Source organism: Neisseria viridiae, assembly GCF_962747995.1.
GTDB classification, from domain to species: domain Bacteria; phylum Pseudomonadota; class Gammaproteobacteria; order Burkholderiales; family Neisseriaceae; genus Neisseria; species Neisseria viridiae.
This window is the reverse complement of the sequence record NZ_CAUJAJ010000002.1, coordinates 113,083-170,221: the sequence shown is the minus strand read 5'-3', so window position 1 is coordinate 170,221 and position 57,139 is coordinate 113,083. Positions and strand designations below refer to the sequence as shown.

Annotated in this window: 61 protein-coding genes and 1 tRNA gene (2 of these 62 running past the window's edge); 41 read left to right on the top strand and 21 right to left on the bottom strand. The window is 53.7% G+C overall.

What is annotated here, in order from left to right; genetic code table 11:
- The 6 genes from Q9J79_RS02735 to mltG all read right to left on the bottom strand — a co-directional run.
- Positions 1-19 carry the 5' end (the start) of a DUF2059 domain-containing protein gene (locus Q9J79_RS02735; RefSeq protein WP_301912494.1) on the bottom strand. Its footprint begins 563 nt before the window's first position, so only the first 19 of its 582 coding nucleotides appear in the window; its start codon is at positions 17-19; the stop codon falls past the left edge of the window.
- Positions 20-213: 194 nt separating this feature from the next.
- The gene (gene lpxK / locus Q9J79_RS02730) at positions 214-1,248 is read right to left on the bottom strand and encodes a tetraacyldisaccharide 4'-kinase (RefSeq protein WP_301912493.1); all 1,035 of its coding nucleotides are present in this window, start codon (positions 1,246-1,248) and stop codon (positions 214-216) included.
- 39 nt (positions 1,249-1,287) lie between these two features.
- Positions 1,288-1,632: a hypothetical protein gene (locus Q9J79_RS02725; protein ID WP_301818562.1), complete on the bottom strand. Its 345-nt coding sequence runs from the start codon at positions 1,630-1,632 to the stop codon at positions 1,288-1,290.
- A 16-nt stretch (positions 1,633-1,648) separates the two neighbouring features.
- A complete protein-coding gene (locus Q9J79_RS02720; protein WP_301912492.1) occupies positions 1,649-2,929 on the bottom strand; it encodes a malic enzyme-like NAD(P)-binding protein in 1,281 nt (426 codons plus the stop codon).
- 221 nt (positions 2,930-3,150) lie between these two features.
- Complete coding sequence (gene tmk / locus Q9J79_RS02715) at positions 3,151-3,771, bottom strand: dTMP kinase (protein ID WP_301912491.1); 621 nt, start codon at positions 3,769-3,771, stop codon at positions 3,151-3,153.
- Between the two features lie 59 nt (positions 3,772-3,830).
- Positions 3,831-4,826: an endolytic transglycosylase MltG gene (mltG, locus tag Q9J79_RS02710; protein WP_301912490.1), complete on the bottom strand. Its 996-nt coding sequence runs from the start codon at positions 4,824-4,826 to the stop codon at positions 3,831-3,833.
- A gap of 83 nt (positions 4,827-4,909) precedes the next feature.
- Between mltG and ampD the strand changes: the two genes are divergently transcribed.
- From ampD to Q9J79_RS02660, 10 genes are all read left to right on the top strand, one after another.
- A complete protein-coding gene (gene ampD / locus Q9J79_RS02705) occupies positions 4,910-5,482 on the top strand; it encodes a 1,6-anhydro-N-acetylmuramyl-L-alanine amidase AmpD (protein ID WP_301912489.1) in 573 nt (190 codons plus the stop codon).
- 193 nt (positions 5,483-5,675) lie between these two features.
- Positions 5,676-6,962, top strand: a complete 1,287-nt coding sequence (locus tag Q9J79_RS02700; RefSeq protein ID WP_301912488.1) for a cell division protein ZipA C-terminal FtsZ-binding domain-containing protein — start codon at positions 5,676-5,678, stop codon at positions 6,960-6,962.
- 133 nt (positions 6,963-7,095) lie between these two features.
- On the top strand, positions 7,096-9,558 hold the full coding sequence (ligA, locus tag Q9J79_RS02695; RefSeq protein ID WP_301912487.1) for an NAD-dependent DNA ligase LigA: 2,463 nt from the start codon (positions 7,096-7,098) through the stop codon (positions 9,556-9,558).
- A gap of 56 nt (positions 9,559-9,614) precedes the next feature.
- Entirely contained in the window at positions 9,615-10,790 is a 1,176-nt protein-coding gene (gene hemW / locus Q9J79_RS02690; protein WP_301912485.1) for a radical SAM family heme chaperone HemW, read from the top strand.
- A gap of 66 nt (positions 10,791-10,856) precedes the next feature.
- The gene (locus Q9J79_RS02685) at positions 10,857-11,027 is read left to right on the top strand and encodes a hypothetical protein (RefSeq protein ID WP_301912484.1); all 171 of its coding nucleotides are present in this window, start codon (positions 10,857-10,859) and stop codon (positions 11,025-11,027) included.
- A 170-nt stretch (positions 11,028-11,197) separates the two neighbouring features.
- On the top strand, positions 11,198-11,722 hold the full coding sequence (nspA, locus tag Q9J79_RS02680; RefSeq protein WP_301912483.1) for an outer membrane beta-barrel protein NspA: 525 nt from the start codon (positions 11,198-11,200) through the stop codon (positions 11,720-11,722).
- Positions 11,723-11,871: 149 nt separating this feature from the next.
- Positions 11,872-12,261 carry a RidA family protein gene (locus Q9J79_RS02675; protein WP_301912482.1) on the top strand — a complete coding sequence of 130 codons (390 nt, stop codon included), beginning with the start codon at positions 11,872-11,874 and terminating at the stop codon, positions 12,259-12,261.
- Between the two features lie 76 nt (positions 12,262-12,337).
- Positions 12,338-13,168 carry a symmetrical bis(5'-nucleosyl)-tetraphosphatase gene (locus Q9J79_RS02670; RefSeq protein WP_301912481.1) on the top strand — a complete coding sequence of 277 codons (831 nt, stop codon included), beginning with the start codon at positions 12,338-12,340 and terminating at the stop codon, positions 13,166-13,168.
- 14 nt (positions 13,169-13,182) lie between these two features.
- Entirely contained in the window at positions 13,183-14,640 is a 1,458-nt protein-coding gene (locus Q9J79_RS02665; RefSeq protein WP_301912480.1) for a TrkH family potassium uptake protein, read from the top strand.
- 3 nt (positions 14,641-14,643) lie between these two features.
- Positions 14,644-15,177 carry a hypothetical protein gene (locus tag Q9J79_RS02660; RefSeq protein WP_301912478.1) on the top strand — a complete coding sequence of 178 codons (534 nt, stop codon included), beginning with the start codon at positions 14,644-14,646 and terminating at the stop codon, positions 15,175-15,177.
- A 205-nt stretch (positions 15,178-15,382) separates the two neighbouring features.
- On the opposite strand, the gene Q9J79_RS02655 is transcribed toward Q9J79_RS02660, so the two are convergent.
- A tRNA-Pro gene (locus tag Q9J79_RS02655) sits at positions 15,383-15,459 on the bottom strand.
- Between the two features lie 208 nt (positions 15,460-15,667).
- Here Q9J79_RS02655 and nudB point away from each other — a divergent pair.
- The 17 genes from nudB (at position 15,668) to Q9J79_RS02570 (ending at position 30,783) form a co-directional block, all read left to right on the top strand.
- The gene (nudB, locus tag Q9J79_RS02650; RefSeq protein ID WP_002248263.1) at positions 15,668-16,126 is read left to right on the top strand and encodes a dihydroneopterin triphosphate diphosphatase; all 459 of its coding nucleotides are present in this window, start codon (positions 15,668-15,670) and stop codon (positions 16,124-16,126) included.
- 101 nt (positions 16,127-16,227) lie between these two features.
- Positions 16,228-16,761 carry an inorganic diphosphatase gene (locus Q9J79_RS02645; protein WP_002248262.1) on the top strand — a complete coding sequence of 178 codons (534 nt, stop codon included), beginning with the start codon at positions 16,228-16,230 and terminating at the stop codon, positions 16,759-16,761.
- A gap of 107 nt (positions 16,762-16,868) precedes the next feature.
- A complete protein-coding gene (locus Q9J79_RS02640) occupies positions 16,869-17,102 on the top strand; it encodes an NGO_0222 family membrane protein (protein ID WP_002248261.1) in 234 nt (77 codons plus the stop codon).
- A complete protein-coding gene (rdgB, locus tag Q9J79_RS02635) occupies positions 17,095-17,694 on the top strand; it encodes an RdgB/HAM1 family non-canonical purine NTP pyrophosphatase (RefSeq protein WP_002248260.1) in 600 nt (199 codons plus the stop codon). The genes Q9J79_RS02640 and rdgB overlap by 8 nt, the downstream gene beginning before the upstream one ends.
- Positions 17,695-17,721: 27 nt before the next feature.
- Entirely contained in the window at positions 17,722-18,591 is an 870-nt protein-coding gene (gene galU / locus Q9J79_RS02630; RefSeq protein ID WP_002217750.1) for a UTP--glucose-1-phosphate uridylyltransferase GalU, read from the top strand.
- Positions 18,592-18,609: 18 nt separating this feature from the next.
- Positions 18,610-19,986, top strand: a complete 1,377-nt coding sequence (gene argH, locus Q9J79_RS02625) for an argininosuccinate lyase (RefSeq protein ID WP_301912477.1) — start codon at positions 18,610-18,612, stop codon at positions 19,984-19,986.
- Between the two features lie 56 nt (positions 19,987-20,042).
- Positions 20,043-20,513 (top strand): DMP19 family protein, encoded by a 471-nt coding sequence (locus Q9J79_RS02620; RefSeq protein WP_301912476.1) that lies wholly within the window; start codon positions 20,043-20,045, stop codon positions 20,511-20,513.
- Between the two features lie 251 nt (positions 20,514-20,764).
- A complete protein-coding gene (locus Q9J79_RS02615; RefSeq protein WP_301912475.1) occupies positions 20,765-21,760 on the top strand; it encodes an iron ABC transporter substrate-binding protein in 996 nt (331 codons plus the stop codon).
- Positions 21,761-21,824: 64 nt separating this feature from the next.
- Positions 21,825-23,342, top strand: a complete 1,518-nt coding sequence (locus tag Q9J79_RS02610) for an ABC transporter permease (protein WP_301912474.1) — start codon at positions 21,825-21,827, stop codon at positions 23,340-23,342.
- Between the two features lie 21 nt (positions 23,343-23,363).
- A complete protein-coding gene (locus tag Q9J79_RS02605; protein WP_003754017.1) occupies positions 23,364-24,428 on the top strand; it encodes an ABC transporter ATP-binding protein in 1,065 nt (354 codons plus the stop codon).
- Between the two features lie 240 nt (positions 24,429-24,668).
- Positions 24,669-26,171 carry a phosphate acetyltransferase gene (pta, locus tag Q9J79_RS02600; protein ID WP_301912473.1) on the top strand — a complete coding sequence of 501 codons (1,503 nt, stop codon included), beginning with the start codon at positions 24,669-24,671 and terminating at the stop codon, positions 26,169-26,171.
- Between the two features lie 130 nt (positions 26,172-26,301).
- On the top strand, positions 26,302-26,940 hold the full coding sequence (gene hisH, locus Q9J79_RS02595; RefSeq protein ID WP_301885074.1) for an imidazole glycerol phosphate synthase subunit HisH: 639 nt from the start codon (positions 26,302-26,304) through the stop codon (positions 26,938-26,940).
- 32 nt (positions 26,941-26,972) lie between these two features.
- On the top strand, positions 26,973-27,710 hold the full coding sequence (gene hisA, locus Q9J79_RS02590; RefSeq protein WP_301912472.1) for a 1-(5-phosphoribosyl)-5-[(5-phosphoribosylamino)methylideneamino]imidazole-4-carboxamide isomerase: 738 nt from the start codon (positions 26,973-26,975) through the stop codon (positions 27,708-27,710).
- Positions 27,711-27,722: 12 nt separating this feature from the next.
- A complete protein-coding gene (gene hisF, locus Q9J79_RS02585) occupies positions 27,723-28,490 on the top strand; it encodes an imidazole glycerol phosphate synthase subunit HisF (RefSeq protein WP_301885077.1) in 768 nt (255 codons plus the stop codon).
- A 30-nt stretch (positions 28,491-28,520) separates the two neighbouring features.
- The gene (gene hisI / locus Q9J79_RS02580) at positions 28,521-28,916 is read left to right on the top strand and encodes a phosphoribosyl-AMP cyclohydrolase (RefSeq protein ID WP_107818559.1); all 396 of its coding nucleotides are present in this window, start codon (positions 28,521-28,523) and stop codon (positions 28,914-28,916) included.
- 106 nt (positions 28,917-29,022) lie between these two features.
- Positions 29,023-30,618 (top strand): peptide chain release factor 3, encoded by a 1,596-nt coding sequence (locus tag Q9J79_RS02575; RefSeq protein WP_301912471.1) that lies wholly within the window; start codon positions 29,023-29,025, stop codon positions 30,616-30,618.
- Positions 30,619-30,636: 18 nt separating this feature from the next.
- A complete protein-coding gene (locus Q9J79_RS02570) occupies positions 30,637-30,783 on the top strand; it encodes a peptide chain release factor domain protein (protein ID WP_301912470.1) in 147 nt (48 codons plus the stop codon).
- 2 nt (positions 30,784-30,785) lie between these two features.
- Here Q9J79_RS02570 and Q9J79_RS02565 read toward each other — a convergent pair whose 3' ends face one another.
- The 4 genes from Q9J79_RS02565 to lolA form a co-directional block, all read right to left on the bottom strand.
- Complete coding sequence (locus tag Q9J79_RS02565) at positions 30,786-31,316, bottom strand: gamma carbonic anhydrase family protein (RefSeq protein WP_301912469.1); 531 nt, start codon at positions 31,314-31,316, stop codon at positions 30,786-30,788.
- A 40-nt stretch (positions 31,317-31,356) separates the two neighbouring features.
- Entirely contained in the window at positions 31,357-32,403 is a 1,047-nt protein-coding gene (locus Q9J79_RS02560; RefSeq protein WP_304703321.1) for a glycosyltransferase, read from the bottom strand.
- 94 nt (positions 32,404-32,497) lie between these two features.
- Entirely contained in the window at positions 32,498-33,637 is a 1,140-nt protein-coding gene (locus Q9J79_RS02555) for a polyamine ABC transporter substrate-binding protein (protein ID WP_301912467.1), read from the bottom strand.
- A 274-nt stretch (positions 33,638-33,911) separates the two neighbouring features.
- On the bottom strand, positions 33,912-34,535 hold the full coding sequence (gene lolA / locus Q9J79_RS02550; RefSeq protein ID WP_301912466.1) for an outer membrane lipoprotein periplasmic chaperone LolA: 624 nt from the start codon (positions 34,533-34,535) through the stop codon (positions 33,912-33,914).
- 429 nt (positions 34,536-34,964) lie between these two features.
- On the opposite strand from lolA, the gene Q9J79_RS02545 reads away from it, so the two are divergent.
- Together Q9J79_RS02545 and Q9J79_RS02540 are read left to right on the top strand one after the other, a co-directional pair.
- Entirely contained in the window at positions 34,965-35,792 is an 828-nt protein-coding gene (locus tag Q9J79_RS02545; protein WP_301912465.1) for a ferritin-like domain-containing protein, read from the top strand.
- 38 nt (positions 35,793-35,830) lie between these two features.
- A complete protein-coding gene (locus Q9J79_RS02540) occupies positions 35,831-36,493 on the top strand; it encodes an HAD family hydrolase (protein ID WP_301912464.1) in 663 nt (220 codons plus the stop codon).
- A 63-nt stretch (positions 36,494-36,556) separates the two neighbouring features.
- On the opposite strand, the gene ppsR is transcribed toward Q9J79_RS02540, so the two are convergent.
- Complete coding sequence (ppsR, locus tag Q9J79_RS02535; protein ID WP_301912463.1) at positions 36,557-37,378, bottom strand: posphoenolpyruvate synthetase regulatory kinase/phosphorylase PpsR; 822 nt, start codon at positions 37,376-37,378, stop codon at positions 36,557-36,559.
- A 412-nt stretch (positions 37,379-37,790) separates the two neighbouring features.
- Between ppsR and ppsA the strand changes: the two genes are divergently transcribed.
- Both ppsA and rho read left to right on the top strand, forming a co-directional pair.
- The gene (gene ppsA / locus Q9J79_RS02530) at positions 37,791-40,175 is read left to right on the top strand and encodes a phosphoenolpyruvate synthase (RefSeq protein WP_301912462.1); all 2,385 of its coding nucleotides are present in this window, start codon (positions 37,791-37,793) and stop codon (positions 40,173-40,175) included.
- A gap of 223 nt (positions 40,176-40,398) precedes the next feature.
- Positions 40,399-41,658, top strand: coding sequence for a transcription termination factor Rho (gene rho / locus Q9J79_RS02525; protein ID WP_301912461.1), 1,260 nt, complete (start codon positions 40,399-40,401; stop codon positions 41,656-41,658).
- Positions 41,659-41,765: 107 nt separating this feature from the next.
- Here the strand turns inward: rho and Q9J79_RS02520 are convergent, their stop codons facing one another.
- The 9 genes from Q9J79_RS02520 to yajC all read right to left on the bottom strand — a co-directional run bounded on the left by Q9J79_RS02520 (position 41,766) and on the right by yajC (position 50,216).
- Complete coding sequence (locus tag Q9J79_RS02520) at positions 41,766-43,061, bottom strand: NAD(P)/FAD-dependent oxidoreductase (protein WP_301912516.1); 1,296 nt, start codon at positions 43,059-43,061, stop codon at positions 41,766-41,768.
- A 125-nt stretch (positions 43,062-43,186) separates the two neighbouring features.
- A complete protein-coding gene (locus tag Q9J79_RS02515; protein WP_107859323.1) occupies positions 43,187-44,074 on the bottom strand; it encodes an ABC transporter permease subunit in 888 nt (295 codons plus the stop codon).
- Complete coding sequence (locus Q9J79_RS02510; RefSeq protein ID WP_301912460.1) at positions 44,074-45,039, bottom strand: ABC transporter permease subunit; 966 nt, start codon at positions 45,037-45,039, stop codon at positions 44,074-44,076. The genes Q9J79_RS02515 and Q9J79_RS02510 overlap by 1 nt, the downstream gene beginning before the upstream one ends.
- A 15-nt stretch (positions 45,040-45,054) precedes the next feature.
- The gene (locus tag Q9J79_RS02505) at positions 45,055-46,179 is read right to left on the bottom strand and encodes an ABC transporter ATP-binding protein (protein WP_301912459.1); all 1,125 of its coding nucleotides are present in this window, start codon (positions 46,177-46,179) and stop codon (positions 45,055-45,057) included.
- 292 nt (positions 46,180-46,471) lie between these two features.
- Entirely contained in the window at positions 46,472-46,741 is a 270-nt protein-coding gene (gene rpsO, locus Q9J79_RS02500; protein ID WP_002217790.1) for a 30S ribosomal protein S15, read from the bottom strand.
- An 80-nt stretch (positions 46,742-46,821) separates the two neighbouring features.
- Positions 46,822-46,956, bottom strand: a complete 135-nt coding sequence (locus Q9J79_RS02495; RefSeq protein WP_003753973.1) for a hypothetical protein — start codon at positions 46,954-46,956, stop codon at positions 46,822-46,824.
- Entirely contained in the window at positions 46,946-47,881 is a 936-nt protein-coding gene (secF, locus tag Q9J79_RS02490) for a protein translocase subunit SecF (RefSeq protein ID WP_301912458.1), read from the bottom strand. The genes Q9J79_RS02495 and secF overlap by 11 nt, the downstream gene beginning before the upstream one ends.
- 3 nt (positions 47,882-47,884) lie before the next feature.
- Positions 47,885-49,738 (bottom strand): protein translocase subunit SecD, encoded by a 1,854-nt coding sequence (secD, locus tag Q9J79_RS02485; protein ID WP_301912457.1) that lies wholly within the window; start codon positions 49,736-49,738, stop codon positions 47,885-47,887.
- A gap of 211 nt (positions 49,739-49,949) precedes the next feature.
- Complete coding sequence (gene yajC, locus Q9J79_RS02480; protein ID WP_301912456.1) at positions 49,950-50,216, bottom strand: preprotein translocase subunit YajC; 267 nt, start codon at positions 50,214-50,216, stop codon at positions 49,950-49,952.
- A 129-nt stretch (positions 50,217-50,345) separates the two neighbouring features.
- Here yajC and Q9J79_RS02475 point away from each other — a divergent pair, with 129 nt between their 5' ends.
- The 10 genes from Q9J79_RS02475 to Q9J79_RS02430 form a co-directional block, all read left to right on the top strand.
- Positions 50,346-51,464, top strand: a complete 1,119-nt coding sequence (locus Q9J79_RS02475) for a histone deacetylase family protein (protein ID WP_301912455.1) — start codon at positions 50,346-50,348, stop codon at positions 51,462-51,464.
- A 204-nt stretch (positions 51,465-51,668) separates the two neighbouring features.
- Positions 51,669-52,733, top strand: a complete 1,065-nt coding sequence (locus Q9J79_RS02470; protein WP_301912454.1) for a 2,3-butanediol dehydrogenase — start codon at positions 51,669-51,671, stop codon at positions 52,731-52,733.
- A 141-nt stretch (positions 52,734-52,874) separates the two neighbouring features.
- Positions 52,875-53,198, top strand: a complete 324-nt coding sequence (locus Q9J79_RS02465; RefSeq protein WP_301912453.1) for a phosphoribosyl-ATP diphosphatase — start codon at positions 52,875-52,877, stop codon at positions 53,196-53,198.
- A 71-nt stretch (positions 53,199-53,269) separates the two neighbouring features.
- On the top strand, positions 53,270-53,593 hold the full coding sequence (locus Q9J79_RS02460; protein ID WP_301912515.1) for a histidine triad nucleotide-binding protein: 324 nt from the start codon (positions 53,270-53,272) through the stop codon (positions 53,591-53,593).
- A 46-nt stretch (positions 53,594-53,639) separates the two neighbouring features.
- Positions 53,640-53,843, top strand: a complete 204-nt coding sequence (gene tatA, locus Q9J79_RS02455; protein WP_301912452.1) for a Sec-independent protein translocase subunit TatA — start codon at positions 53,640-53,642, stop codon at positions 53,841-53,843.
- Between the two features lie 3 nt (positions 53,844-53,846).
- Positions 53,847-54,533, top strand: coding sequence for a Sec-independent protein translocase protein TatB (tatB, locus tag Q9J79_RS02450; protein WP_301912451.1), 687 nt, complete (start codon positions 53,847-53,849; stop codon positions 54,531-54,533).
- A 13-nt stretch (positions 54,534-54,546) separates the two neighbouring features.
- A complete protein-coding gene (tatC, locus tag Q9J79_RS02445) occupies positions 54,547-55,317 on the top strand; it encodes a twin-arginine translocase subunit TatC (RefSeq protein WP_003675750.1) in 771 nt (256 codons plus the stop codon).
- Between the two features lie 50 nt (positions 55,318-55,367).
- Positions 55,368-55,976, top strand: a complete 609-nt coding sequence (locus Q9J79_RS02440) for a Maf family nucleotide pyrophosphatase (RefSeq protein ID WP_301912450.1) — start codon at positions 55,368-55,370, stop codon at positions 55,974-55,976.
- Positions 55,977-55,984: 8 nt separating this feature from the next.
- Positions 55,985-56,338 carry a DUF2069 domain-containing protein gene (locus Q9J79_RS02435; protein WP_301912449.1) on the top strand — a complete coding sequence of 118 codons (354 nt, stop codon included), beginning with the start codon at positions 55,985-55,987 and terminating at the stop codon, positions 56,336-56,338.
- Positions 56,328-57,139 carry the 5' portion of a PglL family O-oligosaccharyltransferase gene (locus Q9J79_RS02430; RefSeq protein ID WP_301912448.1) on the top strand. It continues 1,003 nt past the right edge of the window, so the window shows 812 of its 1,815 coding nt (coding positions 1-812); it begins with the start codon at positions 56,328-56,330; the stop codon falls past the right edge of the window. Before Q9J79_RS02435 ends, Q9J79_RS02430 begins: the two co-directional genes overlap by 11 nt.

Here is a 57,139-nt window from a genome sequence, read left to right as displayed (position 1 = left end):
ACAAGGTTTTCAGCTTCATATCCGCTCCTTTGGCGAATGATTAATACAGATAAAAAATACAACCGGCTTCCGTCATTCCTGCTCAGGTGGAAATCCAGGGATTTGGGATTTCTGAAGCCTCCTAGTCATTCCTGAAAATTCGAGACTTAGATTCCCGCCTGCGCGGGAATGACGGCGTGAGGCGTTTTTAATAATTTCGCCCAAACCGTGCTTTCAGACGGCCTTTAGCACTCCTTCCAGCCGCTCAAACACAAACGCCGCCAAATCAGGTTCGATTATCGCACAAACCGGCAGCACCCAAACATTATCGGCGCAAATGCCGTCTGAAAACTTGACCGCATCTTTCTCCGTAATAATTACCGCGTCCGCATCGGGCAAATCTGCCGCCGAAATATCGGCGTGGTCGGGCAGCGCGACGGTTTGCTTCAAGGTAATGCCCATATTCCGCAACGAATCGAAAAACCGCGCCGGCTTGGCGATACCGGCGACTGCCGCGACGGTTTGATTTCCCAAACCCGCCAAATCCAATTCTTCGGACGGCCGGTTCAAACGGTAAATTTGTCCCGTTTCGATGCGGCTGTGAAACATATTTTCAGACGGCGCAAACGACGCGTCCGCCTCGCCGCCGCTGACGACGACCGTATCCACCGAATCCAGCCGCGACAAAGGTTCGCGCAAACTGCCGTTGGGTAGCAGATCCAAATCCTGCCTTGCTGTGTCGGCAGACGGAAACACGGCAATTTCGACATCGCGTTGCAGGGCGTAATGCTGCAAACCGTCGTCCGCCACAATCAGCCCGATGTCGGGATGCGCCGACAACAACGCCCTGCCCGCTTCCGCTCGGCTGCTGCCCACAGCCGTCGGCGCACCGGTTTTGTGGAACAGCAGCAAAGGCTCATCGCCCGCATCTTCCGCTCGGCTCTCGGCATTCAATACATGAACCGCCTTGCTCTTGCGCCCGTAGCCTCGGCTGATGATGCCGACCTTGACGCCCTTTTCCTGCAAACCCGACACCAGCGCGGCAACAATCGGCGTTTTCCCCGTCCCACCCGCGTGAATATTGCCGACCACAACCACAGGCACGGACAGCTTTTCGCTTTGCCGTTTTCCCGATAAAAAATCCGCCCGCCGTTTTGCCGCAATTTTGGCAAACAGCCCGGAGAGCGGCTTAAGCAGAAAAGACAAAACCGGATAAGGTTTTTGCCAATGCCGTTCGATAAGAGTATGAAGTTTAAAATAATTCGGCATGTTCGATACAAATCTTCGAAGCAGCATCAGCCGAGGGCATTAATAATGTGTGCCCGATGCAGACCCACCTATAAGCAATATGAAAATCAAACCGATAAGCGAACCAACAAGGTAAATAAGCAACAGCGCTTTACAGAAATTGGCACGGTTGGGGTTGCCTCTGCCGAACGCCCAAACAAAAAGCATAATGATGTTGACCAAAGGAATCATGAAAACAATCATCGTCAACACCCATTGTCCTGTCGTCATGACGGGGGCGTTGTCGTTTTGGATTTCAGGCGTGTTGTTGATGTTGTAACGGACGGATTCCATATTTTTCCTTTTTGGGACAGGTTTCAAATCGTCGGACAGCAAAATACCGCCTGAAAACAGTTCAGACGGCATTTTTACACTCAGCGTATTACAGCTTCCATTCGCCCAGCTTGGCGGCGTAGGCTTCCAAGTCTGCAATCGGACGGGTTGCCACGCCGCTTTCCATCGCTGCTTTGGCGGCAGCCGTAGCGACGCGAGGCAGCAGGCGGGAGTCGAACGGGGTCGGAATCAGGTATTCCGCGCCGAATTCGAATTTCTTACCGTAAGCGGCAACCACTTCTTCAGTTACCTCTTCCATCGCCAAATCCGCCAAAGCATACACGCAGGCGCGTTTCATTTCTTCGTTGATGGTGGTCGCGCCGACATCCAACGCGCCCCGGAAGATGAACGGGAAGCACAATACGTTGTTCACTTGGTTCGGGAAGTCGGAGCGGCCGGTGCCGATAACCACGTCCGAACGGGTTTCTTTTGCCAGCGGCGGCAGGATTTCCGGATTCGGGTTGGCCATAGCGAACACGATGGGTTTGGCATTCATGGTGTTCAACATTTCAGGAGTCAGCAGATTTGCACCGGACAGACCCAAGAAGATGTCTTTACCTTTAACGGCATCGGCAAGCACGCGTTGACCGTTGTCTTCAATGGCGTAGAACTGTTTGGACTCATCCATGCGGTCTTTGTCTTCACGGGTTTGGTAAATCACGCCTTTGGAGTCGCAAACGGTTACGTTTTCACGTTTCAAGCCCAAATCCAGCAGTTGGTTCAGGCAGGCAATCGCGGCGGCACCCGCACCGGAGCAAACCAAGGTCGCTTCTTCGATTTTACGGCCGGTAAAACGCAGGGCGTTCAATACGGCGGCGGCGGTAATGATAGCCGTGCCGTGCTGGTCGTCGTGGAATACGGGGATTTTGCAGCGTTTGCGTAATTCGCGTTCGATGTAGAAACACTCGGGTGCTTTGATGTCTTCGAGGTTGATGCCGCCGAAGGTCGGCTCTAAAGCGGCGATGATGTCCACGAGTTTTTGCGGGTCTTTTTCATCGATTTCGATGTCGAACACGTCCACACCGGCGAATTTTTTGAACAATACGCCTTTGCCTTCCATCACGGGTTTGCCCGCCAGCGCGCCGATGTCGCCCAAGCCCAAAACGGCCGTACCGTTGGAAATGACGGCGACCAAGTTGCCTTTGGCGGTGTATTTGTAGGCATTTTGCGGATCGGCATGGATTTCCATACAGGGGGCGGCTACGCCCGGAGAGTACGCCAACGCCAAATCTTTGTCGGTCGCCAGAGATTTGGTCGGGGTAACGGAAATTTTGCCCGGAACGGGTAATTCGTGGAACTTGAGGGCGGCTTCTTTCAATGAGTTTTCCATGTGTCAATCCTGTTGCGAGAAAAAGATTTGAATCGGACTGTCCGAAACACTTTCGAGACATCGGGTTACGGGCGGTTCGTTAATATTGCCGACGCATCCTGCCTTGTAACCGAGCGTAATTCTATCATGCCGAAAGTTTGGCGCATACCGCCATTTTCACCTGCGGCACTGCCGTTTGATTTTCGGCGCGGGTGGATGCGCTTGTTTCAATATTTGCCGCATCAACAGCCGAAATGTCCGTCCAACACTTTTTCTATGTTGTTTCTGACTTCATCCAAGCTGCGGTTACTGTCGATAATGGCGTACCGTTCGGGACAGGCGGCGGCACGGTTCAGATAAACGCTGCGCACACGCATGAAGAAATCCGCCTGCTCCTGCTCGAAACGGTCTTTCTCGCGCGACTGCCTGATACGTGCCATCGATACTTCCAGCGGCACATCCAACAGCAGGGTCAAATCGGGGCGCAAACCGCCCTGCACCCAATGTTCCAATATTTCAATGTCTTCAGACGGCATTCCCCGTCCTCCGCCCTGATAGGCAAAGGTTGCATCGGTAAAACGGTCTGATACGACGTGTATGCCGTCTGAAAGCGCGGGCAATATCACGTCTTCAATATGCTGCATTCTGGCGGCGAACATCATCAGTGTTTCCGCACGCAAACCGGCTTTGGTTTCAGGGTTGAGCAGGATTTCGCGCAAGGCCTCACCGACCGGCGTTCCGCCCGGCTCGCGCGTGAACAGCACGGGCAGCCCCCTCCGTTCAAACCATGCTTTGATGACGGCAAGGTTGGTGGATTTTCCGGCACCGTCTATGCCGTCCAAAGTGATGAATTGCGGTTTCATGCTTGCAGTTCCAGTAAGGGTATGCCGTCTGAAAACACAAACTTTTCAGACGGCATGGTTTATTTTTTCAAAATATATTTGCGGACGGCGGCGTTGTGTTCGATCAAATCATGGCTGAACTGGCTCAAGCCCGTGCCGTCCATTTTGGACACGAAATACAGGTATTTTTCGCCGGACGGATGGGCGGCGGCATCGAGTGCCGCCTTGCCGGGCAGCGCAATCGGGGTTGGCGGCAGACCGCCGCGCGTATAGGTGTTGTACGGCGTGTCGCGGCGCAGGTCGGCTTTACGGATTTTGCCCTTGTATGCCGCACCCATGCCGTAAATCACGGACGGGTCGGTTTGCAGGCGCATACCGATTTTCAGGCGGTTGACGAAGACGGAAGCGACATGGTCGCGGTCGGCTTCGTGCCCGGTTTCCTTCTCAATCAGGCTCGCCATAATCAGCATTTCGTAGGGGTCTTTATAGGGCAGCCCGTCCTGCCTGCTTTCCCATGCCTCATTCAGGCGGCGTTGCATCGCCTTGTAGGCGGTTTGGTAAATCTGCAAATCGCTGCCGCCCGCATCGATTTCGTAGCTGTCGGGAAAAAACTGCCCTTCAGGATTGCCGCTGAAAGCATCGGGCGCAACTTCCGCCATCAGTTTTTCATTGCTCCAGCCTTTGGTGTCGTGTCCGATGTCGGGCGTTGCGTCGATGACTTTCCTCATGTACGAAAAACGCGAACCTTCGATAATCTGCACGGTAACGGAATCCGGCCTGCCGCCGCGCATTTTCTGCAAAATATCCCAAGCCGACACTTCGGACGACAACCTGTACGTCCCCGTGTGCAGCCTGTTGTGCACACCCAAAACGTAGGCCGCCGCCGTCAAAACATGTCTGCTGTACACGATGCGGTCTTCGGCAAGTTTCCTGCCGACCGACGAAATACCCTGATTTTTGGCAATCTTGATTCGGTATGCCCTGCCGTTGTCTTTAGGGACAAAAAGCAGCGCGGCGAAAACGGCTGCCGACACGGTCAAAAAAACGGCAGACCATTTCAACAATTTTCTCAACATGGTAGGATTCCCAATATCGGAATACATCTTAAAATTCGGGCGACAGTATAACCCAAATTACCCCATAAGACAGAAAGGACATCATGGACAATCCCGCTACGGCACCCTGGCAGGACGGTTGGCTGCAAAGCGTGCGCCACATTCCGTCGCCGAATTTCGGCCCGAGGGAGTCCAAAGAAGAGGTTTCCCTTGTCGTATTGCACAATATCTCGCTGCCGCCGTTCGAATATGGTACGGATGCGGTTGAGAGGCTTTTTACCAACCGCCTAGACCCGAACGACCACCCGTTTTTCGGATTGATACACACTTTGCGCGTATCCAGCCATTTCTTAATCAAACGCGACGGAGAAACGGTACAGTTCGTTTCCTGCGACAATATGGCATACCATGCCGGCGTATCTTCATTCGGCGGCAGGGAAAAATGCAACGCATTTTCAATCGGCATCGAACTGGAAGGCTGCGATTTCGAACCTTTTGCCGAAGCACAATACCGTTCGCTCGAAGCCTTGTTGGACGCAATCTGCCACCGCTACCCCATCACGGCGGTAACGGGGCACCAAGACATCGCGCCCGACCGCAAAACCGACCCCGGCCATTTTTTCGACTGGCGGCGGATATGGGAGAAAGAGTTTCCCGTGGACAGAAATGCCGTCTGAAAACCACAGATTTCAGACGGCATTTCGGAAAATTTCCGCTTATTTCGACACACTGCTGTCAGACCCTGCAATTTTCGTTATAATTCAAACGTTATAACCGGCCGTTCCGTCAGACTGCCGGAAACGCAAGCCCGATTTAACCGCAGTACCCGCACTTTGCGCATCCTGCATCCCGAAATTTAAAGTGATTGCCATGATTTACATCGTACTGTTCCTCGCCGCCGTCCTCGCCGTTGTCGCCTACAATATGTATCAGGAAAACCAATACCGCAAAAAAGTGCGCGACCAGTTCGGGCACTCCGACAAAGATGCCCTGCTCAACAGTAAAACCAGCCATGTCCGCGACGGCAAACCGTCCGGCGGGCCGGTCATGATGCCGAAACCCCAACCGGCGGTCAGAAAAACGGCAAAACCCCAAGACCCCGCCATGCGCAACCTGCAAGAACAGGATGCCGTCTACATTGCCAAGCAGAAACAGACAAAAGCCTCCCCGTTCAAAACCGAAATCGAAACCGTCTTGGAAGAAAGCGGCATTATCGGCAACTCCGCCCACACCGTTTCCGAACCCCAAACCGGACATTCCGCACCGAAACCTGCCGACGCGCCGGCAAAACCCGTTCCCGTTCCGCAAACGCCGGCAAAACCGCTGATTACGCTCCAAGAATTGTCAAAAGTCGAACTGCCGTGGTTTGACGTGCGCTTCGATTTCATCTCCTATATCGCGCTGACCGAAGCCAAAGAACTGCACGCACTGCCGCGCCTTTCCAACCGCTGCCGCTACCAGATTGTCGGCTGCACCATGGACGACCATTTCCAGATTGCCGAACCCATCCCGGGCATCCGCTATCAGGCATTTATCGTGGGTATTCAGGCAGTCAGCCGCAACGGACTTGCCTCGCAGGAAGAACTCTCCGCATTCAACCGCCAGGTGGACGCATTCGCACAAAGCATGGGCGGTCAGACGCTGCACACCGACCTTGCCGCCTTTATCGAAGTGGCTTCCGCACTGGACGCATTCTGCGCGCGCGTCGACCAGACCATCGCCATCCATTTGGTTTCCCCGACCAGCATCAGCGGCGTAGAACTGCGTTCCGCCGTAACGGGCGTGGGTTTCGTCTTGGAAGACGACGGCGCGTTCCACTATACCGACACGTCGGGTTCGACCATGTTCTCCATCTGCACGCTCAACAACGAGCCGTTTACCAATGCCCTTTTGGACAACCAGTCCTACAAAGGCTTCAGTATGCTGCTCGACATTCCGCACTCTCCGGCAGGCGAAAAAACCTTCGACGACCTCTTTATGGATTTGGCGGTACGCCTGTCCGGCCAGTTGAACCTGAATCTGGTCAACGACAAAATGGAAGAAGTTTCTACCCAATGGCTCAAAGACGTACGCACCTACGTTTTGGCACGCCAGTCCGAGATGCTCAAAGTCGGTATCGAACCGGGCGGCAAAACCGCCCTGCGCCTGTTCTCATAAATCCGAAACCTCAAAGGCGGATACATCGGCAACGGTGTATCCGCCTTTTGTTTTCCTGTAAAATCCGACCGTTTCCAACACGTTTTACCGTTCAGACGGCATTTGTCCATGCCGTCTGAACCTGTACGAATCCATGAACCCGACCGCACAACACATCCGCCGCCTCACCGACCTCCTCAACCGCTACGCCTACGAATACTACACCCTCGACGCGCCCAGCGTACCCGATGCCGAATACGACCGCCTGTTCCGCGAACTCGAAGCCCTCGAGCTAAACCATCCCGAGCTCAAACTGCCCGACAGTCCGACCCAGCGCGTCGGCGGCGAGCCTCTGGCGGGATTTGCCGAAGTGCGCCACGAAGTGCCGATGCTGTCGCTGACCAACGCCTTCTCCCCGCAAGATGAAAACGGCGTGTTCGACCATGCCGAAATGTACGCCTTCGACCAACGCGTGCGCGACGGCTTGGACGGCGGCCATCCCGAATACGTTATCGAACCCAAATTCGACGGCCTCGCCATCAGCCTGCTCTACCGCGACGGCGTATTGGTGCAGGCGGCGACGCGCGGCGACGGCACAACGGGCGAAGACGTTACCCAAAACGTCAAAACCGTCGCCAACATCCCCCTGCGGCTGCACGGCGAAAATACGCCCGAACTCATCGAAGTGCGCGGCGAAGTGCTGATGCTCAAAGCCGATTTCGCCGCTTTAAACCAACGTCAAGCCGAAAACGGGCAAAAACCTTTCGCCAATCCGCGCAATGCCGCCGCCGGCAGCCTGCGCCAACTCGATTCGCGTATCACCGCGCAACGCAAACTGCACTTTTTCTCCTATTCGATTGCCCGCCAGCAAGGCGGTTTCGTCGCGGAAGAACACATCCAAGAACTTGCCTATTTCCAAGCACTCGGCTTCAGCCTGCCCGACGGCAATTTCGGCTGCTTCAAAAATATCGGCGAAGTATTGGCGTTTTACGAAAAAATGCAGCAAAAACGCCCCGAACTGCCCTACGAAATCGACGGTATGGTGGTCAAAGTCAACAGTCTGGCGCAACAAAAAAAACTGGGCTTCATCTCCCGCGCGCCGCGCTGGGCGATTGCCCACAAATTCCCCGCCGAAGAAGCCCTGACCGTCGTCGAAGCCATAGACGTACAAATCGGGCGCACCGGCGCCGTTACCCCCGTCGCCCGCCTGCAACCCGTATTCGTCGGCGGCGTAACCGTTACCAACGCCACCCTGCACAATCAGGACGAAGTTTCCCGAAAAGACGTGCGCGTCGGCGATACCGTCGTCGTGCGCCGCGCCGGAGACGTGATTCCCGAAGTCGTACGCGTGATTTTTGAACGCCGCCCGATGCAGGAAACCGACGTTACGGGACTTTCAGACGGCATCAAATACCAACAAGACGACCTGTTTGCCGAAGCACCGGCTGCAAACCCAACCCAATCCGCCCCGCTCCACAAGCCCTACCGCCTGCCGACCCATTGCCCCATCTGCCGTAGCGAAATCGAACGCGAAGAAGGCGAAGCCGTCGCCCGATGCAGCGGCGGCATGCTTTGTCAGGCACAACGCGCGCAAGGCTTAATCCACTTCGCCTCGCGCAAAGCCATGGACATCGACGGCTTGGGTGAAAAACAAATCGAACAGCTTGTCGCCCAAGACCTCGTCCGCCACTTCGCCGACCTCTACCGCCTCGATATTCCGACCCTGCAAAAAATGAAGGAAGCGGCGGACAAAACCGTTGCCGAATCGGATCAAATGCCGTCTGAAGGCAGTTCGGTCGGCGCGTCGGGCAAACATAAAAAACAACCGACCAAGTGGGCGGAAAACATCCTCGCAGGCATAGAAGCCAGCAAAACGCCCGAACTCGCCCGCTTCCTGTTCGCGCTCGGCATCCGCCACGTCGGCGAACGCACCGCCAAAACGCTGGCGCAGGCATTCGGCACGTTGGAACACGTCCGCCGCGCGCCCGAACCCATCCTCGCCTGCCTGCCCGACATCGGCACCGTCGTCGCCCGCTCCATCGCCCACTTCTTCGCCCAAGACGCGCAGCAGGCGATGATAGACGAGCTGCTCGCCGCAGGCGTTGCCCCGCAAACCCAAGCGGTTACCATCCCGCCCGCCCGCCACGCCGAGCCGCAACGCTGGATTGCCCGCCTGCCCGACTTCAAAATCAGCGAAAACAAAGCCCAAGCCTTATGGGAACTCGCCGGTCAAAGTATAGAAGGGCTGCAAAACGACAAAGCTCTTCCCACCGACTGGCAGGCGTGGCGCAGCGAAGCACAAAACGCCGCCCTGCTCGAAAACCTGAAAACCTTCTTCGCGCAAATGCCGTCTGAAGACGAGGCGGCGCAAGGTTCAGACGGCATCAATAAAGCCGTAGCAGGCAAAACCTTCGTATTAACCGGCACCCTGCCCACGCTTAAACGTGAACAAGCCCAAGCCCTAATCGAAGCCGCAGGCGGCAAAGTTTCTGGCAGCGTGTCCAAAAAAACCGACTACGTCGTCGCCGGAGAAGCTGCGGGCAGCAAGCTGGAAAAAGCCAATGCCTTGGGCGTTTCCGTCCTCAGCGAAGCCGAACTGCTTACCCTGCTCGGCTAAACCCATGCCGTCTGAACCGCCTTCAGACGGCATTGCCCACTTTTCCGAACCACACCATGCACACCATTTCCTTTCCAAACCGCACCCGACTCACCGCCCTGCCGCCCCTGTCGCTCTATATCCACATCCCGTGGTGCATCAAAAAATGCCCGTATTGCGACTTCAATTCCCACAGCCTGAAAAACGGATTGCCCGAAGCCGCCTATATCGACGCGCTGCTGACCGATTTGCAGCTTGAATTGCCCAATATTTGGGGCAGGCCGGTGGAAACGATATTTTTCGGCGGCGGTACGCCCAGCCTGTTTCAGGCGGAATCGATTGACCGTTTGTTGAGCGGCGTGCGTTCGCTGTTGCGCTTGCAGCCGGAAGCGGAAATTACGTTGGAAGCCAATCCGGGTACATTTGAAATCGAGAAGTTTCAAGGATTTAAAGACGCAGGCATTACGCGGCTTTCTATCGGAGTGCAGAGTTTCAACGACGATATGCTCTCAAGGCTGGGGCGCGTCCACAACGGCAAAGAAGCCTTAACCGCCATAGCTACTGCCTTGAAATTATTTAATAAAGTCAATATCGACTTGATGTACGCCCTGCCGAACCAAACCGTTCAGACGGCATTGGACGACGTACAAACCGCCATCGCTACGGGCGCGACCCACATCAGCGCGTATCATCTGACGATGGAACCGAACACGCCGTTCGGTCATACGCCGCCGAAAGGTTTGCCGCAAGACGAAGCCGCCCTCGACATCGAAGACGCGGTACACGGCGCGCTGGAAGGCGCGGGTTTTGTCCACTACGAAACATCGGCTTTTGCGAAACCCACCATGCAGTGCCGCCACAATTTGAACTACTGGCAGTTCGGCGATTATTTGGGCATAGGCGCGGGCTCGCACGGCAAAATCTCCTACCCCGACCGCATCGAGCGCACCGTCCGCCGCCGCCATCCCAACGACTACCTCGCCTTAATGCAAAGCCAACCGAGCGAAGCCGTCGAACGCAAAACCGTTGCCGCCGATGATTTGCCGTTCGAGTTCATGATGAACGCCCTGCGCCTGACCGACGGCGTACCCGCCGCGATGTTGCAGGAGCGCACAGGAGTACCTGCTGCCAAAATCATGGCGCAAATCGAAACGGCAAGACAAAAAGGCCTGCTGGAAACCGACCCGACCGTGTTCCGCCCGACCGAAAAAGGACGCTTGTTTTTAAACGATTTGTTGCAGTGTTTTTTATAAGCGCAAACAAATCGGCGGCCGCCCGGGAAAACCCGCCCCGAACGCGTCCGGAAAATATGCTTATCGATGGAAAACGCAGCCGCATCCCCCGCCGGGCGTTTCAGACGGCAACGCCGCACACAAAAAACCGTACGCCTGCGCCTGCAACAATCCGACAGATACCGCCGCCGCGCCTTTGCGGTTTTTTCCAAACCGTTTGCAAGTTCCACCCGTCCGCCGCGTGATGCCGCCGTTTAAGGGCAACGCGCGGATTAACGGCTTTGCCGTCGGCAGAGCAGCCGGATGCCGCCGCGTATCTTGAGGCATTGAAAATATTACGATGCAAAAAGAAAATTTCAGTATAATACGGCAGGATTCTTTAACGGATTCTTAACAATTTTTCTCCCTAACCATAAAGGAACCAAAATATGAAAAAAGCACTTGCCGCACTGATTGCCCTCGCCCTCCCGGCCGCCGCACTGGCAGAAGGCGCATCCGGCTTTTACATCCAAGCCGATGCCGCACACGCCAAAGCCTCAAGCTCTTTAGGTTCTGCCAAAGGCTTCAGCCCGCGCATCTCCGCAGGCTACCGCATCAACGACCTCCGCTTCGCCGTCGATTACACGCGCTACAAAAACTATAAAGCCGCATCCACCGATGTCAAACTTTACAGCATCGGCGCGTCCGCCATTTACGACTTCGACACCCAATCGCCCGTCAAACCGTATCTCGGCGCGCGCTTGAGCCTCAACCGCGCCTCCGTCGACTTGGGCGGCAGCGACAGCTTCAGCCAAACCTCCACCGGTCTCGGCGTATTGGCGGGCGTAAGCTATGCCGTTACCCCGAATGTCGATTTGGATGCCGGCTACCGCTACAACTACGTCGGCAAAGTCAACACTGTCAAAAACGTCCGCTCCAGCGAACTGTCCGTCGGCGTGCGCGTCAAATTCTGATATACGCCTTATTCCGCAAACCGCCGAGCCTTTCGGCGGTTTTTGTTTTCAACATCCATGCCGTCTGAAACTACACAAGCAGACGGTTTTGTACGATAATCCGCAACACCGCGTTCCCCTTTCACACGCATCCGTTTCAGGAGAAAATCATGGCCAAAACCATCATCCACACCGACAAAGCCCCTGCCGCCATCGGCGCATACAGCCAAGCCGTGCGCGCGGGCGACACCGTTTACATGAGCGGTCAAATCCCCCTTGATCCCGTCACCATGACCGTTGTCGGCAACGGCGATTTCCGCGCCGAAGCGCGCCAGGTCTTTAAAAATCTGCAAGCCGTCGCCGAAGCGGCAGGCGGTTCGCTGGACGACATCGTCAAACTCAACGCCTACCTGACCGACTTGGGCAATTTCGCCGTCTTCAACGAAGTGATGGCAGAATTTATCGCCGAGCCGTTCCCCGCACGCGCCGCCGTCGGCGTTGCCACGCTGCCCAAAGGCGTGCAGGTCGAAGCCGAAGCCGTCCTCGTTTTGAACGCATAATTCCACGTTCAGACGGCATAAAATTTCCAACCGTGCCGTCTGAACCGCAACACTTTCCCACTTCACAACACCCGCAATGGCACATTACGCAATCGGCGACATCCAAGGCTGTTTCGACGAACTGACCGCGCTGCTCGATAAAATCGGCTTCAACCACGGCACGGATACCCTCTGGCTGACGGGCGACATCGTCAACCGCGGCCCGAAATCCCTCGAAACGCTGCAATTCTGCATCCGGCACGAAAGCAGCGTGCAAATCGTCCTCGGCAACCACGACCTGCACCTGCTCGCCGTCGGCTGCGGCGAAGGCGCGCCCAAACGCAGCGACACAATCGAACCCATACTCAAACACCCCGACGGCAGAAAAATGCTCGACTGGTTGCGTGTGCAACCGCTTTTGATACGTGACGGCAGCCGCGTAATGGTACACGCCGGCATCCTGCCGCAATGGCGCATCGCCAAAGCCGAATCGCTCGCCGGAGAAGCCGAAGCCGAACTGCGCGGCAAAAAATACGTCAAATTCTTCTCCAAAATGTACGGCAACAAACCGGCCGCGTGGGACGAAGGTTTGGAAGGCTATGCCCGCCTGCGCTTCATCGTCAACGCCTTCACGCGGATGCGCGCCCTGACCTTTAAAAACGAACTGGATTTCGACTACAAATCCACAGTGAAAAAAATGCCGCTTTACCTGCGCCCGTGGTTCAAAGCCCCTGACCGGCAAAACCTCGACCACACCATCATCTTCGGACACTGGTCCTCGCTGGGCTACACGAATGCCGACAACGTCATCTCGCTGGACACCGGCGCGCTGTGGGGCGGACAGCTGACCGCCGTCAACCTCGAAACGGAAGAAATTACCCAAGTCCAAGCCGCCGGCGGCATAGACTGGAAAAGCTTCGCAAAATAACGGACCGCCCCACTATGCACAAAATCCTGCCCATCGCCCACGTCCTCTCCCGACTGGGTATGCTGTTTTCCTTTATCCTGCTGATACCCGCCGCCCTCTCCTACGCCTTTTCGGACGGCGCGTACACCGCCTTCGCCACCACCGCGACCGTTACCCTTTCCGGCTCGTGCATCGTCCGGCTCGCCACCCTCCGGTTCAGGCGCGAACTGCGCCCGCGCGACGGCTTCACCCTCGTCCTGATGTTGTGGCTGGCGTTTGCCGCTATGGCTGCGATGCCGATGTACCTGTATTTCCCGAATATGGGCTTTACCGACGCATTTTTTGAATCGATGTCGGGACTGACCACCACCGGCGCGACCGTCATCCCCCACGTCGACGGGCTCGCCCCATCCGTCAACTTTTGGCGGCATATGCTCAACTGGCTGGGCGGGATGGGCATCATCGTCCTTGCCGTCGCCATCCTGCCCATGCTCGGCGTAGGCGGCACGCAATTATTCAAAGCCGAAATCCCCGGCATTGACAAAGAAAGCAAAATGTCGCCGCGCATTTCCCAAGTGGCGAAAAAACTCTGGTTCGGCTACACCCTGATCACCATCCTCGCGGCAGCCTGCCTGCATTTTGCCGGGATGGGCTGGTTCGATGCCGTCTGTCACGCAATGGCGACCCTCTCGCTGGGCGGGTTTTCCACCCACGATGCCAGCATCGGTTATTACAACTCCCCCCTCATCGAAGCAGTCATCATCGTTTTTACCATTGTCGGCGGCATCAATTTTGCCAGCCATTTCGCCGCCTTCAGCAGCCGCAGCCTCAAAACCTATTGGAAAGACGAAGAATGCCGGACGATGCTGCTGCTGCTCTCCGGCAGCATCCTTGCCGCCGCCCTGTACCTGTGGCACACCGGCTATTACGCTGGTTTTACCGAATCCCTACGCTACACCGCCTTCAACTTCGTCTCCATCGGACTGGCAAACGGGCTGGCCAACACCGACTTCGCGCAATGGCCGCTCCTGATTTCCCTGTGGATGTTTTTCCTCGCCAACATCCTCGCCAACTCCGGCTCGACCGGCGGCGGCATCAAAACCATACGCGCCCTCGTCCTGTTCAAATTCAGCCTGCGCGAAATGATGGTGCTGCTGCACCCCAAAGCCGTCCGCACCGTCAAAATCAGCGGCAAGGCCATACCCGACCGCCTCGCGCTGACCGTTATGTCCTTCATCTTCATCTACTTTATGACCGTCGTCCTCTTCAGCTTCCTGCTGATGGCGAGCGGTATGGAATTTACCACCGCCTTCACCGCCGTCATCGCCTGCATTACCAACGCCGGTCCCGGTCTGGGCGAAGTCGGGCCCGCCGGCAATTACGCCGGTTTGGACGTGATGCAGAAATGGATCTGCGTTGCCGCCATGCTCTTGGGCAGGCTGGAAATCTTCACCGTCTTCATCCTCTTTACCCCCGCCTACTGGAAGAAATAAAAAATGCCGTCTGAAAACTTTTCAGACGGCATTTCAAGAAAGTTTGTACATGTGGAAATAGGTGGTATGTTGAAATGGGATATTGGGCGGCACGGGCGGATTGGAACGGAAGAAGTAAAAGATATGAAAAAATTAGATGACAAAGAACAAGCAATGTATATTGCGAAAAAATTCCAAAAAAGAATGTTAATTCCTAAGATTTTTTTTATTTCCGTAGCCTGTATACTTGGTGCGGCAACTCTCCAAGAAATTGTTACAAACAATAATTTCTTAAAGAAAGATATTTTTCTTATTATATTTACTATATATTGGGTTGTTGGATTACTTTTTTGTATTATTTATATTCCGATTGCCAGCATATGTCCATATTGCCATTCTTTTCAAAAATTTAATGGCAAATCATTTGAGATTGATGCTAATAATTTAACTTATTCAAGAGGAATTTCTCCATTTAATAAAGATTATTGCACCGAGTGTAAAGCACCACTATCACCCAAGTCCGTGGAGCATATGTATTCCAAAATAGCTGGTGAATAAGTATTAACAAGCACAGCCTGTGCAACTAGCAAGCCATAGACCATATGAAACCTAAACTCAACAAGCAGCATATGTGCGGAACGCACACATGCGGTTCTCAAAGTTTGAGCTAAGAGGTTGTCTTAAACAATAAATACGGTTTCAAACGACCTTTCTTTATACAGACAAAAAAGCAGCCGTTTCAAAAACGGCTGCCTTATATTTTTGGTCGGAGTGAAAGGATTCGAACCTTCGACCCCTTGCACCCCATGCAAGTGCGCTACCAGACTGCGCCACACTCCGACTCGATAAGTTGCGGATTATAGTTTCCGCCCGACGCTTTGGCAAGCATTAAAATCACAACCGCCCTTATCTTTTTGACACAACGGAAAATTTACCGGCAAACGCCAGCGCGTCCCGCCCGGGCGGAAAAGGATGCGGAAAAGGATAAACGCCATAACGTGCGGCGTTTGCTATAATCCGCCCCTTCATTACCTCAGCCCGCCGAAAGATGCCGATGGCAAAACCGCTCAAATACCCCGTCTCCGCACTGGTCGTACTCCATGACGGGGACGGCAGTATCCTCCTCATCGAACGCACGCATCCGCAAGGGTTTTGGCAGTCGGTAACCGGCAGCCTCGAACCGGGCGAAACCGTCGCACAAACGGCAAGGCGCGAAGTTTGGGAAGAAACCGGCATCCTGCTGGCGGACGGGCAGCTCCAAGACCGGCACGACAGCACGGTTTACGAAATCTACCACCACTGGCGGCACCGCTACCCCAAAGGCGTGTTTGAAAACCGCGAACACGTCTTCTGGGCCGAAATCCCGCGTGATACGCCCGTCGTCCTGCAACCCGAGGAACACGTCTCCTACGGCTGGTTCGGCTTGGAAGAAGCGGCGGAAAAAGTGTTTTCCCCGTCCAACAGGCGCGCGATTCTGGAACTGGGCAGGTTTTTGGGCAAACGGTAACACGCGCCCGGACACCCTTTCAGACGGCATCGGGCGCATTTTCAGCCGGACGTTTGTGCTATACTTTCAAACTTCAAACTTTCCCAAATAAAGGAAACCAAATGGCAGACTTCAACCAAATCCTGACCCCCGGCGACGTGGACGGCGGCATCATCAACGTTGTCAACGAAATCCCCGCCGGCAGCAACCACAAAATCGAGTGGAACCGCAAACTCGCCGCATTCCAACTCGACCGCGTCGAACCCGCCATCTTCGCCAAACCGACCAACTACGGCTTCATTCCCCAAACATTAGACGAAGACGGTGACGAATTGGACGTATTGCTCGTTACCGAACAGCCTCTGGCAACCGGCGTATTCTTGGAAGCGCGCGTTATCGGCGTGATGAAATTCGTCGATGACGGCGAAGTGGACGACAAAATCGTCTGCGTACCTGCCGACGACCGCAACAACGGCAACGCCTACAAAACTTTGTCCGACCTGCCGCAACAGCTCATCAAACAAATCGAGTTCCACTTCAACCACTACAAAGACCTGAAAAAAGCAGGTACGACCAAAGTCGAATCCTGGGGCGGTGTGGAAGAAGCGAAAAAAGTCATCAAAGAATCCATCGAACGTTGGAACAAACAGGCATAACGCCCTCCCTGCCGTTTGAACGCCGCTTCAGACGGCATTTTTCCAAGCCCTAGGGAATACCGTCCCAATCGGATATAATCCGAACATACCGCTTCCGACCGAACGCCATGAACCGCCGAAAAATCTATCTATTGTCTGTTGCCCTCTTCACACTGGCATTTATGCTGCTCGTCCTCTTGGGTGCTTATCTGCTGACCGTCGGCAGCAAAGCCTTCGCCATCGCCTCCTTTCTTTTCGCATTCGGCGCGCTGTTCGGGCAAATCGGCGCACTCGCCCTCTACCTGCGGCACAAATCCCTACGCGCCGCCCAATCCGCCGCACAGGAAAACCGCTATGTCTGAAAAACCGGAAAAAATCGTTTTGGCAAGCGGCAATGCAGGTAAACTCAAAGAATTCGGCAACCTATTCGAACCATACGGCATTACCGTATTGCCGCAATCCGAATTCGGCATACCCGAATGTCCGGAGCCCTATCCCACCTTTGTCGAAAACGCGCTGGCAAAAGCACGCCATGCCGCCGAATACAGCGGACTGCCCGCGCTTGCCGACGACAGCGGCATCTGTGCCGCCGCCTTAAACGGCGCGCCGGGCATCCATTCCGCACGTTACGCGGGCAGCAATCCCAAATCCGATACCGCCAACAACCTGAAACTTGCCGCCGAACTTGCCGGCAAAGCCGACAAAAGCTGTTCTTATGTCTGCGTATTGGTTTTTGTCCGCCATAAAGACGACCCGCGCCCGATTATTGCCGAAGGCGTATGGCACGGGCAGTGGAACGGCGTTCCCGCCGGTGAAAACGGTTTCGGTTACGACCCGTATTTTTACCTGCCCGAACACGGCAAAACCGCCGCCGAATTGGATGCGGAGGTCAAAAACCGCGAAAGCCACCGCGCGCAGGCACTCGCCGATTTAATCCGCAAACTCGCCCTTTAAACATCAAAACAATACAAAGGAAAAAGAATGAAACCGATAAAAAAAGCCGTTTTCCCCGTCGCAGGGATGGGAACCCGCTTCCTGCCCGCCACCAAGGCCAGCCCGAAAGAAATGCTGCCCATCGTCGACAAGCCGCTGATCCAATACGCCGTAGAAGAAGCCGTGGAAGCCGGCTGCACGGAAATGGTGTTTGTAACCGGACGCAACAAACGCAGCATCGAAGACCATTTCGACAAGGCATACGAACTCGAAACCGAGTTGGAAATGCGCCATAAAGACAAACTTCTGGAACACGTCCGCAACATCCTGCCGCCGAACATTACCTGCCTCTACATCCGTCAGGCGGAAGCACTGGGCTTGGGACACGCCGTCTTGTGCGCCCGCGCCGCCATCGGAGACGAACCCTTTGCCGTGATTTTGGCTGACGACTTAATCGATGCCCCCAAAGGCGCGCTCAAACAAATGGTCGAAGTGTACGAACGCAGCGGCAACAGCATTTTGGGCGTAGAAACCGTCGAACCGTCGCAAACCGGCTCATACGGCATCGTCGAAACCGAACAGCTCAAACAGTTCCAACGCATTACCGGCATTGTCGAAAAACCCAAGCCCGAAGACGCGCCCTCCAACCTTGCCGTCGTCGGACGCTACATCCTTACCCCGCGCATTTTCGACTTACTGACCGGACTGCCGCGCGGCGCGGGCAACGAAATCCAGCTTACAGACGGCATCGCCAAGCTGCTCGATCACGAATTTGTCTTGGCGCACCCCTTTGAAGGCACGCGCTACGACTGCGGCAGCAAACTGGGCTATCTGGAAGCCACCGTCGCCTACGGTTTAAAACACCCCGAAACCGGCGAACCCTTCCGCCGCCTTTTGGAAAAATACCGTACCGAATAACCCCATCAAGGAATCCTTATGCACGACAAAACCTGGTCCGGACGCTTCAACGAACCCGTTTCCGAACTCGTCAAACAATACACCGCCTCCATCGGTTTCGACCGACGGCTTGCCGAATGGGACATCCAAGGCTCGCTGGCACACGCGCAAATGTTGAAAGAAACCGGCGTGTTGGACGAAGGCGATTTGGCGGACATCCGCCGGGGTATGGCGGAAATCCTCGAAGAAATCCGCAGCGGCAAAATCGAATGGTCGCTCGATTTGGAAGATGTCCACATGAACATCGAACGCCGCCTGACCGACAAAATCGGCGACGCGGGCAAACGCCTGCACACCGGCCGCAGCCGCAACGACCAAGTCGCCACTGACATCCGCCTGTGGCTGCGCGACCAAATTACCGTCATCCGAAGCCTGATTCAAAGCCTTCAGACGGCATTGCTGGATTTGGCGGAACAAAACGCCGAAACCGTTATGCCCGGCTTTACCCACCTGCAAGTCGCCCAGCCTGTCAGCTTCGGACACCACATGCTCGCCTACGTCGAAATGCTCGGACGCGATAACGAACGGATGGCGGACTGCCGCCGCCGCGTCAACCGTATGCCGCTCGGCGCAGCCGCCCTTGCCGGGACGACCTACCCGATTCAGCGCGAAATCACCGCCGAGCTATTGGGCTTTGAACAAATCTGCCAGAACTCGCTCGATGCCGTATCCGACCGCGATTTCGCCATTGAGTTCACAGCCGCCGCTTCTCTGATTATGGTTCACCTGAGCCGCCTGTCTGAAGAATTGATTTTGTGGATGAGTCCGCGTTTCGGCTTTATCGACATCGCCGACCGCTTCTGCACCGGCTCGTCCATTATGCCGCAGAAGAAAAACCCCGACGTGCCCGAACTCGTGCGCGGCAAATCCGGACGCGTCATCGGACACCTTATCGGCCTGATTACCCTGATGAAATCCCAACCCTTGGCGTACAACAAAGACAATCAGGAAGACAAAGAACCGCTGTTTGACACCGCCGACACGCTCATCGACACATTGCGGATTTACGCCGATATGATGCGCGGCGTAACCGTCAAACCCGACAATATGCGCGCCGCCGTAATGCAGGGTTTTGCCACCGCCACCGACTTGGCGGATTATCTGGTCAAAAAAGGTATGCCCTTCCGCGATGCCCACGAAGTCGTCGCCCAAGCCGTGCGCCACGCCGACCAAGCGGGCGTCGATTTGAGCGAACTGCCGCTTGAAGTCTTACAAGGTTTCAGCGATTTGATTGCCGACGACGTTTACAGCGTGCTGACACCCGAAGGCAGCTTAAACGCCCGCAACCACTTGGGCGGCACCGCGCCGGAACAAGTGCGCCTCCAAGTCAAACGCTGGCGTGAAGTGTTGGCTTAACCCCCGATGCCGTCTGAAGAAATGTTCAGACGGCATTTTTAAAAGGCAAGAACACGATGACCGATACGGATACCCAAGCCGACCGCTTCGAACAGATGATGTGGCAGGCGGTGGACAAACTTTTTGAACAGCATAACGGCAAACTCGAAAGCATGGGCGGACGGGAACAGGAGCTGGTTTTGATTTGGCGGGCGGAAGCCGATATCGGCAACGGCGGCATACTGCAATTTGTCTGCAACTGGGGTTTTCCCGCCGCCGAAAAGACTTGTTCCGTTCTGAAAAAAATCGGCGCGGTACACAGCGCAATGCTGATCCATCTGGCGGCAGACGCATTGGACAAAGAAATCCGCCACCTCCAATCGGAAGGTAAAAACCTGAAAGAAATGTGGGATATAACGCAACATCTCGACAACAAAACCGCCTCACTGCTGAACAGTCTGGATGAACAATATTGGCAAGACCCCGACAAACTGTATCTGTTGGGATGGCAATACTATTCCGGCAACCCTGTTCAGACGGCGTTTTAAAGGGAGATGTTCTCAAGCATTCCGACAAATCAAAATGCCGCCTTTACCCACATTCCGACACGCATTACCCGCCGCTTCCGCCTTACGGGCGCGATGCACGGAAAAAATACAAGTCATAACAAACCATAACCGGATCGGACAACAACAAATTTAAAAAAATAATTATTTGCATTTATAAAAAAGAAGGAATACACTACACCCCGTTATGTCTTAACAAGATATACACCCTCATTCATTAGGAGAAAATCGATATGAAAACATCTATCCGATACGCACTGCTTGCCGCAGCCCTGACCGCCGCCGCCCCCGCGCTGGCAGACATTACCGTGTACAACGGCCAACACAAAGAAGCCACGCAGGCACTTGCCGATGCCTTTACCCAAGCCACCGGCATCAAAGTAAAAATTAACAGCGGCAAAAGCGACCAGCTTGCCGGCCAAATCAAAGAAGAAGGCAGCCGAAGCCCCGCCGACGTATTCTATTCCGAACAAATCCCCCCGCTGGTTACGCTTTCCGCAGCCAACCTCTTAGAAACCCTCCCCGCAAAAACGATTAACGACACACGCCGCAAAGGCGTGCCGGTTGCCGCCAAAAAAGACTGGGTGGCATTGAGCGGCCGTTCGCGCGTCGTCGTTTACGACACCCGCAAACTGTCTGAAAAAGATTTGGAAAAATCCGTCCTGAATTACGCCACGCCGAAATGGAAAGACCGCATCGGTTACGTGCCGACTTCAGGCGCATTCTTGGAACAGGTTGTCGCCATCGTCAAACTGAAAGGCGAAGCAGCCGCCCTGAAATGGCTCAAAGGCTTAAAAGAAAACGGCAAACTGTATGCTAAAAACACTGTCGCGCTCCAAGCCGTCGAAAACGGCGAAGTGCCGGCCGCCCTCATCAACAACTACTACTGGTATGCGTTTGCCAAAGAAAAAGGCGTGAACAACATCCATTCCCGCCTGAACTTCGTCCGCCACAGAGACCCGGGCGCACTCGTTACCTATTCCGGCGCGGCTGTGCTGAAATCTTCCCAAAACAAAGCCGAAGCACAAAAATTCGTCGCCTTCCTTGCCGGCAAACAAGGACAGCAGGTCTTGACTTCCGTCCGCGCAGAATATCCGCTGCACGCCGGCGTGTCTTCCCCGTTCAATATGGAACCTTATGCCAAATTGGAAGCACCTGAAGTCTCGGCAACCACCGTCGCCGACCAAGAAAATGCCACCCGCCTCCTCGAACAGGCAGGTCTGAAATAAACTTTTTCCGTTCAAACGGTCGGACAACCCTGCTGTCCGACCGTTTTCTATCCGAATCCGATTTATGTCCCGCAACAAAATACCCTCATGGCTGACCGCCCTCATCCTGCTTATCGCCTTGCCGCTGACCCTTCCTTTCCTTTATGTCGCCATGCGTTCGTGGCAGGTTGGTGCAACACGCGCCTACGAACTGCTGTTCCGCCCACGCATGTTTGATTTGCTGGGAAACACCCTGCTGCTGATGTTCGGCGTAACCCTGATTTCCATTGTTTTGGGCATTGCCTGCGCCCTTTTGTTCCAACGTTACCGCTTTTTCGGCAAAACCTTTTTTCAGACGGCAATTACTCTACCCTTATGCATACCTGCATTTGTCAGCTGCTTTACATGGATCAGCCTGACTTTCCGCGTGGAGGGATTTTGGGGAACCGTTATGATTATGAGCCTGTCGTCTTTTCCCCTCGCCTACCTGCCGGTCGAGGCAGCCCTCAAACGCATCAGCCTGTCGTTTGAAGAAGTCAGCCTTTCCTTGGGTAAAAGCCGCCTGCAAACTTTCTTTTCTGCCATACTTCCCCAACTCAAACCTGCCATCGGCAGCAGCGTGTTACTGATTGCCCTGCATATGCTGGTCGAATTTGGCGCGGTATCGATACTCAACTACCAAACCTTTACCACCGCCATTTTCCAAGAATACGAAATGTCATTCGACAATAACACCGCCGCGCTGCTGTCCGCCGTTTTAATGGCGGTGTGCGGCATCGTCGTGTTTGGAGAAAGCATTTTCCGTGGAAAAACCAAGCTCTATCACAGCGGCAAAGGCGTTGCCCGCCCCTACCCGGTCAAAACGATGAAGCTGCCTGCGCAAATCTGCACAGTATTTTTTCTTGGCTCGCTGCTGGTTTTAAGCATCGTCATCCCATTCGGCATCCTTATCCGCTGGATGATGGTCGGCTCGTCCGGCACATTTGAACTCGTATCCGTATTCGATGCATTTGCCCGATCGATGAGCGTATCCGCCGCCGGCGCATTATTGACCATTTTGTGCGCATTGCCCTTGGTTTGGGCATCCGTACGCTACCGCAACCTGCTGACCGTATGGATAGACAGGCTGCCCTTCCTGCTGCACGCCGTACCCGGCCTGGTGATCGCCTTGTCGCTGATTTATTTCAGCATCAACTATGCACCATCCGTTTACCAAACCTTTATCGTCGTCGTCCTTGCCTATTTCATGCTTTACCTGCCGATGGCGCAAACCACCCTGAGGACTTCCTTGGAACAATTCCCCAAAGGCATGGAACAGGTCGGCGCAACATTGGGGCGCGGACACTTCTTTATTTTCAGGACGTTGGTGCTGCCGTCCATCCTGCCCGGCATTACCGCCGCATTCGCACTCGTCTTCCTCAACCTGATGAAAGAGCTGACCGCCACCCTGCTGCTGACCGCAGATGATGTCCACACGCTCTCCACCGCCGTTTGGGAATACACGTCAGACGCACAATATGCCGCCGCCACCCCGTATGCCCTTATGCTGGTACTGTTTTCAGGCCTGCCCGTATTCCTACTGAAAAAATACGCCTTCAAATAACACTGCTGCGAAAGACCGACTATGACCGCGCCCGCACTCCAAATCCGCCAACTGACCAAAAACTTCCAGAACCATGCCGTTCTGCAAAATATCTCGCTCACACTCGGCAAAGGGGAAATCCTCTTCGTCATCGGTGCATCAGGTTGCGGCAAAACCACGCTGCTGCGCTGCCTTGCCGGTTTTGAACAGCCCGATTCCGGAGAAATCTCGCTTTACGGAAGAACAATCTATTCAGAAAATACCAACCTTCCCGTCCGCGAACGCCGTTTGGGTTACGTCGTACAAGAAGGCGTACTGTTCCCCCACCTGACCGTTTACCGCAACATCGCCTACGGACTGGGCAACGGCAAAGGCAAGACGGCGCAGGAGCGGCAACGCATCGAAGCCATGATGGCTCTGACCGGCATTTCCGAACTCTCAAACCGTCATCCGCACGAACTTTCAGGCGGACAGCAACAACGTGTCGCCCTCGCCCGCGCCCTCGCCCCCGATCCCGAACTCATCCTGCTGGACGAACCCTTCAGCGCACTGGACGAACAGTTACGCCGCCAGATTCGCGAAGACATGATTGCCGCCCTGCGCGCCAACGGCAAATCTGCCGTTTTCGTCAGCCACGACCGGGAAGAAGCCCTGCAATACGCCGACCGGATTGCCGTCATGAAACAGGGGCGCATTCTCCAAACTGCAGCCCCCCACGAACTGTACCGACAACCTGCCGACCTTGAAACAGCCCTGTTTATCGGCGAAGGTATCTCCCTGCCCGCCACACTCAACGCCGACGGTACGGCAGACTCCGAATTAGGCAGGCTCCCCGTCGGAAACACCTTACCCGCAGGCACGCGCGGCACACTGCTCATCCGTCCGGAACAATTCAGCTTCAACTGCCCGAACACCCATGCTGCCGAATTATCCGCCACCATCCTCAACGCCATACCCAAAGCACGCCACATCCAAATCCGCCTGAAAATCGAGCAAACCATCCTGACGCTTAACACCCCCTACGCACCCGATTTTTCAGACGGCACACAGACACGCATCTACTTGAATTCAGAAGCACTGTTTTTCCCGGAACAACCTGCCCCGTAAGTTTGGAAACACCATGCCGTCTGAAAGGCGTGCCAATGTCTGGCGATATTCATCTTGTTGAAAACATAATTTATTTGTTAATATAGAAACACGCGGCAGCGTAAGACCGACTGCCGCCCAAAAACAGAAAATACCTGTTTCCGCAAACCGGACGGGAAATAGCCTATCCCGACATTTCCCCTCAAATCCCAACACTTCCAACATACATGCCGCACACCGCAGCATACGAAAGGATATATCATGGCAAAAGTACTCATCGTACCCGTATCTGCCGGACTTGACGCATCCGCCGCCGCACAAGCCTTTGCAAAAGCCCTGAACGCACAAGTTTTCCAAGCCTTTGACGCACAAGCAGAAGCCCTGTTGGCGCAAGGCAAAAGCGATGACTGGTTCGACGCACTGGTCGGCAAAGTTGCCGCACTCGATGCCGCCAACCTCGTCATCGAAGGCATCGTGCCCGATGCCGACAAAATCTACCTCGCAGGCAAAAACGTCGAACTGGCATTGTCCCTTGACGCGGCAGCCGTCTTCGCCGTCCGTTCCGACAATGCCGATGCCGACGCACTGGCACACCAATTGAACCTTGCCAAACAGTTCTTCGCCGCCGCGCCGGGCGTATTGAAAGGTTTTGTCGTGGACGGTGCGGCAGCCTCCGTTGCCGAAGCGGCAGCCGAAAAAACCGGCCTGACCTTCTTCGGTTCGAGCGACGCGCTGAAAGACGTATCCGTATTGGCAAACCGACAAACCAAACGTCTTTCGCCCGCCCAATTCCGCTACAACCTGATCGACTTCGCCCGCAAAGCCGACAAACGCATCGTCCTGCCGGAAGGTGCCGAGCCGCGTACCGTCCAAGCCGCCGCCATCTGTCACGAAAAAGGCATTGCCCGCTGCGTCCTGCTTGCCAAACGCGAAGAAGTCGAAGCCGTTGCCAAAGAACGCGGCATCACCCTGCCCGACTCTTTGGAAATCATCGATCCCGCCTCATTGGTCGAACAATACGTCGAGCCGATGTGCGAACTGCGCAAATCCAAAGGCCTGACACCCGAAGACGCGCGCAAGCAACTGCAAGACACCGTGGTACTCGGTACGATGATGATGGCGCAAAACGATGTGGACGGCCTGGTATCCGGCGCGGTTCACACCACCGCCAACACCATCCGCCCCGCTTTGCAACTGATTAAAACTGCACCGGGCGCAAGCCTCGTGTCCAGCGTATTCTTTATGCTGCTGCCCAACCAAGTCCTCGTCTTCGGCGACTGCGCGGTTAATCCGAACCCGACCGCGCAACAGCTTGCCGACATCGCCATCCAGTCTGCCGATTCCGCAAAAGCCTTCGGCATCGACCCGAAAGTGGCCATGATTTCCTACTCTACGATCAACTCCGGCAGCGGCCCCGATGTCGATACCGTCATCGAAGCCACCAAACTTGCCCAAGAAAAACGCCCCGACCTCGCCATCGACGGCCCGCTGCAATATGATGCGGCAACCGTACCGGGCGTGGGCAAATCGAAAGCCCTGGGCAGCCCGGTCGCAGGACAGGCAACCGTTTTGGTCTTCCCCGACCTGAACACCGGCAACTGCACCTATAAAGCCGTCCAACGCAGTGCCAACGTCTTGAGCGTCGGCCCGCTGCTGCAAGGCCTGCGCAAACCGGTCAACGACCTGTCGCGCGGCGCGCTGGTGGAAGACATCGTGTTCACCATCGCCCTGACTGCCGTTCAGGCAAAACAAATGGAAGGCTGACAAACGGCTTTCCGGGTTTGAACCCTATGCCGTCTGAAGACAGATTCCCGTTTTCAGACGGCATTTTTATCAGCCCGGCACATTTGTTTGTTAAAATCGCAGCCATATTGCAAAAAAAGAGGAGGAAGCCATGCAAACCGCCATTATCGATTACGGTATGGGCAACCTGCATTCCGTATTGAAATCCGTCCGGACGGCGGGGCAGCTTGCCGGAAAAAATACCGAAATCTTTTTAAGCGGCGACCCCGACCGCGTGTCCCGCGCCGACAAAGTCATTTTTCCCGGGCAGGGCGCGATGCCCGACTGTATGGCGGCACTGAAGCGCGGCGGCTTGGACGAGGCAGTCAAAGATGCCTTGAAAAACAAACCGTTTTTCGGAATCTGCGTCGGTGCGCAACTCTTATTCGACCACAGCGAAGAAGGAAACACCGACGGCTTGGGCTGGTTCGGCGGCAAAGTCAGACGCTTTGCCCGCGACCTCCGCGACCGGCAGGGATGCCGTCTGAAAGTCCCGCATATGGGCTGGAACACCGTGCGCCAAACCCAAAACCACCCGCTGTTTAAAGATATTCCCCAAGACACGCGTTTTTACTTCGTCCACAGCTACTATTTCGACCCCGAAAATCCCGAAACCATATTGGGCGAAAGCGACTACCCGTCCCCGTTTGCCTGCATCGTCGGCAAAGACAACGTATTCGCCACGCAATTTCACACCGAAAAAAGCCACGATGCCGGGCTGACGATGTTGAAAAACTTTTTAAACTGGTAAGCCGGACACGGCACCGCACAAGGAGAAAAATTATGCTGCTGATACCCGCCATCGATTTGAAAGAAGGACGCTGCGTCCGCCTGAAACAAGGGCTGATGGAAGAGGCGACCGTCTTTTCCGATTCGCCCGCCGAAACCGCGCTGCACTGGTTCAAACAGGGTGCGCGCCGCCTGCATCTGGTAGATTTGGACGGCGCGTTTGCCGGCGTTCCGCAAAACCTGCCCGCCATCAAAGACATCCTCGCCGCCGTCGCCAAAGACATCCCCGTACAGCTCGGCGGCGGCATACGCGATTTGAAAACCATCGGACAATATTTGGATTTGGGCCTGAACGACGTGATTATCGGCACGGCGGCAGTCAAAAACCCCGACTTCGTGCGCGAAGCGTGCAAAGCCTTCCCCGGCAGGATTATCGTCGGGCTGGATGCCAAAGACGGTATGGCCGCCATCGACGGCTGGGCAACCGTAACCGGGCATCATGTAATTGATTTGGCAAAACGCTTTGAAGACGACGGTGTCAACAGCATCATCTACACCGACATCGGGCGCGACGGTATGATGAGCGGCGTGAACATCGACGCGACGGTCAAACTCGCCCAAGCCGTCCGCATTCCCGTCATCGCCTCCGGCGGACTGACCGGCTTGGACGACATCCGCGCCCTGTGTGCCGCCGAAAAACGTGGCGTAGCAGGCGCGATTACCGGCCGCGCGATTTACGAGGGCAGCATCGATTTTGCCCAAGCGCAACAATTGGCAGATTCCCTCGACTAAAGGCATCCGATTATGGCACTGGCAAAACGCATCATCCCCTGTCTCGACGTAAAAGACGGGCGCGTCGTCAAAGGCGTGAACTTCATCGGTTTGCGCGACGCGGGCGACCCCGTCGAAGCCGCCAAACGCTACAACGGCGAAGGCGCAGACGAATTGACCTTCCTCGACATCACCGCCTCATCCGACAACCGCGACACCATCCTGCACATCATCGAAGAGGTTGCCGAACAAGTCTTCATCCCGCTGACCGTCGGCGGCGGCGTACGCACCGTTGCCGACATCCGCCGCCTGCTCAATGCCGGCGCGGACAAAGTCAGCATCAACACCGCCGCCGTTACCCGTCCCGACCTGATTGACGAAGCCGCCGGATTTTTCGGTTCGCAAGCCATCGTCGCCGCCGTCGATGCCAAAGCCGTCAACCCCGAAAACACACGCTGGGAAATCTTTACCCACGGCGGGCGCAATCCGACCGGTTTGGATGCGGTGGAATGGGCGGTCGAAATGCAAAAACGCGGCGCGGGCGAAATCCTGCTCACCGGTATGGACAGGGACGGGACGAAACAGGGTTTCAACCTGCCGCTGACCCGCGCCGTTGCCGAAGCCGTCGACATCCCCGTCATCGCCTCCGGAGGGGTCGGCAATGTCCGGCACCTGATTGAAGGCATAACCGAAGGCAAAGCCGATGCCGTACTTGCCGCCGGCATTTTCCATTTCGGGGAAATCGCCATCCGCGAAGCCAAACGCGCTATGCGCGAAGCCGGCATCGAAGTCCGCCTCTGACCGCCCCGACTATGCCGTCTGAAAGGAAATATGGATAAAAACCTGCTTGAAGCCGTCAAATTTGACGAAAAAGGTTTGGTTTGCGCCATCGCCCAAGATGCCGAAACCAAACGTGTTTTAATGGTGGCGTGGATGAACGCCGAAGCCCTGCAAAAAACCGTCGAAACCGGCTTTGCCCACTATTACAGCCGTTCGCGCCAAAAACAATGGATGAAGGGCGAAGAGTCGGGACACACGCAAAAAGTCCGCGAACTGCGCCTCGACTGCGACGGCGACGCCATTGTGATGCTCATCGCCCAAAACGGCGGCATCGCCTGCCACACCGGGCGCGAAAGCTGCTTTTACAAAGTCTGGAACGGCGGCGCGTGGGAAACCGCCGATGCCGTCCTGAAAGACGAAAAAGAGATTTACGGCAGCACGCACTGACCGCCTCCGACATTGAATTATCAGGCATTTTTTTGTACAATTTCGCCGTCTCAAACACTGTCCGGGCCGTCTGAAAAGCGGCCTGAACCTTTTTGCAAAGAAAACCATGTCCCAAGAAATCCTCGACCAAGTGCGCCGCCGCCGCACGTTTGCCATCATCTCCCACCCTGACGCGGGTAAAACCACGCTGACCGAAAAACTCTTGCTGTTTTCAGGCGCGATTCAGAGCGCGGGTACGGTAAAAGGCAAGAAAACCGGCAAATTCGCCACTTCCGACTGGATGGAAATCGAGAAGCAGCGCGGCATTTCCGTGGCATCAAGCGTGATGCAGTTCGACTACAAAGACCACACCGTCAACCTCTTGGACACGCCGGGACACCAAGACTTTTCCGAAGACACCTACCGCGTTTTGACCGCCGTGGACAGCGCATTGATGGTCATCGACGCGGCAAAAGGCGTGGAAGCGCAAACCATCAAACTTTTGAACGTCTGCCGCCTGCGCGATACGCCGATTGTTACGTTTATGAACAAATACGACCGCGAAGTGCGCGATTCGCTAGAACTTTTGGACGAAGTGGAAAACATCCTGCAAATCCGCTGCGCGCCCGTTACCTGGCCGATCGGCATGGGCAAAAACTTCAAAGGCGTATACCACATCCTGAACGACGAAATCTATCTCTTTGAAGCGGGCGGCGAACGCCTGCCGCACGAGTTCGACATCATCAAAGGCATCGACAATCCCGAATTGGAACAACGCTTTCCGTTGGAAATCCAGCAGTTGCGCGACGAAATCGAATTGGTGCAGGCGGCTTCCAACGAGTTCAATCTCGACGAATTCCTTGCCGGTGAACTCACGCCCGTGTTCTTCGGCTCTGCAATTAACAACTTCGGTATTCAGGAAATCCTCAATTCATTGATTGACTGGGCACCCGCGCCGAAACCGCGCGATGCGACCGTGCGCATGGTCGAGCCGGACGAGCCGAAATTTTCTGGATTTATCTTCAAAATCCAAGCCAATATGGACCCGAAACACCGCGACCGCATCGCCTTTTTGCGTGTCTGCTCCGGCAAATTCGAGCGCGGCATGAAGATGAAACACCTGCGCATCAACCGCGAAATCGCCGCCTCCAGCGTGGTAACCTTCATGTCCCACGACCGTGAGCTGGTGGAAGAAGCCTACGCGGGCGACATCATCGGCATCCCGAACCACGGCAACATCCAAATCGGCGACAGCTTCTCCGAAGGCGAACAACTGGCATTTACCGGCATCCCATTCTTCGCGCCCGAACTGTTCCGCAGCGTCCGCATCAAAAACCCGCTGAAAATCAAGCAACTGCAAAAAGGTTTGCAACAGCTTGGCGAAGAAGGCGCGGTACAGGTGTTCAAACCGATGAGCGGCGCAGATTTGATTTTGGGTGCGGTCGGCGTGTTGCAGTTTGAAGTCGTTACCTCGCGCCTCGCCAACGAATACGGCGTGGAAGCCGTGTTCGACAGCGCATCCATCTGGTCGGCGCGCTGGGTATCATGCGAAGACAAGAAAAAGCTGGCGGAATTTGAAAAAGCCAATGCAGGCAATCTGTCGATAGACGCAGGCGGCAACCTCGCCTACCTTGCGCCTAACCGCGTGAATCTGGGACTCACGCAAGAACGCTGGCCGGACATCGTGTTCCACGAAACGCGCGAACATTCGGTCAAACTTTAAAAAGTAATCGGCGATAAAATGCCGTCTGAACCCGAAAAAAGGTCTTCAGACGGCATTTTTGCCTGCAACTCAAATGCAGACGGTCAAAATCAAGGCGCATCAGATGCCGTTATCTGGTGCGTCCAAGCGCGTGAATTTGGGGCTGACGCAAGAACGCCGGTGTGATTTCACATCCCGTACTGTTTCGACAGCTTCACATAATGCGCGGCGGAATATTTCAAAAAGGCTTTTTCCTCATCGGTCAGCAGACGAACCTGCCTCACGGGCGAACCGATATAAAGGTAGCCGCCCGCCAAGCGTTTGCGCGGCGGAACGAGGCTGCCCGCGCCAATCATCACTTCGTCCTCAATCACGGCATCGTCCAAAACGGTGCTGCCCATACCGACCAAGACACGGTTGCCGATGCGGCAGCCGTGCAGTATCGCTTTGTGCCCCACGGTAACGTCTTCGCCGATAATCAGCGGCGACCCTTCGGGTTTGGCGGCGGTTTTGTGGGAAACGTGCAGGACGCTGCCGTCCTGTATATTGCTGCGCGCGCCGACGGTGATGCTGTTCACATCGCCGCGCAACACGGCGCACGGCCACACGGAAACATCTTCGGCAAGCGAGACTTCGCCGATGACGACGCACGCTTTGTCTATCATACAGGTTTCGTGGATTTCGGGCGTGCGGTTTTGGAAAGTTCGGATTGCGTTCATTTTTCCTCCTTCGGTAAGGTATATATTGTTAAAGGATTTATTAAACATTCCCTCTGATTACTTTTAAAATTCTGCCTGTAATATCGACCCCGAATAATGTGATTATCGGGAATATCAGTTTATATATCAACTTATTAGACTTTAACAGCATAAACCTTAAACGATACGCCCTTCTTTTTATATCAGAATCATACGCTATATTTTTACTCGTCATGATAAAAAGCAAAACGAGATATTCGTAGGAAAGAAAAGAATAAAGATAACTTGATATATCCCTATTAAATTCCATTTCCGCATTTTTCTCCAAAATATATAATAATGACTTTATACTTTTTTCCGAAACAGTTCCCGTAATAGAATCTTTTCTTCCCTGCCGATAATAGTAATAACAACCGTCCAAATAAGAAAAAGTTGTTGCCGCATTAAATAATCTCATTGACCATTCGATATCTTCAGAATAAATTCCCTTTTCAAAAAACAGTTTTTCTCTAATAATCAATTCTCTTTTTATAATCTTATTCCACGCCGAACCCGGAAATTTTCTAAATCGGCATAATCCTTTCAAAACTTCGACTTTGGGTTGATTGAGTATTTTTTCAAGCTGATAATCTTCGCCAAAATGTGAAACACTTCCCTTATCATATTTAACTGCATTTAAAAAAACCACATCCGGCATACCAATATCATCCTTACCAAGAAAATCCAGCAAAATCTGACAGTTAATAAAATCATCCGAATCAATAAAGACTATATATTTTCCGTTTGAATTTTTTATTCCGGTATTTCTCGCCTCCGACAATCCTTGGTTATCCTGATATATATATTTGATATTTGGTGTCCGGTGTTTGTTGTTTGTTGTTTGTTGTTTGTTGTTTGTTGTTTGTTGTTTGTTGTTTGTTGTTTGTTGTTTGTTGTTTGTTGTTTTATCTATATATTTATAACATATATCTTCACTTCCGTCTTTTGACCCGTCATTCACAAGGATAAGTTCGACATTTTCATTACTTAATATGGGTTCTATAGAATTTAAACACGCTTCCAAATAACTTTCGACATTATAAATAGGAACAACGATACTTAAATTCATATCCATATTATTATCCTAAATAATTCTAATCCTGACTTAATGCGGACGCGCCGTTTCCTGCCGCCCGAAAGGTTTCAGACGGCAGGGATTCCGGTTATTTGCCCGCTTTGAGACCTTGCCACAGCTTCACGCCCAGTTTGGCGGATTCTGCGGATTTGGGCGATACAATGAAACTTTTTTCCATCAGTTCTTTGGTCGGGAAAATCGATGGATCGTTTGTGTATTTGGCTTCCATCAAATCACGCGCGGGACGGCTGGAGGGCGCGTAGGTAACGAAGCTGCCGTTTTTCGCCGCCACCTCGGGCCGGAGCGTGTAGTCGATATAGCGGTGGGCGTTGGCAACGTTTTGCGCGTCACGCGGAATCATAAAGGAATCCACCCACACGCCCACGCCGGTTTTCGGGGTCAATACTTTGATTTCCACACCGTTTGCGGCTTCTTCGGCACGGGTTTTGGCAATGTTCAAATCGCCGCCGTAACCGATGGCGGCACACAGGTTGCCCGCCGCCATATCGTCGATATAGCCGGAAGAGCTGAAACGTTTCACGTCGCCCCGGACGGCTTTCATCATATCGACGGCGGCTTTGATGTCTTCGGGATTTTCACTGTTGGGGTCTTTGCCCAAATAGTGCAACGCCAAGGGAATCTGTTCGATTGCGCTGTCGAAATAGCTGATGCCGCAGGATTTGAGTTTGGCGGTGTATTCGGGGTTGAACACCAAATCCCATTCGTTTTCGGGCAGCTTGTCCGTACCCAATGCCTTTTGCACCTGCCGCGTGTTGATTGCCAAGGTGTTGATGCCCCAGAAATAGGGGACGGCGTATTCGTTGCCCGGATCGACGGCTTCCATCATTTTCAGCAAATCTTTATCGATGTTGCCGTAATGGGGGATTTGCGCCTTGTCGATTTTCTGATACGCGCCCGCTTTGATTTGCCGGCCGACGTTGGCGATGGACGGCGCGGTCAGGTCGTAGCCGGATTTGCCGGTCAGGACTTTTGCCTCCAGTGTTTCGTTGCTGTCGTAATAATCGGAACGCGTCTTGATGCCGGTTTCTTTTTCAAAGGCGGCGACGGTTTCGGGATCGACATAATCCGACCAGTTGTAGATGTTGAGTTTTCCCGATTGTCCGGCTTCGGGCTTGGCGGAGGGGGCTTGGGCGGCGGTATCGCTTCCGCCGCCGCACGCAGTCAAGGCGAGGCTCAGGATCGCCGCCGCCACCAGTGTTTTTTTCATGGTTTTCGACCTTTCGTTCAAAAATAAAAAACATTGCAGGGACGGACGGACCGCCTGCATCGGAAGCTGTGGGGGCGGCCGGTCGGCTTTCTTGGCCCTTGGTGCAGCAAGGTTTGCATTAAACGGCAAAAACAGCCGGGGCGCAACCGTTAATTTTCACGGGTTTGCCGTTCCGGCGCACGATCGGGCGGTAATGGGGGACATTGTTCCGCCTGCGTGAAAATGCCGTCTGAAGCCTCGGCGGCTTTCAGACGGCATTTTTCAAAACGGCAAATCAGTTGCTCAACACGTCCACGCCTTTGGGCGGGGTAAACTTGAACGCGCCGCGCGAGAGTTGGGGATTCGTATTCAAACCGCCGAAACTGACGGAGGTTTGGTTGCCGAAGCTGTCTTTCAACTGCATGGCGGCGAGGTTGCCGCCTTTGAAGCCGATGCGGATGTATTGGTAGCCGGCGTTGTTGCGTTTGGGCGTTGCCAGCACATAATCGATGCCGTTGGACGAACCGTCCTCTTTCAGCGTGTAGCTGCTTTCGAGGGCGGTTTTGCTCGACAGGATGGCGGCTGGGCTGCCGCCTATGGCCTGGTCTTGGGACGACTTGGTCACTTGTGCCAAATCAACATCGTAGAGCCAAACGGTTTGACCGTCGCCGACAATAGTCTGTTTGTAGGGCGAAGTGTATTCCCATTTGAAAAGGCCCGGGCGCAGGATTTTGAACGTGCCGTGCGCGGTTTGGGTTTTCTTTTTGCTTTGGACGGTTTGGGTGAAGCTGCCGCTGATACCGTCGGCATCGTTGTTGAATTGCTTGAGCGCGTCCACCGCGCCCGCCTGTGCGGAAGCGACGGCGACGGTCAGGGAGCAAACGGCGAGGAATTGGAACAGGTTGTGCGGTTTCATCATTATTTTTCCTTGTCGGGATGGGTGTGGCGTAAAGTATCGGCGCGGCAAAACAATCATACGGGCGGCGGGACGGGCGGTTTGCATTTTGCAAACCGCGTTTTCCGAGGGCTGATTTTTTGACCACCCGGAAAAGGCAGGCGCGCCACGCCGCCCTTTAATTGTGTGCCGCGTTATAGTGGATTAACAAAAATCAGGACAAGGCGACGAAGCCGCAGACAGTACAAATAGTACGGAATCGATTCACTTGGTGCTTCAGCACCTTAGAGAATCGTTCTCTTTGAGCTAAGGCGAGGCAACGCCGTACTGGTTTTTGTTAATCCACTATATTTGACGGTTTGGGCGCGGAATGCCGAATCGCGGAGATTATATGCCTCATCTTGTTTTTTTTAAACGCTATAATATTCGTTTTCCGAACACGGCGGACTTGAGATGAAACCCGATATTTATGCTTTGCTGGAACGCGCCCTGCTTTCGGGCGACCCCGATGAAAAAGGACGGCTGACGGATGAGGCGTTTGCCGCCGTTCAAAATGCGGACGGGGCGGAAGCAAACGCGCCGCCGGCAGATTTCCCCCGCGCGGGACGACCGGACAAGCCTGTTTTGGTCGCGCCGTCGCAACTGACCCCGCGCAAAATGAACACGGCAGAAGGCTATGCGGCAATGCTGCACGCGATTACGCATATCGAGTTCAATGCCGTCAATCTGGCTTTGGACGCGGCATACCGTTTCCGCACGCTGCCGTTTCAGTTTGTCCGCGACTGGGTGAAAGTGGCGAAGGAAGAGGTGTACCACTTCCGCCTGATGCGCGAACGGCTGCGCGCTTTCGGCTTCGATTACGGCAGTTTCGAGGCGCACAACCATTTGTGGGATATGGCGTACAAAACCGCCTACGACCCGCTGTTGCGCATGGCGTTGGTGCCGCGCGTATTGGAAGCGCGCGGGCTGGACGTTACGCCGGGGATACGCGCGAAGGTGGAACAGCGCGGCGATTCGGGAACCTGCGGCGTGTTGGACATCATTTACCGCGACGAAGTGGGTCATGTCGCCATCGGCAACCATTGGTATCAACACCTCTGCCGCGAACGCGGTTTGGAACCGATTACCCTGTTCCGCAGCCTGATTGCCCGTTACGATATGTTTATCTTCCGCGGCTATGTCAACATCGAAGCGCGGGAAAAAGCGGGCTTCAGCCGCTTCGAATTGGATATGCTGGAAGATTTCGAGCAGGGTTTGAAACAAAATAAACATGCCGTCTGAAACCCTTCAGTCCCGCACTTTATAAAAAAGGAAAACACATGATACAAGCCGTATTGTTCGACCTCGACGGCACGCTCGCCGACACCGCCCTAGACCTCGGCGGCGCACTCAACACCCTGCTCGCCCGCCACGGACTGCCCGAAAAAAGCATGGACGAAATCCGCAACCAAGCCAGCCACGGCGCAGCAGGACTGCTCAAGCTCGGCGCAGGCATCACCCCCGACCACACCGACTACACCCGATGGCGCACCGAATACCTTGACGAATACGACAGCCGCTACGCCCAAGACACCACCCTCTTCGGCGGCGTAAACGAACTCATCGCCGAACTCGGAAAACGCGGCATCAAATGGGGCATCATCACCAACAAACCCATGCGCTTCACCGACAAACTCGTCCCCAAACTCGGCTTCATCATCCCACCTGCCGTCGTCGTCAGCGGCGACACCTGCGGCGAGCCCAAGCCCAGCGTCAAACCCATGCTGTATGCGTGCGGACAAATCCACGCCGACCCGCAACACACACTCTACGTCGGCGACGCGGAACGCGATATACAGGCGGGGCGCAACGCCGGTATGACAACCGTCCTCGCCGAATGGGGCTACATCTCAGATGAAGACGATACCGACTCATGGCAACCCGACTACCGCATCGCCACACCGATCGAACTAATCGGCTGCCTTAACAAAAAACAGGTATAAAAATGCCGTCTGAAAACCTTTCAGACGGCATTTCCCACATTCAGGTACAATCCCGATACCGCATCAGAATCTACGCTTCAACTTGCACGCCTGAAGGATGTGTACGGCAAGCTCTTCCACCGATTTATCCGTCGTATTCGCAAACGGAATCCCATGCCGTCTGAACATACTCTGCGCGTCTGCCACCTCGCTGCGGCATGTATCAATTTTGGCATAAGTTGAATTCGGGCGGCGTTCTTGGCGGATGGCCTGCAGGCGTTCGGGCTGAATGGTGAGGCCGAACAACTTGTCTTTGTAAGGTTTGACCATACGCGGCAAATCACTGGATTCCAAATCATCGGGAATCAACGGATAGTTGGCTGCCCGGATGCCGTATTGCAACGCCAAATACAGGCAGGTCGGCGTTTTGCCCGAACGCGATACACCCATCAAGATTACATCCGCTTCCTGAAGGTTCTTATCGCTGATCCCGTCATCGTGGTTCAAAGAAAAATTGACCGCCTCCATACGCGCATCGTAACGCTTCGTATTGCCGATACTGTGATGCCCCTGCTCGGCGGCAACCGCCTCAGTGTTGAGTTCCTTCTCCAAAAGCCCGAGGAAGGTTTCAAAAAAATTGATGTGGAAAGCGTCTGCCTGTTTGATGATTTCACGGATTTCGTCATTGACCACGCTGACAAACGCAATCGGACGCTGACCGTTTTCCTGCCGGCTCCGATTGACCTTCTCCACCACCGCGCGCGCCTTTTCCGGCGTATCGACAAACGGGTGCGTATGGCGTTTGAACGACAGATTGCCAAACTGGTTCAGCAAAGCCTCGCCGATATTCTCGGCAGTCAGACCGGTACGGTCGGAAATGTAAAACACATGGCGCGGACTGCTCATCTTCCATCCTTAAAACACAGGTTAAAAACCCCATCATAACAGCAGCGGCAGACACAAGGAAAGCACCCGCAGCACGCCTACCTCGGATTACACCCAAACAGACACAATATAATTTTGAAATAAAATTATTTAGATAAAGTATTTTTTGGCATAAAATTTTAAAAAATAAACAAAAAAATTAAACAGAAAAAACATTAACCTATTCAAACCATCTGTTTTACAAAGAAAATACCCAAAAAAAAGAAACATACCGGCTGCAAGTTTCAAACCGCTACACACGCCGAAACCGCAATTTTTCAGACGGCATCATGATTTTAAAACGGATAAAACACATGACAGCAGAGGAACGAATCGCTTAAAATAAGCACGCGGATTTGTTTCTTTTTTAACATATTTTGGATTGGACACACAAATGGCCGACAACTACGTAATCTGGTTTGAAAACCTGCGTATGACAGATGTTGAACGCGTGGGCGGTAAAAACGCCTCGCTGGGCGAAATGATCAGTCAGCTGACCGAAAAAGGCGTTCGCGTCCCCGGCGGCTTTGCCACCACGGCCGAAGCCTACCGCGCATTCCTCGCACACAACGGTCTGAGCGAACGCATTTCCGCCGCACTGGCAAAATTGGATGTCGAAGACGTTGCCGAACTGGCACGCGTCGGCAAAAAAATCCGCCAATGGATTTTGGATACGCCCTTCCCCGAACAGCTCGATGCCGAAATCGAAGCGGCATGGAACAAAATGGTCGCAGATGCCGGCGGTACGGACATTTCCGTCGCCGTACGCTCTTCCGCAACTGCCGAAGACCTGCCGGACGCATCATTTGCCGGCCAACAGGAAACCTTCTTGAACATCAACGGCTTGGAAAACGTTAAAGAAGCGATGCACCATGTATTCGCCTCCCTGTACAACGACCGCGCCATTTCCTACCGCGTCCATAAAGGCTTCGAACACGACATCGTCGCCCTGTCCGCCGGCGTTCAACGCATGGTGCGTTCCGACAGCGGCGCGTCCGGCGTGATGTTCACCCTCGATACCGAATCCGGTTACGACCAAGTCGTCTTTGTCACTTCATCCTACGGCCTGGGCGAAAACGTCGTACAAGGCGCAGTCAATCCCGACGAATTCTATGTGTTCAAACCCACGCTGAAAGCAGGCAAACCTGCCATCCTGCGCAAAACCATGGGCTCGAAACACATCAAAATGATTTTTACCGACAAAGCAGAAGCCGGTAAATCCGTAACCAACGTCGATGTCCCCGAGGAAGACCGCAACCGCTTCTCCATTACCGACGAAGAAATCACCGAGTTGGCGCATTACGCACTGACCATCGAAAAACACTACGGCCGCCCGATGGACATCGAATGGGGACGCGACGGCTTGGACGGCAAACTCTACATCCTGCAAGCCCGTCCCGAAACCGTCAAATCCCAGGAAGAAGGCAGCCGCAACCTGCGCCGCTTTTCTATCAACGGCGAAAAAACCGTCTTGTGCGAAGGCCGCGCCATCGGTCAGAAAGTCGGACAGGGTAAAGTACGCCTGATTAAAGATGCTTCCGAGATGGATTCCGTCGAAGCCGGCGACGTACTGGTTACCGACATGACCGATCCGGATTGGGAACCCGTGATGAAACGTGCTTCCGCCATCGTTACCAACCGCGGCGGCCGCACCTGCCACGCGGCGATTATCGCGCGCGAACTGGGCATTCCTGCCGTTGTCGGCTGCGGCAATGCAACCGAATTGCTGAAAAACGGTCAAGAAGTTACCGTATCCTGTGCCGAAGGCGATACCGGCTTCATCTACTCCGGCCTGCTGGACGTACAAATTACCGATGTTGCTTTGGACAACATGCCTAAAGCACCTGTAAAAGTAATGATGAACGTCGGTAACCCCGAGCTCGCATTCAGCTTTGCTAATCTGCCGAGCGAAGGCATCGGTCTGGCACGCATGGAATTCATCATCAACCGCCAAATCGGTATCCACCCCAAAGCCTTGTTGGAATTTGACAAACAAGACGACGAATTGAAAGCGGAAATTACCCGCCGCATCGTCGGCTATGCGTCCCCTGTCGACTTCTACGTCGATAAAATCGCAGAAGGCGTGGCAACATTGGCCGCATCGGTTTACCCGCGTAAAACCATCGTCCGTATGTCCGACTTCAAATCCAACGAGTACGCCAACTTGGTCGGCGGCAGCATTTACGAACCGCACGAAGAAAACCCGATGCTGGGCTTCCGCGGCGCAGCTCGTTATGTCGCCGAAAGTTTCAAAGACTGCTTCGCCCTCGAGTGCAAAGCCTTGAAACGCGTCCGTGACGAAATGGGTCTGACCAACGTTGAAATCATGATTCCGTTCGTCCGCACTTTGAGCGAAGCCGAAGCCGTTGTTAAAGCTCTGAAAGAAAATGGTCTGGAACGCGGCAAAAACGGCTTGCGCCTGATCATGATGTGCGAGTTGCCAAGCAACGCTGTATTGGCAGAACAATTCCTGCAATACTTCGACGGCTTCTCCATCGGCTCTAACGACATGACCCAGCTGACCCTCGGCCTTGACCGCGACAGCGGCTTGGTGTCCGAATCCTTCGACGAACGCAACCCTGCCGTCAAAGTGATGCTGCATCTTGCCATCTCCGCCTGCCGCAAGCAGAACAAATATGTCGGCATCTGCGGTCAAGGCCCGTCAGACCATCCGGACTTCGCCAAATGGCTGGTAGAAGAAGGCATAGAAAGCGTCTCCCTGAATCCGGATACCGTCATCGAAACCTGGCTGTATTTGGCTGATGAATTGAATAAATAATCAATGCCCATACCCCCAAGCCTGAAAAGCTCGGGGGTATTTTTCCAAACAACTTTACTCAAGCGATATATCCTGCCGATAAAGGCTAACCCCGCCTGAGATAATATTTGACACCTGCACGCTGACTGCCTACAATTCCCCCTTTCTCCGAGCAACCGGCAACGGTCAGCTTCTTCTTTCAGACGGCATCCGCCCGTCTTTTCCTCTTCTATATATCATTATTATGCACGTCTCTGAATTACAAACCCTGCACATTTCCAAACTTTTAGAGTTGGCAGAAGAACACGCTATCGAAAATGCCAACCGTTTCCGCAAGCAAGACTTGGTTTTTGCCATCGTCCGTCAAATGATGAAAAAAGGCGAGAGTTTTACCTGCTCCGGCACACTCGAAATCCTGCCCGACGGTTTCGGTTTCCTCCGCAGCGCGGACACGTCCTATCTTGCCGGACCCGACGACATCTATGTCTCGCCCACCCAAATCCGCCGCTTCAACCTGCATACGGGCGACACCATCGAAGGCAGCGTGCGCGTCCCTAAAGACAACGAACGCTATTTTGCCCTGGTCAGGCTTGATACCATCAACGGCGACCACCCAGAAGTATGCCGCCATAAAATCCTGTTTGAAAACCTGACTCCTCTGTTTCCGACCCAACAGTTAAAACTGGAACGCGATTTAAAGTCTGAAGAAAACCTTATCGGACGTGCCATCGACCTGATTTCCCCCATCGGCAAAGGTCAGCGTGCCCTCTTGGTTGCCCCGCCCAAAAGCGGTAAAACCGTGATGCTGCAAAATATTGCCCATGCCATTACCGCAAACTATCCTGAAGTCGAGCTCATCGTCCTCTTGATTGACGAGCGTCCCGAAGAAGTTACCGAAATGAGCCGCTCCGTCCGAGGCGAAGTGGTTTCCTCCACCTTTGACGAGCCGGCGCAACGCCACGTCCAAGTTGCCGAAATGGTGCTTGAAAAAGCCAAGCGTATGGTAGAACACAAAAAAGATGTGGTCATCCTGCTGGATTCGATTACCCGCCTTGCCCGCGCCTACAACACCGTCGTGCCTACCTCGGGCAAAATCCTGACCGGCGGTGTCGATGCCAACGCACTGCATCGTCCCAAACGTTTCTTCGGCGCGGCGCGCAACGTGGAAGAAGGCGGTTCGCTGACCATCATCGCCACCGCATTGGTTGAAACCGGCAGCCGTATGGATGATGTGATTTACGAAGAATTCAAAGGCACCGGCAATATGGAATTGCATCTTGACCGCCGTATGGCGGAAAAACGCCTCTTCCCCGCCATCAACATCAACAAATCCGGCACGCGCCGCGAAGAGCTGCTTGTCCCGAACGACCAGTTACAACGTATGTGGCTCTTACGCAAATTCCTGCACCCGATGGATGAAATCGAGGCAGCCGAATTTTTAATCGGAAAAATCAAAGCCTCTAAAAACAATGATGATTTCTTTGAACTGATGCGCGGAAAATAAACACGCCGCCCGCATTAATGCGAAATGCCGTCTGAAACCTGAAAATCGGGTTTCAGACGGCATTTTTCACGTTTGCCGCCGATGGATAAACATACTGCCTGCAACGCTTAACGGCTGTCTTTCCACTGATAATATTTCGAGCCGAGGAAAGAACCGAGCTTTCTCAAAAACGGTTGGAGGATGATATTCGGCTGGCGCAACTGCTCAAACGGCTTCAGACGGCATTCGTCCCCTAAAATTGCTTCTGCAACCGCCAAACCTGCAATACTCGTTATTGCCATACCATGGCCGGAATAACCTTGCGCATAAAAAACATTCGCGGCCAAACGTCCGAAATGCGGGACAAGGTTGGCGGTAATATCGCACTCCCCGCCCCATGAATATTCGATTCCGACATCGCCAAGCTGCGGAAAAACTTTAAGCATATCTTGGCGGACAAGCTCGGTCATACGCGCGGGATCGTCGATAAACTCGTTATCCTTACCGCCGAAAAGCAGCCTGCCGTCCGCGCTGAGGCGGTAATAGTCCAAAATATGGCGGTTGTCGCATACTGCCATATTGTTGCGGATAAGCTCTTTTGCGCGCGCGCCCAAGGGTTCGGTGGCAATAATAAAGGTGCTGACGGCAATCGCCTTGCGCTCCAAAGGCTTGAATATCGGGTTCAAACCGGCATAGGTATTGACGGCATAGACCACATTTTTGCACTCGACGCTACCTTCGGGCGTGTAAACCAGCCAACCGTTTTGATGCGGTTCGATACGCGTCATCGGGGACTGCTCGAAAATCTGCGCGCCGGCTTCGGCAGCGGCGCGGGCGATGCCCAAAGTGTAATTGAGTGGATGAAGATGCCCGGACAAGGGATCGAACTGTGCGCCTTGGTACATATCGCTGTCGAGTTGCTGCTTCAGTTCAGTGTTATCCCAAAGTTGATAATGACTCGCACCGTAATGCCGTTGGGCATGCTCATGCCACTGCTGCAACTCTTCCCAATGCTGCGAACGGACGGCAACCGTGGCATAACCGCGCTGCCAATCGCAATCAATGGCATGTTTGCGGACGCGTTCGTCCACCAGTTCGACCGCCTGCAAAGACTGTTGCCAAAACCATTGCGCCTGCTCCAAGCCGACCTGTTTTTCAATTTCCCCCATACCGCAGGCGTAATCGCTGATAACCTGCCCGCCACTCCGTCCCGATGCGCCGAAACCGATACGCGCGGCTTCCAAAACGACGGCTTCATGTCCGTGTTCCGCCAGCGGCAATGCGGTACACAAACCGCTCAAACCGCCACCGATAATGCAGGTTTCGGTTTTCAGACGGCATTGAAGTTTCGGATAAACAGTATGAGGATTAACCGAACTAAAATAATAAGAAGGCAGATATTCTTGAAAATCAGGACGAATCATTATGTTTACTTTATCAGGTATATTTTCAGACGGCATGATATGGTTTGCCGTACCATGCCGTCTGAACGGGAAATTACTTTAAGAAAACAGGCTGACCCAGTCATGCGGTCAGCCTGCCTTATTAATTAATTTGCTTTCTCGGCAGCCAATTTTTCTTGGCGGTAGGCTTCCGCTGCCTCACGGTCGCGCTTGGTTGCCTGCCTCATCATCCAATAATTAACGATGATGACCAATGTTCCGATGATGCCGATCAGGATGGTTGCCAAGACATTCATCTGAGGATCGAGACCCAGCTTGATTTTGGAGAAAATCACCTGCGGCAATGTAGAAGAACCGGGGCCGGACAGGAATGAGGTAATCACCAAATCATCCAAAGACAGGGTAATGCCGAGTAGGAAGCCTGAAGCAATGGCAGGGGCAATCAAAGGCAAAGTGATGACAAAAAAGATTTTCAGCGGACGCGCACCCAAATCCATTGCGGCTTCTTCGAGCGACTGGTCAAGCTCGACCAGCCGCGAACGGATAACAACGGTAATGTATGCCATGCAAAGCGTGGTATGTCCTAAGAAAATAGTGAAAAAGCCTCGATCAAAATAAAGCGATTGCAGCAATTCGCTACCTTGCAGGAACATCTGCACCTGAATAATCAGCAGCAGCATAGACAGACCGGTAATCACGTCGGGCATCACCATAGGCGCGGAAATCATACCGGCAAACAAGGTACTGCCGCGGAAACGTTTGATACGCGCCATCGCATAGCCCGCCAGCGTACCCAAAACCACGGCGGCAAGTGAAGACACGACGGCAATACGCAGCGATAACCAAGCAGCTTCCAAGATGGTGTCGTTTTCCAGCAATGCGCCGTACCACTTGGTCGAAAAGCCGCCCCAAACAGTAACGAGCTTGGATTCGTTAAACGAATAGACAACCAAAACGACCAGCGGGATATACAGAAACGCCAGCGACAGTGCCAACATCAGTTTCAAGAACCAAGATAATTTGGATTTCTGCATTATTTGGCTCCTTCTTCCAATTCGCGGTTTTCATAATGCTGGAACAGGGCAATCGGCACGACCAGCAGCGCGACCATCACGACGGCGACGGCGGAAGCCAACGGCCAGTTGTTTTGATCAAAGAATGCCTGCCACAAGACTTTACCGATCATCAGGTTTTCCGAACCGCCGACCAGCTCGGGAATGACGAACTCGCCGACAGCGGGGACAAACACCAGCATCGAACCTGCAATAATGCCGGTTTTCGACAAAGGCAGGGTAATCGTCAAGAACGACTTGACCGGTCCCGCACCCAAATCGGAAGCTGCTTCGAGCAGGCGGCTGTCCAGTTTCACCAGCTGCGTGTAAAGCGGCAGAATCATAAACGGCAGATAGGCATAAACCATCACCAAATTGAGCGAAAAGGCATTGTAGAACAAATCCAAAGGCTCGCTGATAATACCCATTTTAATCAACATATTGTTGACGATGCCGTTATGTCCGAGCAGGCCCATCCACGCATAGACGCGCAGCAGGAACGATGTCCAGAAAGGTAACATGATGGCAAGCAGCAAACCATTACGGACAGAAGGATTGGCACGGGAAATCGCATATGCTGTCGGATAACCGACCAACAGGCAAATCACCGTCGTCGTCAGTGCAGTTTTTATTGAAGACCAATAGGTCATCAGATAGATATTGCTGTTTTCACTGTCGCCGAACGGATTCAGGGTATGCCAAAAATTTTGGAAAATATCGGCATAGTTTTGATAGCTGACGGCGATGTTCAGACGACCTAAATCTTCATCGATGCTGGTCAGCGGCGTAAACGGCGGAATGGCGATTTCTTGTTCGGCAAAGCTGATTTTCAGCACGATGGCGAACGGAATCAGAAACAGCACCAAAAGCCAAATATACGGCACGGCTATGACCGCGCGCTGACCCGGGCGGCGGAACAGTTTGTTTTTCAGTTTATTAAGGTTCATTGCATTCCCCTTAAATCAACGGAACAACGGAGTCGGTTGGTTTTCCGGCCAGCTGATATACACGGTTTCGTCCCAAGTTGGCGGTGTAATGTTGCGTACATACCAGTAGGGCGCGGGAACTTGGCTTTTGACAACGCGGCCGTTGGCGAGTTTGATATGGTAAATGGCGAAGCTGCCCAAATAGGCGATTTCTTTTACCGTGCCTTTCGCCCAGTTGTAATCACCCAAATGTTCGGGTTTTTCTTTATACAAATCGATGTCTTCGGGACGGATGCTGACCCACAGGTCCTGTTCGCTCGGACCGCCCAAACCATGATCGATGCGGACGTGGTTTTCTAAACCTTCGCATTCGATGACGGCATAATCCGCATGATCTTCAATCACGACACCGTCAAAAATATTGGTTTCTCCGATAAACTCGGCAGTAAAGCGGCTGTTGGGATAGTCATACACATCGCTGGGGGTACCGACCTGCTGCAACTGACCGTCGGACATAATGGCAATACGGGTTGCCATCGTCATGGCTTCTTCTTGGTCGTGCGTGACCATGATGCAGGTTACGCCGACTTGCTCCAGCGTGTTGACCAATTCAAGCTGGGTTTGCTGGCGCAATTTCTTGTCCAATGCGCCGAGGGGCTCATCCAGCAGCAGGATTTTCGGACGTTTTGCCAAACTGCGTGCCAAAGCGATGCGCTGCTGCTGACCACCAGACAATTGATGAGGCTTGCGCTTGGCATACTTGGTCATCTGAACCAAACGCAGCATTTCTTCCACACGTGCGGCGATTTCGTCCTTAGGCATTTTGTCCTGTTTCAATCCAAAGGCAATGTTCTGCTCCACGGTCATGTGCGGGAACAGGGCATAGCTTTGAAACATCATATTGATGGGGCGGTCATAGGGTGCAAGCTTGGTAATATCCTGACCGTCAAGGATGATTTTGCCCTGATTGGGGCTTTCCATACCCGCCAGCATACGCAGCAGCGTGGATTTTCCGCTGCCGGAACTGCCCAAAAGGGCGAAGATTTCGTGTTGATAAATGTCCAAGTCGATGTTATCGACAGCGTAATTGTCACCAAACTTTTTCACCAAGCCTTGGATTTGCAGATAAGGTTTGGCTGAAGACGCAGTGGTTGCGGTCATAATGGCAATACTCCAATAAAAAGACGAGTACCGGCAAAACGGATTTTCGAATGGGTGATAAAAAGCTGTTTGATTGCTGGCGGGAGTCGCAACGTCTGATGCCGTCTGAAACTCTTGTGAAGCGCACGGGCAGCATGAAATGGAACAGGATTCCAAAGAACTTTGTATTATATTAGTTTATGCGGTTTTCGGGCAATAAATATAGGTTTGAGCTTGTCGGAAAGCAACAGAAAAGAAAACACCGCCCATTTTTCTGGGCGGTGCCGAAAAGCGCAATTGTCGAAAAGCGCAATTATTTACGCAGACCCAAGCGGGTAATCAACGCGCGATACGTATCGGGCTGGGTACGGCGCAAATATGCCAACAAACGGCGGCGTTGGCTGACCATTTTCAACAGGCCGCGACGGCTGTGGTGGTCTTTGGGGTTGGCTTTGAAGTGGGGGGTCAGGTCGTTGATGCGGAAAGTCAACAGGGCGACTTGTACTTCAGAAGAGCCGGTGTCGCCTTCTTTACGTTGGAAATCTTTAACGATTTGTGCTTTTTGTTCTACGGTCAGTGCCATAATGGAAAAACTCCGAAAAATAAAAAGAACCCCAAATGGGATTCGGACAAGTTTGCCAAGCCTCGACAACGGCAAACTCCCTATTCCTGAAACAGGAACGGCGCATTATCACACAATTTTTGCTGTTCTGCACGATATTTTGCGATGTCGGCGAAATGCCGTCTGAAAACGGAGACATCTTCCGGTTTCAGACGGCATTTGACATCAGACCACAATTTCTTCCTTCTGTTTCGCTTCCTTAGCGATATTGTCGCGGCTCAAACCGAACATCAGCAAGAGCGGGCTGGCAACCAATACGGAAGAATAAATGCCGAACACGATGCCGATGGTCAACGCCATAGAAAAGCCGTGCAAGGCCGCACCGCCGAACACCAGCATGGATACGACCATCGCCTCAGTCGAACCGTGGGTAATGATGGTGCGGCTCATCGTTGCGGTAATCGCGTTGTCGATGACTTCTGGCACGGTATGTCCGCGCATCGCCGGCTTGCGGAAGTTTTCACGGATACGGTCAAAGACGACGACGGATTCGTTCACGGAATAGCCCAATACGGCCAAAATACCTGCCAACACGGTCAGCGAAAATTCCCATTGGAAGAAGGCGAAACAGCCGAGAATAATCACGATATCGTGCATATTGGCGATAATGGCAGATACGGCAAAACGCCATTCAAAACGCATCGACAGGTAAATAATGATGCCGATAACGACAAAACCTAAAGCCATCAATCCATTACTTACCAATTCCTCACCAACTTGAGGGCCGATAAATTCGACTTGGCGCAAGGCAACGTCGGGATTGTCTTTTTTCAGCAAATCCATCACCCGGTTGGACAATTGGGCGGAAGTTACGCCTTCTTTGTTCGGCAGGCGGATCATAATGTGCTTGTTCGTACCCAATGCCTGAACCTGTATATCGCCCATTTTCAGCGTATCGAGGCGGTCGCGCATCTTATTGACATCCGCACCCTGCCGGTATTGGACTTCCATCACCGTACCGCCGGTAAATTCGACGGAGAAATTCAGGCCTTTGGTCACCAGAAAGAATACGGCGGCGATAAACGTAAGCAGCGAAATAAAGGTCGTCAGTTTGCCGTAGCCCATAAACGGAATATCGCGCTTGATTTTAAATAATTCCATGTTTTACTCCTTGCCTGCTGCCATTCCGGCTTCCGGCTTCCACACCGAACCGATGGAAATGTTCTGCAATTTGCGGCGGCGGCCGTACCACAGGTTGACCAAAGCACGGAACACGACCACGGACGAATACATCGAAGTCAGAATACCGATACAGTGCACAACCGCAAAACCGCGTACCGGACCGGAACCGAATACCAACAATGCGATACCGGCAATCAGCGAAGTCAGGTTGGAATCGACGATGGTTGCCCAAGCGTGTTGGAAACCGAGGTTGATGGCCTGCTGCGGTGCAACACCGGCACGCAGTTCCTCGCGGATACGCTCGTTGATCAAGACGTTGGAGTCAATCGCCATACCCAAGGTCAGGGCCAGCGCGGCTATGCCCGGCAGGGTCAGCGTCGCCTGCAATGCCGACAAAATACCTATCAAGAACAAGATATTGGTACTCAAGGCAATGGTAGAGAAGAAACCCATCAGGCGGTAGTAAACCACCATAAACACGGCAACGGCGGCGAAGCCCCACAAGGTAGAGTAGAAACCTTTTTCAATGTTTTCCTTACCCAAAGACGGGCCGATGGTGCGTTCTTCGACAATCTGCATCGGCGCGGCAAGAGAACCGGCACGCAGCAGCAGCGAAGTATCGTTGGCTTCGGCTGTCGTCATACTGCCGGAAATTTCCACGCGTCCGCCGGTAATGGCAGTACGGATAACCGGCGCGGTTACAACCTCGGATTTTCCTTGGTCGATCAAAACCATCGCCATGCGTTTGCCGACATTTGCGGCAGTCAGTTCGCCAAAAATGCTGCCACCCGCGCTGTCCAAGCTTAGACTGACGGCAGGTGCGCCCATTTGGTCGAAACTCGGTTGCGCATCGTTGATGTTGTCGCCCGTCAGCTCGACCTGTTTGCTGATTAGCAGAGTTTCGGGATGCTCCCCGCCGCTTGAAAGCAGCTCATAACCGCTCGGCACGTTGCCTTCCAATGCCTCGCGCAACTTGGCAGGATCGTCCTCCACCATGCGGACTTCCAAAGTCGCGGTACGGCCGATGATGTCTTTTGCCTTGGCAGTATCCTGAACGCCCGGAAGCTGCACGACGATACGGTCGGCACCGGACTGCTGGATGACAGGTTCGGCCACGCCCAACTCGTTCACACGGTTGTGCAGGGTAGTGATGTTCTGTTTGACCGCATCGGAACGCACTTTATTGACCGCCTCTTCCGAAAGCGTCAAGACGATATTGCTGCCGTCTGAATTCAGCGTTGCTTCAGGAAACAGCTTGCGCAACTGCGGCAGTGCCTTTTGCACATCACCGGCATCCTGCAAAGGGACGGTCAGACTGTTTTCAGTCTGGCGTACCGTACCGCTGCGGATTTTTTCGCGGCGCAGTTCGCGGCGGATGTCGCCCGAATAACGCTCAAACGTTTTCTGCATCGCCGCTTTCATATCGACCTGCATGGTGAAATGCACGCCGCCGCGCAGGTCCAAACCCAAAAACATCGGATTGGCTTTGATTTTCGCCATCCATTCGGGGCTGTCCGCCAACAGGTTGAGCGCGGTAATATACCCTTCGCCCAAAGTGTTTTCGATGACGTCGCGCGCTTTAAGCTGCGTTTCGGTGTCTTTGAAACGCACTTTCAGTGAATTGTCCACAACAAACATTCCGTCGGTCTGAATACCCGCGTTTTGCAGCGCGGCATCCACTTTGGATTGAGTCTGTTCGTTGATGATGATAGCTTGTCGGTTGGTCGATACCTGCACGGCGGGTGTTTCGCCGAATAGGTTGGGCAGCGAATACACTGCGGCAACCGCAATCGTGAACACAATCAGCAGATATTTCCATAAAGGATAACGGTTCATCATTGTTCCTTAATGGTTGGAACCCCACCCTTTCGGTGGTGTCGGAATCGGGCTATTTCAGAAGAGGCAAAACCCCTTCCCAGCCAAGCAAGACCGGAAGGCGGCATCCTGAATATGCCGCCCTGCGTGTCGGAACATGGTCAAGCCTTCGGTTGGAATTCAAAACAAAGTGCCGCATTCGGGCTTTCCCGATGCGGCTTGTCGGCACAAATCAATCGACTTTTGAGGCAATCGCATTGCGTTCCACTTCGACCTCGATTTTTGTACCCTGTCCGATATCCACGGTAAAAAACTGTTCGCCGGCTCTGGTTACCTTACCCTTCAAACCTGCCGCCAAGACCACTTTGTCGCCAGCTTTTAAGGCGGCAAGCATTGCCTGATGCGCTTTGAATTTCTTTTGTTGGGGGCGCATGATCAGGAAGTAGAACACCACCATAATCAACACCAAAGGAGCAAATTGTGCAACAGCTTGATTCATAATTTATCCGTTCTTTCTAATATGGTTGAAAATCGAGCGGGGTATATAATAGCATAAGACCGTAAACAATATATCGGGTTTGCTGCCCATACCCAACCGTATGCCGTCTGCAACCCCTTTCCCGAACCCATGCCGCTAACCCGCCTGTTCCTGAAACTCTACGCCCTGCTGCGCCTTTTTTTGGGCAAAAACGCCCAGACCGCCTGGCTTTTCCACCCCGCCTGCACCGGACACGAACCCGGAGCAAACCATCCCGATTCGCCCGACCGCATCCTCTGCATCGAGCAGGCATTGCGCCGCGCCGGTATTTGGCAGCACCTCCAAACCGTAGAGGCGGAAGAAATCAGCGATACGCGCCTTGCACTTGTCCACTCGAGCAAATATCTGAACCGTTTGGAATCTTGCCTACCCGAAGACGGCAAGATTTGCCGTTTGGACGACGACACCGTTATCAGCAAAAACTCCCTGTCTGCCGCCCGTTTTTCCGCCGGTTCGGCAGTTCAGGCAGTCGATATGGTCATGAAACGCAAAGCATGGCATGCCTTTTGCGCCGCCCGCCCTCCGGGGCATCACGCGAAAAGCGGCAAAGCCGGCGGATTCTGCCTGCTGAACAACGTTGCCGCCGGTGCCATGCATGCCATTGCCGAATACCGCCTGAAACGCATTGCCGTCATCGATTTCGATGTCCACTACGGCGACGGTACGGCAGAAATATTCAAAGACGATCCGCGCATCCTGTTTTTCAACCTGTTTGAAACCGACCTTTTCCCCTTCCCCGAAAACAACGATATGCCCGACGGCGGCAATATGGTGCACCTGCCCTTGCCGCCGGGAACGGGCAGCCGCACATTCCGCGAAGCCGTCCGCAAACAGTGGCTGCCCCGGCTTGCCGCATTCAAACCCGAACTGGTACTGCTGTCGGCAGGATTCGACGCACACCGTCTGGACGAATCGGGCAGGCTCAACCTGCACGAGGCGGATTTTGCCTGGCTGACACACAAAATCATTCAGACGGCATCGGGCTGCCCCGGCAAAATCGTATCCGTACTCGAAGGCGGCTACACCCTTGAACCTCTGGCACAATCTGCTGCCGAGCATATCCGCGTGCTGGCAGGGCTGGGCAAATCCGATGCCGCAACCGCCTATCAGAAAACACTGAACCCGACAAAAAAACGGTTTGCCAAACCGAAAACCGGACAGGTACGCCAACCTACCCAATCCGACCGTTACGATATAAATGCCGTCTGAAGCCGATTCGGTTTTCAGACGGCATCATTATTTGACCTGACGCAAACAGAAAGCCTTCCGCGTGCTTAAACACGTCTCTTGTAGTAAAATAACATCTAAACAGATTCAACCGGAAACGGTCAGGCTTCTTCACGCCATTCCCATTTCAACCGCCGTCCGACATTTTTCAGACGGCATTCCTACTTGAAAACAAGGAGCGTTACAATGAAAGCAGCACGTTTTTACGATAAAGGCGACATCCGCATCGAAGACATCCCCGAACCGGCCGTCGCCCCCGGCACCGTCGGCATCAATGTCGCCTGGTGCGGCATCTGCGGTACCGACCTGCACGAATTCATGGAAGGTCCGATTTTCATCCCGCCCTGCGGTCATCCGCACCCGATTTCCGGCGAGTCCGCTCCCGTCACGATGGGACACGAGTTCTCCGGCGTGGTCTATGCCGTCGGCGAAGGCGTAGACGACATCAAAGTCGGTCAACACGTCGTTGTCGAGCCTTACATCGTACACGACGACGTACCGACCGGTCCGGGCAGCAACTACCACCTCTCCAAAGACATGAACTTTATCGGCTTGGGCGGCTGCGGCGGCGGTCTGTCCGAAAAAATCGCCGTCAAACGTCGTTGGGTGCATCCGATTTCCGACAAAATCCCGTTGGATCAAGCCGCTTTGATCGAACCGCTGTCTGTCGGACACCACGCCTATGTACGCAGCGGCGCGAAAGAAGGCGATGTCGCATTGGTTGGCGGCGCAGGTCCGATCGGTTTGCTGTTGGCTGCCGTGTTGAAAGCCAAAGGCATCAAAGTCATCATTACCGAGTTGAGTAAAGCACGCAAAGACAAAGCGCGCGAATCCGGCGTTGCCGACTACATCCTCGACCCGTCCGAAGTCGATGTTGTCGAAGAAGTGAAAAAACTGACCAATGGCGAAGGCGTGGACGTGGCATTCGAATGTACCAGCGTGAACAAAGTGTTGGATACTTTGGTCGAAGCCTGCAAACCTGCCGCCAACTTGGTTATCGTATCCATCTGGAGTCACCCCGCCACCGTCAACGTCCACAGCGTCGTGATGAAAGAGCTAGACGTGCGCGGCACCATCGCCTACTGCAACGACCACGCCGAAACCATCAAACTGGTTGAAGAAGGCAAAATCAACCTCGAACCCTTTATCACCCAGCGCATCAAGCTGGACGAACTGGTTTCCGAAGGCTTCGAGCGTCTGATCCACAACAACGAATCCGCCGTTAAAATTATTGTGAATCCAAACCTGTAAGCAAATTATATTTGCAACAGCACAAATGCCGTCTGAAACGCTCAGACGGCATTTTTCCAACGAAACGCAACAGGCGTATTGCCCGAGGGCAGCCGTTTAGCCTATTATTCCGAACAAACAGAAACAAACAGAGGGAAAATCATGGGAGATTCCGTACTATCCGCCATCCAACAAACCATCATCCAGCGCAAATCCGCCGACCCGTCCGAATCTTACGTCGCACAGCTCCTGCACAAGGGCGAGGACAAAATTCTGAAAAAAGTCATTGAAGAGGCGGGCGAAGTATTAATGGCATCCAAAGACAAAGACCCGTCCCACCTGGTTTACGAAGTTGCCGACTTATGGTTTCACACCATGATTCTTCTGACACACCACGACCTGAAGGCGGAAGACGTACTGGACGAACTTGCGCACCGTCAAGGTTTGTCGGGCTTGGCCGAAAAAGCCGCTCGCACAGAATCTTGAATTTATATTACAATCCGCACTTTCCCACATTCAATCCGTCTGACCGCCTTTCAGACGGCATCGGAGCCGTTATGGACAACTGTATTTTCTGTAAAATTGCCGCCAAAGAGATTCCGGCGCAAACCGTCTATGAAGACGGCGAAATGGTTTGTTTCAAAGACATCAACCCCGCCGCTCCGGTTCATCTGCTGCTGATTCCCAAAGTCCATTTCGATTCGTTGGCACACGCCGCGCCCGAACATCAGCAGCTATTGGGCAAAATGATGTTGAAAGTTCCCGAAATCGCTAAAGCTTCGGGACTGACCGACGGCTTTAAAACCCTAATCAATACCAGCAAAGGCGGCGGACAAGAAGTCTTCCACCTGCATATACACATCATGGGTACACCCGTATAAACCGTTATTTCACAATCAACCCCTAATACTTACTTAAGGATACATCATGGGCAGTTTTTCTCTGACGCACTGGATTATCGTATTAATCATCGTCGTTTTGATATTTGGCACCAAAAAACTGCGCAACGTCGGCAAAGACCTCGGCGGCGCAGTACACGATTTCAAACAAGGCCTGAATGAAGGCACCGATGGCAAAAATGCCGAAAAAGACGATGTAATCGAACACAAAAAAGACGAAGACAAAGCATAACGTATGTTTGATTTCGGTTTGGGCGAGCTGATTTTGGTCGGCGTTATCGCCCTGATTGTCCTTGGTCCAGAACGCCTGCCCGAAGCCGCCCGCACTGCCGGAAGGCTCATCGGCAGGCTGCAACGCTTTGTCGGAAGCGTCAAACAGGAATTTGACACTCAAATCGAACTGGAAGAACTGAGGAAGGCAAAGCAAGAATTCGAAGCTGCCGCCGCTCAGGTTCGAGACAGCATCAAAGAAACCGGTACGGATATGGAGGGTAATCTGCACGACATTTCCGACGGGCTGAAACCATGGGACAAACTACCCGAACAGCGGACACCTGCCGATTTCGGCGTTGATGAAGGCGGCAATCCCCTTCCCGATACGGCAAACACCGTATCAGACGGCATTTCCGACGTTATGCCGTCTGAACGTTCCGATACTTCCGCCGAACCCCTTGGGAACGACGGGCAAACCGGCAGTACAGCCGAACCTTCGGAAACCGATAAAGACCGCGCATGGCGCGAATACCTGACCGCACCTTCTTCGCCTGCCGCACAGACCGTGGAAGTCAGCTATATCGATACCGCTGCTGTTGAAACCCCTGTTCCGCATACTACTTCGCTGCGCAAACAGGCCATAAGCCGCAAACGCGATTTGCGTCCTAAATCCCGCGCCAAACCTAAATTGCGCGTCCGTAAATCATAAAGAGGGCAATCCGGTGTCCGAAACACAAAACGAACAACCCGTCCAACCGCTTGTCGAGCATCTCATCGAGCTGCGCCGCCGCCTGATGTGGACGGTTGTGGGCATTCTCGTCTGTTTTTTCGGCCTAATGCCGTTTGCCCAACAACTCTATACTTTTATCGCCGACCCGCTGATGGCAAACCTGCCAAAAGACACCAGCATGATTGCCACCGACGTCATCGCACCATTTTTCGTGCCGGTCAAAGTTACCCTGATGGCGGCATTTTTAATTTCGCTGCCGCATACGCTCTACCAAATCTGGGCATTTGTCGCCCCCGCACTCTATCAAAACGAAAAACGCCTGATTACCCCGCTTGTCCTCTCAAGCGTCAGCCTGTTTTTCATCGGCATGGCGTTTGCCTATTTTCTGGTTTTTCCCGTCATTTTCAAATTCCTTGCCGGCGTTACCCCTGTCGGCGTCAATATGGCGACAGACATCGACAAATACCTGTCCTTTATCTTAGGCATGTTCGTTGCGTTCGGCACAACCTTTGAAGTTCCCATCGTCGTTATCCTGTTAACCAAAATCGGCGTGGTAACAACCGGACAGCTCAAACATGCCCGCCCCTATGTCATTGTCGGTGCTTTTGTCATTGCCGCAGTCATCACACCGCCCGATGTCATCTCACAAACCCTACTTGCCATTCCACTGATTCTCCTATACGAAGCAGGTATTTGGTTCGGACGCTTTTTCACGCCACGCTCAGAACAGGATGGCGACATACAGCCTCCGGCAGAAGCCTGACCTTATGCCGTCTGAAACCCAAGCCCTTCGCCGCAGATTAAGGAACCCCTTTGAACACCCTTTACTTAGGTTCGAACAGCCCGCGCAGGATGCAGATCCTGACGCAGTTAGGCTACCATGTCATCAAACTGCCTGCCGATATCGATGAAGCCGTTAAAGCCGATGAAACACCTGCCTGTTACGTTCAAAGAATGGCGGCAGAAAAAAATCAGACGGCTTTGACCCTGTTTCTCGAAACCAACGGCGCAATGCCTGACTTTCCCTTGATTACAGCGGATACCTGCGTTGTTTCAGACGGCATTATATTAGGTAAACCCCGCTCCCAAGCCGAAGCGGTCAAATTCCTAAAACTGCTGTCGGGCACCAGGCATACCGTCCTGACATCCGTCCATATCCACTATCGCGGCAATGCGAAAAACTGCCTCCAAACCAACCACGTCGCCTTCAAGCCCCTGAGTTCGGAAGAAATTTCCGCCTATGTACAAAGCGGCGAACCGATGGATAAAGCCGGTGCCTACGCCGTGCAAGGCATAGGCGGTATCTTTATCCAATCTATCGAAGGCAGCTTCAGCGGCATTATGGGGCTGCCTGTTTATGAAACCGTTTCCATGTTGCAGGATTTGGGATGCCGCTCCCCCTTATCTGCCCTTAAACCGTAAAGTCCGCCGTGAACAAACAAACCGCTTACTTCCTTGCCTCCTTCAGCCTGATTGCACTGATTGCCCTATCCCTTTCTTGGGAATTATGGATTGCACCGTTACGCCCGGGCGGTTCGTGGCTTGCGTTAAAAACCCTGCCCCTCTGCCTGCCGCTTTCAGGCATCCTGAAGAAAAAAATCTACACCTACCAATATAGCTCCATGTTGATTCTGATTTATTTTGCCGAAGCCGTCATGCGCCTGTTCAACGCCTATCCGGCAGAACAGATTTGCGCCGCGCTTTCCTCAGTATTCAGCATCATCTTCTTCATATCCTGCCTGTCGTTCGTCAAACAATACAAGGAAACAAACAATGCCCGCTGAAACGACCGTATCCGGCGCGCGCCCCGCCGCCAAACTGCCGATTTACCTATTGCCCTGTTTCCTTTGGATAGGCATCGTCCCCTTTACCTTCGCGCTCAGGCTGGAACCGTCGCCCGACTTTTACCACGATGCCGCCGCCGCAGCCGGCCTGATTGTCCTGTTGTTCCTCACGGCAGGAAAAAAGCTGTTTGATGTCAAAATCCCCGCCATCAGCTTCCTTCTGTTTGCAATGGCGGCGTTTTGGTATCTTCAGGCACGCCTGATGAACCTGATTTACCCCGGTATGAACGACATCGTCTCTTGGATTTTCATCTTGCTCGCCGTCAGCGCGTGGGTCTGCCGGAGCTTGGTCGCACACTACGGACAAGAACGCATCGTGACCCTGTTTGCCTGGTCTCTGCTTATCGGCTCCCTGCTTCAATCCTGCATCGTCGTCATCCAGTTTGCCGGCTGGGAAAACACCCCCCTGCTTCAAAACATCATTGTTTACAGCGGGCAAGGCGTAATCGGACACATCGGGCAGCGCAACAACCTCGGACACTACCTGATGTGGGGCATACTCGCCGCCGCCTACCTCAACGGACAACGAAAAATCCCCGCCGCCCTCGGCGCAATCTGCCTGATTATGCAGACCGCCGTTTTAGGTTTGGTCAATTCGCGCACCATCTTGACCTACATAGCCGCCATCGCCCTCATCCTTCCCTTCTGGTATTTCCGTTCGGACAAATCCAACAGGCGGACGATGCTCGGCATAGCCGCAGCCGTATTCCTTACCGCGCTGTTCCAATTTTCCATGAACAC

Bases quoted from the DNA above. Each gene is read 5' to 3' on its own strand.
- lpxK (WP_301912493.1), bottom strand. From the start codon at position 1,248: ATGCCGAATTATTTTAAACTTCATACTCTTATCGAACGGCATTGGCAA.
- Q9J79_RS02725 (WP_301818562.1), bottom strand. From the start codon at position 1,632: ATGCCGTCTGAACTGTTTTCAGGCGGTATTTTGCTGTCCGACGATTTG.
- Q9J79_RS02720 (WP_301912492.1), bottom strand. From the start codon at position 2,929: ATGGAAAACTCATTGAAAGAAGCCGCCCTCAAGTTCCACGAATTACCC.
- tmk (WP_301912491.1), bottom strand. From the start codon at position 3,771: ATGAAACCGCAATTCATCACTTTGGACGGCATAGACGGTGCCGGAAAA.
- mltG (WP_301912490.1), bottom strand. From the start codon at position 4,826: ATGTTGAGAAAATTGTTGAAATGGTCTGCCGTTTTTTTGACCGTGTCG.
- ampD (WP_301912489.1), top strand. From the start codon at position 4,910: ATGGACAATCCCGCTACGGCACCCTGGCAGGACGGTTGGCTGCAAAGC.
- Q9J79_RS02700 (WP_301912488.1), top strand. From the start codon at position 5,676: ATGATTTACATCGTACTGTTCCTCGCCGCCGTCCTCGCCGTTGTCGCC.
- ligA (WP_301912487.1), top strand. From the start codon at position 7,096: ATGAACCCGACCGCACAACACATCCGCCGCCTCACCGACCTCCTCAAC.
- hemW (WP_301912485.1), top strand. From the start codon at position 9,615: ATGCACACCATTTCCTTTCCAAACCGCACCCGACTCACCGCCCTGCCG.
- Q9J79_RS02685 (WP_301912484.1), top strand. From the start codon at position 10,857: ATGGAAAACGCAGCCGCATCCCCCGCCGGGCGTTTCAGACGGCAACGC.
- nspA (WP_301912483.1), top strand. From the start codon at position 11,198: ATGAAAAAAGCACTTGCCGCACTGATTGCCCTCGCCCTCCCGGCCGCC.
- Q9J79_RS02675 (WP_301912482.1), top strand. From the start codon at position 11,872: ATGGCCAAAACCATCATCCACACCGACAAAGCCCCTGCCGCCATCGGC.
- Q9J79_RS02670 (WP_301912481.1), top strand. From the start codon at position 12,338: ATGGCACATTACGCAATCGGCGACATCCAAGGCTGTTTCGACGAACTG.
- Q9J79_RS02665 (WP_301912480.1), top strand. From the start codon at position 13,183: ATGCACAAAATCCTGCCCATCGCCCACGTCCTCTCCCGACTGGGTATG.
- Q9J79_RS02660 (WP_301912478.1), top strand. From the start codon at position 14,644: ATGCCGTCTGAAAACTTTTCAGACGGCATTTCAAGAAAGTTTGTACAT.
- nudB (WP_002248263.1), top strand. From the start codon at position 15,668: ATGCCGATGGCAAAACCGCTCAAATACCCCGTCTCCGCACTGGTCGTA.
- Q9J79_RS02645 (WP_002248262.1), top strand. From the start codon at position 16,228: ATGGCAGACTTCAACCAAATCCTGACCCCCGGCGACGTGGACGGCGGC.
- Q9J79_RS02640 (WP_002248261.1), top strand. From the start codon at position 16,869: ATGAACCGCCGAAAAATCTATCTATTGTCTGTTGCCCTCTTCACACTG.
- rdgB (WP_002248260.1), top strand. From the start codon at position 17,095: ATGTCTGAAAAACCGGAAAAAATCGTTTTGGCAAGCGGCAATGCAGGT.
- galU (WP_002217750.1), top strand. From the start codon at position 17,722: ATGAAACCGATAAAAAAAGCCGTTTTCCCCGTCGCAGGGATGGGAACC.
- argH (WP_301912477.1), top strand. From the start codon at position 18,610: ATGCACGACAAAACCTGGTCCGGACGCTTCAACGAACCCGTTTCCGAA.
- Q9J79_RS02620 (WP_301912476.1), top strand. From the start codon at position 20,043: ATGACCGATACGGATACCCAAGCCGACCGCTTCGAACAGATGATGTGG.
- Q9J79_RS02615 (WP_301912475.1), top strand. From the start codon at position 20,765: ATGAAAACATCTATCCGATACGCACTGCTTGCCGCAGCCCTGACCGCC.
- Q9J79_RS02610 (WP_301912474.1), top strand. From the start codon at position 21,825: ATGTCCCGCAACAAAATACCCTCATGGCTGACCGCCCTCATCCTGCTT.
- Q9J79_RS02605 (WP_003754017.1), top strand. From the start codon at position 23,364: ATGACCGCGCCCGCACTCCAAATCCGCCAACTGACCAAAAACTTCCAG.
- pta (WP_301912473.1), top strand. From the start codon at position 24,669: ATGGCAAAAGTACTCATCGTACCCGTATCTGCCGGACTTGACGCATCC.
- hisH (WP_301885074.1), top strand. From the start codon at position 26,302: ATGCAAACCGCCATTATCGATTACGGTATGGGCAACCTGCATTCCGTA.
- hisA (WP_301912472.1), top strand. From the start codon at position 26,973: ATGCTGCTGATACCCGCCATCGATTTGAAAGAAGGACGCTGCGTCCGC.
- hisF (WP_301885077.1), top strand. From the start codon at position 27,723: ATGGCACTGGCAAAACGCATCATCCCCTGTCTCGACGTAAAAGACGGG.
- hisI (WP_107818559.1), top strand. From the start codon at position 28,521: ATGGATAAAAACCTGCTTGAAGCCGTCAAATTTGACGAAAAAGGTTTG.
- Q9J79_RS02575 (WP_301912471.1), top strand. From the start codon at position 29,023: ATGTCCCAAGAAATCCTCGACCAAGTGCGCCGCCGCCGCACGTTTGCC.
- Q9J79_RS02570 (WP_301912470.1), top strand. From the start codon at position 30,637: ATGCCGTCTGAACCCGAAAAAAGGTCTTCAGACGGCATTTTTGCCTGC.
- Q9J79_RS02565 (WP_301912469.1), bottom strand. From the start codon at position 31,316: ATGAACGCAATCCGAACTTTCCAAAACCGCACGCCCGAAATCCACGAA.
- Q9J79_RS02560 (WP_304703321.1), bottom strand. From the start codon at position 32,403: ATGAATTTAAGTATCGTTGTTCCTATTTATAATGTCGAAAGTTATTTG.
- Q9J79_RS02555 (WP_301912467.1), bottom strand. From the start codon at position 33,637: ATGAAAAAAACACTGGTGGCGGCGGCGATCCTGAGCCTCGCCTTGACT.
- lolA (WP_301912466.1), bottom strand. From the start codon at position 34,535: ATGATGAAACCGCACAACCTGTTCCAATTCCTCGCCGTTTGCTCCCTG.
- Q9J79_RS02545 (WP_301912465.1), top strand. From the start codon at position 34,965: ATGAAACCCGATATTTATGCTTTGCTGGAACGCGCCCTGCTTTCGGGC.
- Q9J79_RS02540 (WP_301912464.1), top strand. From the start codon at position 35,831: ATGATACAAGCCGTATTGTTCGACCTCGACGGCACGCTCGCCGACACC.
- ppsR (WP_301912463.1), bottom strand. From the start codon at position 37,378: ATGAGCAGTCCGCGCCATGTGTTTTACATTTCCGACCGTACCGGTCTG.
- ppsA (WP_301912462.1), top strand. From the start codon at position 37,791: ATGGCCGACAACTACGTAATCTGGTTTGAAAACCTGCGTATGACAGAT.
- rho (WP_301912461.1), top strand. From the start codon at position 40,399: ATGCACGTCTCTGAATTACAAACCCTGCACATTTCCAAACTTTTAGAG.
- Q9J79_RS02520 (WP_301912516.1), bottom strand. From the start codon at position 43,061: ATGATTCGTCCTGATTTTCAAGAATATCTGCCTTCTTATTATTTTAGT.
- Q9J79_RS02515 (WP_107859323.1), bottom strand. From the start codon at position 44,074: ATGCAGAAATCCAAATTATCTTGGTTCTTGAAACTGATGTTGGCACTG.
- Q9J79_RS02510 (WP_301912460.1), bottom strand. From the start codon at position 45,039: ATGAACCTTAATAAACTGAAAAACAAACTGTTCCGCCGCCCGGGTCAG.
- Q9J79_RS02505 (WP_301912459.1), bottom strand. From the start codon at position 46,179: ATGACCGCAACCACTGCGTCTTCAGCCAAACCTTATCTGCAAATCCAA.
- rpsO (WP_002217790.1), bottom strand. From the start codon at position 46,741: ATGGCACTGACCGTAGAACAAAAAGCACAAATCGTTAAAGATTTCCAA.
- secF (WP_301912458.1), bottom strand. From the start codon at position 47,881: ATGGAATTATTTAAAATCAAGCGCGATATTCCGTTTATGGGCTACGGC.
- secD (WP_301912457.1), bottom strand. From the start codon at position 49,738: ATGAACCGTTATCCTTTATGGAAATATCTGCTGATTGTGTTCACGATT.
- yajC (WP_301912456.1), bottom strand. From the start codon at position 50,216: ATGAATCAAGCTGTTGCACAATTTGCTCCTTTGGTGTTGATTATGGTG.
- Q9J79_RS02475 (WP_301912455.1), top strand. From the start codon at position 50,346: ATGCCGCTAACCCGCCTGTTCCTGAAACTCTACGCCCTGCTGCGCCTT.
- Q9J79_RS02470 (WP_301912454.1), top strand. From the start codon at position 51,669: ATGAAAGCAGCACGTTTTTACGATAAAGGCGACATCCGCATCGAAGAC.
- Q9J79_RS02465 (WP_301912453.1), top strand. From the start codon at position 52,875: ATGGGAGATTCCGTACTATCCGCCATCCAACAAACCATCATCCAGCGC.
- Q9J79_RS02460 (WP_301912515.1), top strand. From the start codon at position 53,270: ATGGACAACTGTATTTTCTGTAAAATTGCCGCCAAAGAGATTCCGGCG.
- tatA (WP_301912452.1), top strand. From the start codon at position 53,640: ATGGGCAGTTTTTCTCTGACGCACTGGATTATCGTATTAATCATCGTC.
- tatB (WP_301912451.1), top strand. From the start codon at position 53,847: ATGTTTGATTTCGGTTTGGGCGAGCTGATTTTGGTCGGCGTTATCGCC.